Origin of the sequence: Rhizobium sp. RSm-3, from assembly GCF_001854685.1 — a bacterium.
Taxonomy (GTDB): domain Bacteria; phylum Pseudomonadota; class Alphaproteobacteria; order Rhizobiales; family Rhizobiaceae; genus Rhizobium; species Rhizobium ecuadorense.
The window spans coordinates 54,659-109,971 of the sequence record NZ_MAWZ01000004.1 but is presented as its reverse complement, the minus strand read 5'-3'; the positions used below and the strand labels follow the sequence as shown (position 1 = coordinate 109,971).

The 55,313-nt window shown below is 61.4% G+C and carries 55 protein-coding genes and 1 tRNA gene (1 of these 56 cut by a window edge); 40 read left to right on the top strand and 16 right to left on the bottom strand.

Annotated elements, in window-relative coordinates:
- The first annotated feature begins 231 nt into the window (after positions 1–231).
- Positions 232–897 (top strand): protein-L-isoaspartate O-methyltransferase family protein, encoded by a 666-nt coding sequence (locus BBJ66_RS07920; RefSeq protein WP_190238081.1) that lies wholly within the window; start codon positions 232–234, stop codon positions 895–897.
- 50 nt (positions 898–947) lie between these two features.
- On the opposite strand, the gene BBJ66_RS34725 is transcribed toward BBJ66_RS07920, so the two are convergent.
- Positions 948–1,103 (bottom strand): hypothetical protein, encoded by a 156-nt coding sequence (locus BBJ66_RS34725; protein WP_160320346.1) that lies wholly within the window; start codon positions 1,101–1,103, stop codon positions 948–950.
- A gap of 82 nt (positions 1,104–1,185) precedes the next feature.
- Between BBJ66_RS34725 and BBJ66_RS07915 the strand changes: the two genes are divergently transcribed.
- The 5 genes from BBJ66_RS07915 to exoR all read left to right on the top strand — a co-directional run bounded on the left by BBJ66_RS07915 (position 1,186) and on the right by exoR (position 8,240).
- Positions 1,186–2,076, top strand: a complete 891-nt coding sequence (locus BBJ66_RS07915; RefSeq protein WP_071086109.1) for a DUF2497 domain-containing protein — start codon at positions 1,186–1,188, stop codon at positions 2,074–2,076.
- 115 nt (positions 2,077–2,191) lie between these two features.
- Positions 2,192–5,035, top strand: a complete 2,844-nt coding sequence (locus BBJ66_RS07910; protein ID WP_049734255.1) for a valine--tRNA ligase — start codon at positions 2,192–2,194, stop codon at positions 5,033–5,035.
- Positions 5,036–5,434: 399 nt separating this feature from the next.
- The gene (locus BBJ66_RS07905; protein WP_049734256.1) at positions 5,435–6,715 is read left to right on the top strand and encodes an OmpP1/FadL family transporter; all 1,281 of its coding nucleotides are present in this window, start codon (positions 5,435–5,437) and stop codon (positions 6,713–6,715) included.
- A 231-nt stretch (positions 6,716–6,946) separates the two neighbouring features.
- Positions 6,947–7,414 carry a hypothetical protein gene (locus BBJ66_RS07900; RefSeq protein ID WP_071086106.1) on the top strand — a complete coding sequence of 156 codons (468 nt, stop codon included), beginning with the start codon at positions 6,947–6,949 and terminating at the stop codon, positions 7,412–7,414.
- A 22-nt stretch (positions 7,415–7,436) separates the two neighbouring features.
- A complete protein-coding gene (gene exoR, locus BBJ66_RS07895; protein WP_071086104.1) occupies positions 7,437–8,240 on the top strand; it encodes an exopolysaccharide production regulator ExoR in 804 nt (267 codons plus the stop codon).
- A 75-nt stretch (positions 8,241–8,315) separates the two neighbouring features.
- Here the strand turns inward: exoR and xth are convergent, their stop codons facing one another.
- On the bottom strand, positions 8,316–9,107 hold the full coding sequence (xth, locus tag BBJ66_RS07890; protein ID WP_049734259.1) for an exodeoxyribonuclease III: 792 nt from the start codon (positions 9,105–9,107) through the stop codon (positions 8,316–8,318).
- 124 nt (positions 9,108–9,231) lie between these two features.
- Positions 9,232–9,564, bottom strand: a complete 333-nt coding sequence (gene erpA, locus BBJ66_RS07885) for an iron-sulfur cluster insertion protein ErpA (protein ID WP_071086101.1) — start codon at positions 9,562–9,564, stop codon at positions 9,232–9,234.
- A gap of 222 nt (positions 9,565–9,786) precedes the next feature.
- Here erpA and BBJ66_RS07880 point away from each other — a divergent pair, with 222 nt between their 5' ends.
- The 13 genes from BBJ66_RS07880 to BBJ66_RS07820 all read left to right on the top strand — a co-directional run bounded on the left by BBJ66_RS07880 (position 9,787) and on the right by BBJ66_RS07820 (position 25,313).
- Positions 9,787–11,004 carry a deoxyguanosinetriphosphate triphosphohydrolase gene (locus BBJ66_RS07880; protein WP_049734261.1) on the top strand — a complete coding sequence of 406 codons (1,218 nt, stop codon included), beginning with the start codon at positions 9,787–9,789 and terminating at the stop codon, positions 11,002–11,004.
- 62 nt (positions 11,005–11,066) lie between these two features.
- On the top strand, positions 11,067–12,824 hold the full coding sequence (gene argS, locus BBJ66_RS07875; RefSeq protein WP_049734262.1) for an arginine--tRNA ligase: 1,758 nt from the start codon (positions 11,067–11,069) through the stop codon (positions 12,822–12,824).
- A 61-nt stretch (positions 12,825–12,885) separates the two neighbouring features.
- Positions 12,886–16,179 carry an SPOR domain-containing protein gene (locus BBJ66_RS07870; RefSeq protein WP_071086099.1) on the top strand — a complete coding sequence of 1,098 codons (3,294 nt, stop codon included), beginning with the start codon at positions 12,886–12,888 and terminating at the stop codon, positions 16,177–16,179.
- A 110-nt stretch (positions 16,180–16,289) separates the two neighbouring features.
- Positions 16,290–17,303 (top strand): beta-N-acetylhexosaminidase, encoded by a 1,014-nt coding sequence (gene nagZ, locus BBJ66_RS07865; RefSeq protein WP_071086097.1) that lies wholly within the window; start codon positions 16,290–16,292, stop codon positions 17,301–17,303.
- Between the two features lie 18 nt (positions 17,304–17,321).
- Complete coding sequence (locus tag BBJ66_RS07860; protein WP_071086093.1) at positions 17,322–18,179, top strand: segregation and condensation protein A; 858 nt, start codon at positions 17,322–17,324, stop codon at positions 18,177–18,179.
- Positions 18,176–18,892, top strand: a complete 717-nt coding sequence (gene scpB, locus BBJ66_RS07855; RefSeq protein WP_071086091.1) for an SMC-Scp complex subunit ScpB — start codon at positions 18,176–18,178, stop codon at positions 18,890–18,892. The genes BBJ66_RS07860 and scpB overlap by 4 nt, the downstream gene beginning before the upstream one ends.
- A 181-nt stretch (positions 18,893–19,073) precedes the next feature.
- Positions 19,074–19,265, top strand: coding sequence for a twin-arginine translocase TatA/TatE family subunit (locus tag BBJ66_RS07850; RefSeq protein WP_003538990.1), 192 nt, complete (start codon positions 19,074–19,076; stop codon positions 19,263–19,265).
- Between the two features lie 51 nt (positions 19,266–19,316).
- Positions 19,317–19,946, top strand: a complete 630-nt coding sequence (gene tatB, locus BBJ66_RS07845) for a Sec-independent protein translocase protein TatB (protein WP_071086088.1) — start codon at positions 19,317–19,319, stop codon at positions 19,944–19,946.
- Positions 19,943–20,770 (top strand): twin-arginine translocase subunit TatC, encoded by an 828-nt coding sequence (gene tatC / locus BBJ66_RS07840; RefSeq protein ID WP_071086086.1) that lies wholly within the window; start codon positions 19,943–19,945, stop codon positions 20,768–20,770. Before tatB ends, tatC begins: the two co-directional genes overlap by 4 nt.
- A 99-nt stretch (positions 20,771–20,869) precedes the next feature.
- Positions 20,870–22,153 carry a serine--tRNA ligase gene (serS, locus tag BBJ66_RS07835; protein ID WP_071086084.1) on the top strand — a complete coding sequence of 428 codons (1,284 nt, stop codon included), beginning with the start codon at positions 20,870–20,872 and terminating at the stop codon, positions 22,151–22,153.
- A gap of 4 nt (positions 22,154–22,157) precedes the next feature.
- The gene (surE, locus tag BBJ66_RS07830; protein ID WP_049734268.1) at positions 22,158–22,931 is read left to right on the top strand and encodes a 5'/3'-nucleotidase SurE; all 774 of its coding nucleotides are present in this window, start codon (positions 22,158–22,160) and stop codon (positions 22,929–22,931) included.
- Positions 22,928–23,581, top strand: a complete 654-nt coding sequence (locus tag BBJ66_RS07825) for a protein-L-isoaspartate(D-aspartate) O-methyltransferase (protein ID WP_071086082.1) — start codon at positions 22,928–22,930, stop codon at positions 23,579–23,581. Before surE ends, BBJ66_RS07825 begins: the two co-directional genes overlap by 4 nt.
- A gap of 139 nt (positions 23,582–23,720) precedes the next feature.
- The gene (locus BBJ66_RS07820) at positions 23,721–25,313 is read left to right on the top strand and encodes a peptidoglycan DD-metalloendopeptidase family protein (protein WP_071086080.1); all 1,593 of its coding nucleotides are present in this window, start codon (positions 23,721–23,723) and stop codon (positions 25,311–25,313) included.
- Between the two features lie 54 nt (positions 25,314–25,367).
- Here the strand turns inward: BBJ66_RS07820 and BBJ66_RS07815 are convergent, their stop codons facing one another.
- Complete coding sequence (locus BBJ66_RS07815) at positions 25,368–26,240, bottom strand: ATP-binding protein (protein WP_071086078.1); 873 nt, start codon at positions 26,238–26,240, stop codon at positions 25,368–25,370.
- A 203-nt stretch (positions 26,241–26,443) separates the two neighbouring features.
- Between BBJ66_RS07815 and yajC the strand changes: the two genes are divergently transcribed.
- The 5 genes from yajC (at position 26,444) to BBJ66_RS07790 (ending at position 31,166) form a co-directional block, all read left to right on the top strand.
- Entirely contained in the window at positions 26,444–26,791 is a 348-nt protein-coding gene (yajC, locus tag BBJ66_RS07810; protein WP_047614795.1) for a preprotein translocase subunit YajC, read from the top strand.
- 42 nt (positions 26,792–26,833) lie between these two features.
- Positions 26,834–29,374 (top strand): protein translocase subunit SecDF, encoded by a 2,541-nt coding sequence (secDF, locus tag BBJ66_RS07805; protein WP_071086076.1) that lies wholly within the window; start codon positions 26,834–26,836, stop codon positions 29,372–29,374.
- A gap of 4 nt (positions 29,375–29,378) precedes the next feature.
- Complete coding sequence (locus BBJ66_RS07800) at positions 29,379–29,765, top strand: Mth938-like domain-containing protein (RefSeq protein WP_003573530.1); 387 nt, start codon at positions 29,379–29,381, stop codon at positions 29,763–29,765.
- Between the two features lie 2 nt (positions 29,766–29,767).
- On the top strand, positions 29,768–30,625 hold the full coding sequence (locus BBJ66_RS07795) for a phytoene/squalene synthase family protein (RefSeq protein WP_071086074.1): 858 nt from the start codon (positions 29,768–29,770) through the stop codon (positions 30,623–30,625).
- Positions 30,626–30,698: 73 nt separating this feature from the next.
- A complete protein-coding gene (locus BBJ66_RS07790) occupies positions 30,699–31,166 on the top strand; it encodes a hypothetical protein (protein ID WP_071086072.1) in 468 nt (155 codons plus the stop codon).
- Positions 31,167–31,181: 15 nt separating this feature from the next.
- Here BBJ66_RS07790 and trmFO read toward each other — a convergent pair whose 3' ends face one another.
- From trmFO to BBJ66_RS32915, 3 genes are all read right to left on the bottom strand, one after another.
- Positions 31,182–32,615: a methylenetetrahydrofolate--tRNA-(uracil(54)-C(5))-methyltransferase (FADH(2)-oxidizing) TrmFO gene (trmFO, locus tag BBJ66_RS07785; protein ID WP_071086070.1), complete on the bottom strand. Its 1,434-nt coding sequence runs from the start codon at positions 32,613–32,615 to the stop codon at positions 31,182–31,184.
- Positions 32,616–32,734: 119 nt separating this feature from the next.
- Positions 32,735–32,878, bottom strand: coding sequence for a DUF1127 domain-containing protein (locus BBJ66_RS07780; protein WP_003573524.1), 144 nt, complete (start codon positions 32,876–32,878; stop codon positions 32,735–32,737).
- A 302-nt stretch (positions 32,879–33,180) separates the two neighbouring features.
- Positions 33,181–33,327, bottom strand: coding sequence for a DUF1127 domain-containing protein (locus BBJ66_RS32915; RefSeq protein WP_003558908.1), 147 nt, complete (start codon positions 33,325–33,327; stop codon positions 33,181–33,183).
- Between the two features lie 869 nt (positions 33,328–34,196).
- On the opposite strand from BBJ66_RS32915, the gene BBJ66_RS07770 reads away from it, so the two are divergent.
- The 5 genes from BBJ66_RS07770 (at position 34,197) to BBJ66_RS07750 (ending at position 38,396) form a co-directional block, all read left to right on the top strand.
- Positions 34,197–35,300, top strand: coding sequence for a DUF2157 domain-containing protein (locus BBJ66_RS07770; protein WP_071086064.1), 1,104 nt, complete (start codon positions 34,197–34,199; stop codon positions 35,298–35,300).
- Positions 35,297–35,887, top strand: coding sequence for a GDYXXLXY domain-containing protein (locus tag BBJ66_RS07765; protein WP_071086062.1), 591 nt, complete (start codon positions 35,297–35,299; stop codon positions 35,885–35,887). The genes BBJ66_RS07770 and BBJ66_RS07765 overlap by 4 nt, the downstream gene beginning before the upstream one ends.
- Positions 35,888–36,040: 153 nt before the next feature.
- Positions 36,041–36,125: transfer RNA gene (locus tag BBJ66_RS07760), tRNA-Leu, on the top strand.
- A gap of 202 nt (positions 36,126–36,327) precedes the next feature.
- A complete protein-coding gene (gene tig / locus BBJ66_RS07755; protein ID WP_071086060.1) occupies positions 36,328–37,812 on the top strand; it encodes a trigger factor in 1,485 nt (494 codons plus the stop codon).
- Between the two features lie 161 nt (positions 37,813–37,973).
- Positions 37,974–38,396, top strand: coding sequence for a nuclear transport factor 2 family protein (locus BBJ66_RS07750; protein WP_049734280.1), 423 nt, complete (start codon positions 37,974–37,976; stop codon positions 38,394–38,396).
- A gap of 159 nt (positions 38,397–38,555) precedes the next feature.
- Here the strand turns inward: BBJ66_RS07750 and BBJ66_RS07745 are convergent, their stop codons facing one another.
- From BBJ66_RS07745 to BBJ66_RS07730, 4 genes are all read right to left on the bottom strand, one after another.
- Positions 38,556–40,325 carry a B12-binding domain-containing radical SAM protein gene (locus tag BBJ66_RS07745; RefSeq protein ID WP_071086059.1) on the bottom strand — a complete coding sequence of 590 codons (1,770 nt, stop codon included), beginning with the start codon at positions 40,323–40,325 and terminating at the stop codon, positions 38,556–38,558.
- Between the two features lie 154 nt (positions 40,326–40,479).
- Positions 40,480–41,283 (bottom strand): endonuclease/exonuclease/phosphatase family protein, encoded by an 804-nt coding sequence (locus BBJ66_RS07740; protein WP_071086056.1) that lies wholly within the window; start codon positions 41,281–41,283, stop codon positions 40,480–40,482.
- 64 nt (positions 41,284–41,347) lie between these two features.
- A complete protein-coding gene (sthA, locus tag BBJ66_RS07735) occupies positions 41,348–42,754 on the bottom strand; it encodes a Si-specific NAD(P)(+) transhydrogenase (RefSeq protein WP_049734283.1) in 1,407 nt (468 codons plus the stop codon).
- A 262-nt stretch (positions 42,755–43,016) separates the two neighbouring features.
- Entirely contained in the window at positions 43,017–43,910 is an 894-nt protein-coding gene (locus BBJ66_RS07730; protein ID WP_071086054.1) for a LysR family transcriptional regulator, read from the bottom strand.
- A gap of 117 nt (positions 43,911–44,027) precedes the next feature.
- Here BBJ66_RS07730 and BBJ66_RS07725 point away from each other — a divergent pair, with 117 nt between their 5' ends.
- Together BBJ66_RS07725 and BBJ66_RS07720 are read left to right on the top strand one after the other, a co-directional pair.
- Positions 44,028–44,408: a DUF2255 family protein gene (locus BBJ66_RS07725; protein WP_071086052.1), complete on the top strand. Its 381-nt coding sequence runs from the start codon at positions 44,028–44,030 to the stop codon at positions 44,406–44,408.
- Positions 44,409–44,498: 90 nt separating this feature from the next.
- Complete coding sequence (locus tag BBJ66_RS07720) at positions 44,499–45,482, top strand: aldo/keto reductase (protein WP_071086050.1); 984 nt, start codon at positions 44,499–44,501, stop codon at positions 45,480–45,482.
- A 199-nt stretch (positions 45,483–45,681) separates the two neighbouring features.
- On the opposite strand, the gene BBJ66_RS07715 is transcribed toward BBJ66_RS07720, so the two are convergent.
- Positions 45,682–46,587, bottom strand: a complete 906-nt coding sequence (locus BBJ66_RS07715; protein ID WP_071086048.1) for a LysR family transcriptional regulator — start codon at positions 46,585–46,587, stop codon at positions 45,682–45,684.
- Positions 46,588–46,785: 198 nt separating this feature from the next.
- Between BBJ66_RS07715 and BBJ66_RS07710 the strand changes: the two genes are divergently transcribed.
- The 5 genes from BBJ66_RS07710 to BBJ66_RS07690 all read left to right on the top strand — a co-directional run bounded on the left by BBJ66_RS07710 (position 46,786) and on the right by BBJ66_RS07690 (position 50,689).
- Positions 46,786–47,355 (top strand): flavodoxin family protein, encoded by a 570-nt coding sequence (locus BBJ66_RS07710; protein ID WP_071086046.1) that lies wholly within the window; start codon positions 46,786–46,788, stop codon positions 47,353–47,355.
- Between the two features lie 30 nt (positions 47,356–47,385).
- The gene (locus BBJ66_RS07705) at positions 47,386–47,685 is read left to right on the top strand and encodes a superoxide dismutase (protein ID WP_071086044.1); all 300 of its coding nucleotides are present in this window, start codon (positions 47,386–47,388) and stop codon (positions 47,683–47,685) included.
- 100 nt (positions 47,686–47,785) lie between these two features.
- Positions 47,786–48,835 (top strand): NAD(P)-dependent alcohol dehydrogenase, encoded by a 1,050-nt coding sequence (locus tag BBJ66_RS07700; RefSeq protein WP_071086041.1) that lies wholly within the window; start codon positions 47,786–47,788, stop codon positions 48,833–48,835.
- 11 nt (positions 48,836–48,846) lie between these two features.
- Positions 48,847–49,536 (top strand): type 1 glutamine amidotransferase domain-containing protein, encoded by a 690-nt coding sequence (locus BBJ66_RS07695; RefSeq protein WP_071086040.1) that lies wholly within the window; start codon positions 48,847–48,849, stop codon positions 49,534–49,536.
- A gap of 178 nt (positions 49,537–49,714) precedes the next feature.
- Positions 49,715–50,689: an amidohydrolase family protein gene (locus tag BBJ66_RS07690; RefSeq protein WP_071086038.1), complete on the top strand. Its 975-nt coding sequence runs from the start codon at positions 49,715–49,717 to the stop codon at positions 50,687–50,689.
- 106 nt (positions 50,690–50,795) lie between these two features.
- On the opposite strand, the gene radC is transcribed toward BBJ66_RS07690, so the two are convergent.
- From radC to BBJ66_RS34890, 3 genes are all read right to left on the bottom strand, one after another.
- The gene (gene radC / locus BBJ66_RS07685) at positions 50,796–51,623 is read right to left on the bottom strand and encodes a RadC family protein (RefSeq protein ID WP_071086230.1); all 828 of its coding nucleotides are present in this window, start codon (positions 51,621–51,623) and stop codon (positions 50,796–50,798) included.
- Positions 51,624–51,630: 7 nt separating this feature from the next.
- A complete protein-coding gene (gene map, locus BBJ66_RS07680) occupies positions 51,631–52,467 on the bottom strand; it encodes a type I methionyl aminopeptidase (protein WP_071086037.1) in 837 nt (278 codons plus the stop codon).
- A gap of 271 nt (positions 52,468–52,738) precedes the next feature.
- Complete coding sequence (locus tag BBJ66_RS34890; RefSeq protein WP_184344155.1) at positions 52,739–52,915, bottom strand: hypothetical protein; 177 nt, start codon at positions 52,913–52,915, stop codon at positions 52,739–52,741.
- Positions 52,916–53,199: 284 nt separating this feature from the next.
- Here BBJ66_RS34890 and BBJ66_RS07675 point away from each other — a divergent pair, with 284 nt between their 5' ends.
- From BBJ66_RS07675 to BBJ66_RS07670, 3 genes are all read left to right on the top strand, one after another.
- Complete coding sequence (locus tag BBJ66_RS07675) at positions 53,200–53,859, top strand: TetR/AcrR family transcriptional regulator (protein WP_049734286.1); 660 nt, start codon at positions 53,200–53,202, stop codon at positions 53,857–53,859.
- 132 nt (positions 53,860–53,991) lie between these two features.
- Positions 53,992–54,165: a hypothetical protein gene (locus tag BBJ66_RS34885; protein WP_167347801.1), complete on the top strand. Its 174-nt coding sequence runs from the start codon at positions 53,992–53,994 to the stop codon at positions 54,163–54,165.
- Complete coding sequence (locus BBJ66_RS07670) at positions 54,162–54,491, top strand: DUF6105 family protein (protein WP_049734287.1); 330 nt, start codon at positions 54,162–54,164, stop codon at positions 54,489–54,491. The genes BBJ66_RS34885 and BBJ66_RS07670 overlap by 4 nt, the downstream gene beginning before the upstream one ends.
- Here the strand turns inward: BBJ66_RS07670 and ruvX are convergent.
- The gene (gene ruvX / locus BBJ66_RS07665; protein ID WP_049734288.1) at positions 54,431–54,922 is read right to left on the bottom strand and encodes a Holliday junction resolvase RuvX; all 492 of its coding nucleotides are present in this window, start codon (positions 54,920–54,922) and stop codon (positions 54,431–54,433) included. The two genes, BBJ66_RS07670 and ruvX, sit on opposite strands and share 61 nt — an antisense overlap.
- A gap of 227 nt (positions 54,923–55,149) precedes the next feature.
- Here ruvX and BBJ66_RS07660 point away from each other — a divergent pair, with 227 nt between their 5' ends.
- A protein-coding gene (locus tag BBJ66_RS07660; protein ID WP_049734289.1) for a metal-dependent hydrolase crosses the window boundary here: on the top strand, positions 55,150–55,313 show its start. The gene runs 541 nt beyond the window's last position; 164 of the gene's 705 nt are visible here — the first part of the coding sequence; the start codon lies at positions 55,150–55,152; the stop codon falls past the right edge of the window.

Here is a 55,313-nt window from a genome sequence, read left to right as displayed (position 1 = left end):
TCAAATATTCGAAAATCGCAGACATGGCCTGCTCCTCCTGCTTTCCTCCGTTGAAAATCATAACATGAAGGGGCGGGGGATTCCACGTTTGCATTGGAGGGCCTCGTTGCCTCTGTGGCGCGGAAGAAGCGCCTGCCGGATTCTTTTCGTCGGCGGCTGCCAAGCCTTGAAAGCATCGGTGGCGGGGATTAAGAGACGAGGGACAGGAACCGCTTTCAAGAGCGAGAGGACATGATGGATTTCGAAGCAGCGCGCGCAAAGATGGTCGACACCCAGGTTCGCACGACGGACGTTACCTCGCATTCCGTGCTGACGGCGCTTCTCACGGTGCCGCGTGAGGCATTCGTGCCCGAGAAGGCGAAGCTGCTGGCCTACATCGACAACGATGTCGAGATATCGGCCGCCGCACCCGGAAAGCCGGCCCGCTTCCTGATGGAGGCATCGCCGCTCGCCAAGCTGCTGCAACTGGCTGCGATCACCAAGGATGATTTCGTCCTCGAAGTCGGCTGCGGCACCGGTTACACATCGGCGCTGCTGTCGATCATTGCCGGCTCCGTCATCGCGCTCGAATGCGACGAGGCGCTGGCCGCCGAGGCGAAGACGCAGCTCGCCGGCTACGCCAAGATCGAGGTGGTCACAGGGCCGCTCGAAAAGGGCTACGCTGCCGGTGCTCCCTATGATCTGATCTTCGTCAACGGCGCAGTCGAGGAGGTTCCGGCTGCTCTTCTCGGCCAATTGCGCGATGGTGGACGTCTGGTCACGGTCGAAGGTTACGGCAATGCCGCCCGGGCGAAGGTGTTCGTTGCCGAGCGCGGCGCCGTTTCGGAAAACGTCTTCTTCAATGCTTCGGTGAAGCCGCTGCCGGGTTTCGTCAAGGCGCGCGAATTCGTTTTCTGATCCCGTTTTCATCGATGAAGTCAGCGACGGGCGCCATCGGCGCCCGTTTCTCATTGCAGCGCCTTTTGGCGCTGTAGCAGTTTAAATCTACGCATCGCCGGAAAGCCTTCACAAACATCGTTTATCCTGACGCCGCCACCTCGCAAACATCGGGTAACAAAACTGTGCATGGCCTCATTCATTTGATTCGCGATGATTTTTTTCACGTCTGAGGTATTCTAAGGTCGCGGTGATTCGGATGACCGCTCCACATCGTCCGGTCGTTGTTTTTGGATAACGGGGATTGAAATGGCTCAGCCAAGTGTAGCGCGTGAACCGTCCATGGAAGAAATTCTGGCCTCCATCCGCCAGATCATCGAAAGCAATGAGCCCGGCGCCGGCAAGGCGATTTCCGCATCCCTGCCGCCGGTCTACGGCGCCGACGAGGATGAGAACGGCTCCGATATCCATCTGACGGTTGATGACACCTATGCCGGCGTGGAGTTCCCCGAACCGGCCATGCGCTCCTCCGATCCGCGTTTCGTCGCCGCCAATTCGGCCGGCACCGCCCCCGAACCTGAAGTGCCGGCCCGCGCCCTGTCGCTTGCCGATGTCGCCGCCCGCGTGCGCGCCGCCTCCGAGCGCAGTGCCGTGCAGGCCGGTCAGGCACTGCGTGAAATTCCCAGCGGCTTCCGCCAGCCCGAACCGCAGCCGGCCCCGATGCCGGAAGCACCGCGGGCAGCAATACCGCAGCCGCAGCCGATGCAGCCTGTTTTCCCCCCTGCTGCAGCGCCCGTTCCCCAGGTCGTGATCGAGCAGCCGGCCGAGCCGGTATTTGCGGACGCACCGCGGGTCGCAGTCGCCGAGGCGGCGCCCGCGATGGCCGAGCCCTTGCCCGCCGTCGAGAAGGTGCCGCCGGCTTTGGAACCCGCTCAGTCCTCGGCCGAAGCTTTCCTGCCGAGCCTTGTGGACGAGATGCAGCCGACGCTGCTTTCGGAGGGTGCCGGTCTGCAGATCAGCCGCTCTTTCGAAGAGCTCGCTGCCGCGATCGACGGTGCTGAGCGCCGCTCGCTTGATGAGATCGCAGAGGATATGCTGCGCCCGATGCTGCGCGAATGGCTTGATGATAATCTGCCGACGCTGGTCGAGCGGCTGGTGCGCGAGGAGATCGAGCGCGTGGCGCGCGGCCCGCGCCGCTGATCGGATTGCTTTTTCCTGAAAAGCCGCTCCGGTCTCCGGGGCGGCTTTTTTATTGACTTGCCCGTGCCCATCCTATTTACAAACGCCACCCTCGAACCTCGAAATTGGTCAGAAAATGCTCGACAAGACCTATGATTCTGCTGCCGTCGAACCCAAAATCGCCGCGAAATGGGATGAGGAGGACGCTTTCCGCGCCGGCGCGAACGCCAAGCCCGGAGCCGAGACCTTCACCATCGTCATCCCGCCGCCGAATGTCACCGGTTCGCTGCACATGGGCCATGCGCTGAACAACACGCTGCAGGATATCATGGTGCGCTTCGAGCGCATGCGCGGCAAGGACGTGCTCTGGCAGCCCGGCATGGACCATGCCGGCATCGCCACGCAGATGGTCGTCGAGCGCAAGCTGATGGAACAGCAACTGCCCGGCCGACGCGAAATGGGCCGCGAGGCCTTCATCGACAAGATCTGGGAATGGAAGGCTGAATCGGGCGGCCTGATCTTCAACCAGCTGAAGCGCCTGGGCGCGTCCTGCGACTGGTCGCGCGAACGCTTCACCATGGACGAGGGGTTGTCGAAGGCGGTTCTCGAGGTTTTCGTCACGCTCTACAAGGAGGGCTTGATCTACAAGGACAAGCGCCTCGTCAATTGGGACCCAAAACTCCTGACTGCGATCTCCGACATGGAAGTCGAGCAGCACGAGATGAAGGGCCATCTCTGGCATCTGCGTTATCCGCTCGAGCCGGGCGTCACCTATCAATATCCGATCGCCTTCGATGAAGAGGGCAAGCCAACCGAATTCGAGACGCGCGACTATATCGTCGTCGCGACGACGCGGCCGGAGACGATGCTCGGCGATACCGGTGTTGCCGTGAACCCCGAAGACGAGCGTTACAAACCGATCGTCGGCAAGCATGTCATTCTGCCGATCGTCGGCCGCAAGATTCCGATCGTCGCCGATTCCTATGCCGACCCGACGGCCGGAACCGGCGCAGTGAAGATCACGCCTGCACATGATTTCAACGACTTCGAGGTCGGCAAGCGCGCGAAGCTGCGGGCCATCAACGTCATGAACGTCGATGCCACGATTACCATCAAGGAGAACGAGGATTTCCTCGAAGGCCTCGATAATCCGGCCGCGCTGCATGGCGCCTGGGATCGTCTGGAAGGGCAGGACCGTTTCCATGCGCGCAAAATCATCGTCGAGATCTTCGAAGAGGCCGGCCTTCTCGACAAGATCGAGCCGCACAAGAATATGGTTCCGCACGGCGACCGCGGTGGCGTGCCGATCGAGCCGCGGCTGACCGAACAATGGTTTGTCGACAACAAGACATTGGGCCAGCCCGCGCTGGAATCCGTTCGCGAGGGAAAAACCAGGTTCATTCCCAGGAACTGGGAAAACACCTATTTCAACTGGCTGGAGAACATCGAGCCGTGGTGCATTTCCCGCCAGCTCTGGTGGGGGCATCAGATTCCCGCCTGGTACGGCCCGGACGGCCAGGTCTTCGTCGAAAAGACCGAGGAAGAGGCGCTGCAGGCGGCGATCCAGCATTACCTCTCGCATGAGGGGCCGATGAAGGCCTATGTCGAGGACCTGCTCGAAAACTTCAAGCCGGGCGAGATCCTGACGCGGGATGAGGACGTGCTCGACACATGGTTCTCCTCCGCGCTCTGGCCCTTCTCGACGCTCGGCTGGCCGGACGAGACCCCGGAGCTTGCACGTTATTACCCGACCAGTGTCCTGGTCACTGGTTTTGATATCATCCCGTTCTGGGTCGTTCGCATGATGCAGATGGGCCTTCATTTCATGAAGGACGAGAATGGCGATCCCGTCGAACCCTTCCATACGATCTACATTCACGCGCTGGTGCGCGACAAGAATGGGCAGAAGATGTCGAAGTCCAAGGGCAACGTCATCGATCCCCTGGAACTGATCGACGAATACGGCGCCGATGCGCTGCGTTTCACGCTGGCGATCATGGCGGCGCAGGGCCGTGACGTGAAGCTCGATCCGGCTCGCATCGCCGGCTACCGCAATTTCGGCACCAAGCTCTGGAACGCCACGCGTTTTGCCGAGATGAACGGTGCCAAGAGCGATCCGCATTTCGTGCCGGAGGCGGCTGAGCTCACCATCAACCGGTGGATCCTGACGGAGCTTGCCCGCACGGAACGTGACGTTACGGAAGCACTCGAAGCATTCCGCTTCAACGATGCCGCCGGCGCGCTCTACCGCTTCGTCTGGAACCAGGTCTGCGACTGGTATCTCGAGCTTTTGAAGCCGGTCTTCAACGGCGAGGACGAGGGCGCCAAGGCCGAGGCCCAGGCCTGCAGCGCCTATATCCTCGAAGAGATCTACAAGCTGCTGCATCCCTTCATGCCTTTCATGACCGAAGAGCTCTGGGCTCATACGGCGGGCGAGGGCAAAGAGCGCGACACGCTGGTCTGCCATGCCGAATGGCCGTCGCCCTCCTATGCCGATAACGGGGCTGCCGACGAGATCAACTGGCTGATCGACCTCGTCTCCGGCATCCGCTCGGTGCGCGCCGAAATGAACGTGCCGCCGTCGGCGACGGCTCCGCTCGTCGTCGTCAAGGCCAACAACCTGACGCGCGAAAGGCTGTTCCGCCACGACGCCGCCATCAAGCGGCTTGCGCGTGTCGAGGCGATATCGCTGGCCGACGATGCGCCGAAGGGGGCTGCCCAGATCGTCGTCGACGAGGCCACCATCTGCCTGCCGCTCGGCAACCTGATCGACCTTTCCGCCGAAAAGGCGCGGCTCGAGAAGGCGATCGGCAAAATGGAAGGCGAGATCTCGCGCATCGACGGCAAGCTCTCCAACGAGAAGTTCGTCGCCAATGCCAATCCCGACGTGGTCGAGGCCGAGCGCGAGCGCCTCGATGAACTGAAGGGGCAGATCGCCAGCTTGAAGACCGCCCTCTCCAGAGTGAGCGAAGCCGGATAAGCTTCATTACTCGTTTGGTCAGTTATTTCAAAGACGCGCTCCCGCGATGGGCGCGTCTTTTGTCGTTTCGGGCGCGCTTGATTCGGTGCTCAAAACGGCTGATTTCAGGCGCTGAGCCTGTGGATTGTGGCTTCACGGGCGTCCTCCGGGCGAAAACTGTCACTGTTGTCGGATTGATACAGCTTCCGCAATGTGTGGAATGAAAACCCAAAACCCCATCCGAAAGCCGATAAGTCTGGAATAAAATTTTATTAACCAGATTTTTTGACGTGTCCGTCAATTTCTTTACGTAAGTTGGTCAGTGTAATGCCTGGGAGTGCCGCCGTGGGGCGCGTTGCCATGTCGAGCGAACACTTACTAGAGTGACGTCACATCAATTGCTGGAGTGGGGGAGACACAATGGCATCGCGTAGGTTTTCCAAGGGCGTAACGTCGCTCGTTCTTCTTTCGTCGCTTGCATCGCCGTCCTTCGCCGGCGGCCTGGAGCGCGGCGGCTACAATATCGATCAGCTGTTCGACACGTCGCCTTTCTCATTTCAGTCGGGCGTTACCTATGTCACGCCGCAGCGCAAGCTGAAGGATGTCCGTGATACGGATACGTCTACATCTCCCGGCGGCGGCAATCTGAACACCCGGCCAAACACCGCCGACGACAGCTCGAACTACACCATTCCTTACATTGGCTTTAAGGCCGGTTTCGGTGACGCCATCGACTGCCTTGTCGACTATTCCGAGCCCTTCGGCGGGCATACCGATCCGGGTTCGAACTGGGCTGGCGCCAATAATAACATCGAGACGGAGATCAAAACCCGCAACTATGGCGGTACCTGCTCCTATCGTTTTGATCTCGGCCCCGGGCAGCTTCGCATCATCGGCGGCACGTTCTATCAGGAGGTTGAAGGCTTTAAGGAACGGCTGGTTTCAACAGTTCCGCTTCTGGTCGGCACCGGCACCGGCGTTGGCCGCCTCGATCTGGACGATAGCGGCTGGGGCTGGCGCGCCGGCCTCGCCTACGAGATTCCGGAATATGCGATGCGGGCCAGCCTCGTCTATAACAGCCGCGTCAAGTACGATAACCTGACCGGTACGGTGGATCTGACGCAGGTGACCGCTCCATTTGCACCGCTCAACGGCGCTCCTTACGGAAGGGTCACGGATGTCTTCGGCTCCGCCGAAGCGCCGGATTCGCTGGAGCTGAAGCTGCAGAGCGGTATCGCTCCGGATTGGCTCGCCTTCGGATCGGTCAAGTGGACGAACTGGAGCGTCCTGCAGTCCGTGCCTTTCTGCCCGACGTCGACGAAGGGTGTGGTCGCCTGCCGATCCGGCGGCGCGACCGAACTGACCTCGCTCGACCTTCTTTATCGTGACGGCTGGACGATCTCCGGCGGTGTTGGCCACAAGTTCAACGAGCAATGGGCCGGCGCAGTCAGCCTGACATGGGACCGCGGCACCAGCCAGGGGTATGGCGCCCAGACCGACAGCTGGACGGTGGGTCTCGGTGCAGCCTACACCCCGACCGAACATATCGAATGGCGCGTCGCCGGTGCCGTGGGCGTGTTGACGAGCGGTTCGTCCGGCGTTGTGACCCAGGACGGAGTCACGTTTGGAGATGATGTCTCCTATTCCTTTGGCAATGATCTGGTCGCTGCACTGTCGACGAGCCTAAAGATTAAGTTTTAATTCCCCGATTTGAAGAATTGATGAGCCCGGCACTGCCGGGCTCTTCTTTATCCGCGCCCGTTAATTATACTATTTTCTGATCCCGTTTTGTGACGATTCCGCAACACTTTTTTACGACGATTGGCGTAAGGTGGCAGCGGGGTGAATTTGTCCATTTCCCGCCACAAAGAGAGCGCAGCGATATTTGCGTACGAGGAGACGGGCAGGCTTACGGTGCGTGTAAATTGTAGCATGGGTCGATTTTTTTCCGGTAACACCAGATCGCGCGATACGATTGGCGGCAATCGTTTGATTGCGGTCGTTTCGCTTGCCGCACAAGGCTGTTCCGGCCGCCGATCCGGCTTCGCGGCGGCGCCGTCGGGCCGTTCGTTGTTGTCGTTTTCGGCCCGCTCGAATGAGCAGCCCGGCCTTGCTGGAGATGTCGATACCGGTTTCGTCACATTTGCTGTTTACGATTATGGTGAAGGCGGGAAGGCGGATGCAGCACCTGCCGAAAGAGTGCCACGGAGATTGCAGCCGGGCCATGCCGGGAGCCGGGTGGTTCTGAATGATGCGCTGAGAATTCGGCCTTCGATAGAGGGCCAGTGGGCTGGATGCGACGCGGGCAAAGGAGCCATGGAGCTCGCCGCGGGATCGCTCGCCTCGACGAAATACATCCGCGGAATGCACGGCGCGAGCGCCGCTGATTCCTGCCTGTGATGAGCGAAAGAAATCGGTTGAAATGGTAACGTCCGAGTTCAAACTGTTCAAGATCATGCTGATGGGCATGTCGATGGTCGTAGCCCTGGCGCTGTCCGGCCCGGTCCGCGCATTCGACATCAAGGCGGGCGTCAGCAAGGAATCCGGGCCTTTCGATCTCTTCAAGTTCGGCTTCAAAGCCTATAAGAACGGACAAAAGGAAGAGGCAGTCGAAGCCTATAAATATGCTGCCGAAAAGGGCCATACGGGCTCGCGCTGGGCGCTTGCCAACATGTATGCCGATGGCGACGGCGTCACCCAGGATGATTTCGAAGCCTTCAAGATTTACAGCGAGATCGCCCAGCAGGGTGTCGAGCCCGGCTCGGAAGACACCGGCTTCTTCGTCAACGCGCTGCTCTCGCTCGCCAATTATTACAAGCACGGCATTTCGGGCAGTCCTGTCCGGATCGACCTCAGCCAGGCGCGCCAGCTTTATTTTCAGGTGGCGTCCACCTTTGGCGTCCCCGAGGCGCAGTTCCAGCTGGCGCAGATGATGCTGGCAGGTGAGGGCGGCAATGCCAGCCCGCAACAGGCGAAGAAATGGCTGAACCAGGCCCGCAAGAGCGGTCATCCCGGCGCCATGGCGGTCTTCGGCAATATTCTTTTCGACGAAGGCCAGTCGGCCCGCGGCCTGGCGCTGATGACGGCGGCACTCGACCGCTGCAAGCCCAAGGATTGCGGCTGGATGGAAGCGCTGCAGGAGCAGGCCTTCTCGGTTGCCAACGAGGCCGACCGCCGCACGGCGGTATCCCTCTCGCACAGCATCGCCAGCGGCTCGGACGACTGAGGCAGGATAAACATAGGGCATTTCCGTGATTCTTCGAATTACGGAAATGCTCTATCTCTTTGTTTTCATGCAATTCTAGGCCGCAAAATCGAAGTAGGCGATCACAGGCACGTGGTCGGACGGCTTTTCCCAGGCCCGCACATGTTTTTCGATCGCAGCCGACGTCATCCGGTCGGCGGCCTCGGGCGACAGCAGCAGATGATCGATGCGAATGCCGTTGTTCTTCGGCCAGGCACCTGCCTGATAATCCCAGAAGGAATAGAACTGCGTCGCATCCGTCGTCGCGCGCACTGCATCCGTCAGCCCGAGATTTTCGAGCCGGCGGAACGCCTCCCGCGTCTGCGGCAGAAACAGCGCATCGCTTTCCCAGACCTTTGGATCGAAGCAGTCGTGCGGTTCCGGGATGACATTGTAATCGCCGGCGAGCACCAGCATCTCCTCATAGGCCAGCCGCTCGGCCGCGAATGTCCGCAGGCGCTCCATCCAGGCGAGCTTGTAGGGATATTTCTCGGTGTCGACAGGATTGCCGTTCGGCAGGTAGATGCAGCAGACGCGCAGGATGCGTGTGTCGGGCAGCGTGAACACCGCTTCGAGGAAACGCGACTGTTCGTCCAGCGGATCGCCGGGCAGGCCGCGGTTGACTTCGGAAGGTGAACTCTTCGAGAGGATCGCCACGCCATTGAAGCCCTTTTGGCCGTGCGTCTCGACATGATAGCCGAGTGCCTCGATCTCCAGCCTGGGAAACCCTTCGTCGACCGTCTTGATCTCCTGCAGGCAGACGATGTCCGGATCGGAATCCTTGAGCCATTGCGTGAGATTGTCGATGCGCGCCTTGACGCCGTTGATGTTCCAGGTCGCGATCTTCATGGCTCTGTCCTGTTCGCTTCGTGCGCTTCTTTTATCGTGGTCTTTCCTAGCAGGACAAGACGATAAACCCGCCGGAGGCACTTCTTCGGCCAGTTCATTAGGACAGTGCGATGCGTCTGGATATTCAGATCGAGAAGCTGGTGCCGCAGCCGCAGCTTGCCACCGCGTTGGGGTTCTTGATCTGGAAGGATTGACCAAGCAGATTGTCGACGAAGTCGATCTCCGAGCCCGCCATGTAGACGAGCGACAGGCTGTCGATCAGCACCTTGGCATTGTTCTTCTCTACAACGACGTCATCGTCGCCGGCGACGTCGGCAAGATCGAACTTGTAGGAAAAGCCGGAACAGCCGCCGCCTTCGACGGAGACGCGCAACGCGCTTTTGCCGGCCTCGGCGCCGACGATCGCAGCGATACGCTTTGCGGCGGCATCTGAAAGGGTTACACTTGTATCCGTCATGTTTCCTCCTGCCGGGGTCAAGATCCGGAGAGAATGGGTTTTGGCACTTGAATGTTCAAATACCTGATATCAAACAAACTTATCATGATCTTCGGAAAAAGGCCATGATGCGTCGAGGTGGTTGAGAAAGCGCCTCTTTGCCGTTTCTTCGGGCTATAGGTATGAAGAGCGCAAAGCGGCGTCAATGGGCAGATGCGGCAACATGCAGGATGACGGTGAAGAATGACGATCGACACGCGTGCTTTAGGTTTCGGCAGCAGTGAGAGGGCGGTCTATGCGGCAGACCCCTGGACGAGCCGCGGACGGCTCTACCAGGAGGATGGAAGCCCGACGCGCTCCGATTTCCAGCGCGACCGCGACCGCATCGTCCATACCACCGCCTTCCGCCGGTTGAAGCACAAGACCCAGGTCTTCATCGCCCAGGACGGCGATCACTACCGCACCCGGCTGACGCATACGATCGAGGTGGCGCAGATCGCCCGCGCGCTCGCCCGTGCCCTGAAGCTCGACGAGGATCTGGCCGAGGGCGTGGCGCTGGTGCATGATTTCGGCCACACGCCGTTCGGTCACACCGGCGAGGACGCGCTGCACGAGGTGCTGCTGCCCTATGGAGGCTTCGACCACAATGCCCAATCGCTGCGCATCGTCACCAAGCTGGAGCGGCGGTATGCCGAATTCGACGGCATCAACCTGACCTGGGAAAGCCTCGAAGGCCTGGTCAAGCACAATGGCCCGCTGCTGACGCCGGAAGGTGTGGGCACGCGTGGCCCTGTTCCGCAGCCGATCCTCGATTATTGCGAGCTGCACGATCTCGAGCTGGCAACCTATGCCAGCCTGGAGGCCCAAGTCGCGGCGATCGCCGACGACATCGCCTATAACACCCACGATATCGACGATGGCCTGCGCTCCGGTTACTTGACCTTCGATATGCTGGAGGAAATCCCGTTCCTGGCCGGGCTGATGGCCGAGGTGAGGGCGCGCTATCCGCATCTGGAGCCGAGCCGCTTCACCCATGAGATCATGCGGCGTCAGATCACCCGCATGGTCGAGGACGTGATCGCCGTTGCGCAGGAGCGCCTCTCCCTGCTGCGCCCCGAGAGTGCTGCCGACATCCGCGCTGCCGACCGGGTTATCGCCACCTTCTCCGATCGCATGGCCGAAACCGACAGGCAGATCAAGGCGATGCTGTTCAAGCGCATCTACCGCAATCCCGATATCATGCGCATTCGCGCCGGTGCCGCCCGGATCGTCACCGATCTCTTTGCCGCCTACATGGCCAATCCCAAGGAGATGCAGAGCCATTACTGGGTCGATCATATCGCCGGTCTCGCCGATGCGCCGAAGGCCCGCCATGTCGGCGACTATCTCGCCGGCATGACCGACACCTATGCGATCAGCGCCCACAGGCGATTGTTTGACCACACTCCGGATTTGCGATAGGCAGCGGTCGCCCCGCCAAGGGCCGATTTGCCTTTGGCACAGCCTATGCATGGAAGAGTGCGATGAACCTTTTTACCGACTTCGAAGCCAGGATCAAAACCGCCCTTGAACAGATCGATCTGGTCAGGGAAAAGCGATCCGAGCTCGATTTCGGCCGCATCGCTGTCGAGCCGCCGCGTGACGCGAGCCACGGCGACGTTGCGACCAATGCCGCGATGGTGCTGGCAAAACCGCTCGGAACCAACCCGCGCGCGCTGGCCGACATCATCATCGCCAAGCTCAGGGAGGATGCCGACGTCGCCGATGTCTCGGTCGCGGGTCCCGGTTTCATCAACATCCGTCTCTCTGTCGGCTACTGGCAGCGGCTGCTCGCCGCGATGATCGGCGCCGGCACCGATTACGGCCGCTCGAGGCTGGGTGAGGGGCGGAAGGTCAACGTCGAATATGTCTCGGCCAATCCGACCGGGCCGATGCATGTCGGCCATTGCCGCGGCGCCGTCGTCGGCGACGCGCTCGCCAACCTGCTCGCCTTTGCCGGCTACGGCGTCGAGAAGGAATATTACATCAACGATGCCGGCTCGCAGATCGACGTGCTCGCCCGTTCCGTCTTCCTGCGCTATCGCGAGGCGCTCGGCGAAAAGATCGGCGAAATTCCCTCGGGTCTCTATCCGGGCGACTATCTCGTGCCTGTGGGACAGTCGCTTGCCGCCGATTACGGCGTGCGGCTGCACAACATGCCGGAAGATCAATGGATGCCGATCGTCAAGGACCGCACCATCGATGCGATGATGGTGATGATCCGCGAAGACCTGGCGGCGCTGAACGTCCATCACGATATCTTCTTCTCCGAGCGCACCCTGCATGCCAATGGCGCGGCTGCGATCCGCACGGCGATCAACGACCTGACCTTCAAGGGCTACGTCTACAAGGGCACGCTGCCGCCGCCGAAGGGCCAACTGCCCGAAGATTGGGAGGATCGCGAACAGACGCTGTTCCGCTCGACCGAAGTGGGCGATGATATGGACCGGCCGCTGATCAAGTCCGACGGTTCCTATACCTATTTCGCCGCCGACCTCGCCTACTTCAAGAACAAGTTCGATCGCGGTTTCGATGAGATGATCTATGTGCTCGGCGCCGACCATGGCGGCTACGTCAAGCGCCTTGAAGCGGTGGCACGCGGCGTTTCGGACGGTAAGGCGAAGCTAACGGTGCTGCTCTGCCAGCTCGTCAAGCTCTATCGCAACGGCGAGCCGGTGAAGATGTCGAAACGCTCGGGCGATTTCGTCACGCTTCGGGATGTCGTCGAGGAAGTCGGCCGTGATTCGGTCCGTTTCATGATGCTTTACCGCAAGAATTCCGAGCCGCTCGACTTCGATTTCGCCAAAGTGACGGAACAGTCGAAAGATAATCCGGTTTTTTACGTGCAATATGCGCATGCCCGCTGCATGTCGGTCTTCCGGCAGGCGAGGGAGGCTTTCGGCGACCTCGATGTTTCCCCTGCCGAACTGGCGCAAACCATTGCAGGCATTGGAGATCCGGCCGAATTGCAGCTCGTCGCCAAGCTCGCCGAATTCCCGCGGATCGTCGAAGCGGCAGCCCAGTCGCAGGAGCCGCATCGGGTCGCTTTTTACCTCTACGACCTCGCAAGTTCTTTCCACGCGCACTGGAACAAAGGTAAAGATCAGCCGGAATTACGATTTGTTAATGATAAAAACCGAGAATCAACTATTGCCAGACTTGGGCTGGTGTACGCCGTCGCGTCGGTTTTGAAGTCGGGACTTGCCATTACAGGCACTGCCGCACCGGACGAAATGCGATAACGTCACCATTTCCCCACAATGCGCTGGCATTTCAGAGTTGGCGTTTGCGAGTGGGATAGGCATGGCTGATAAACAACTTGCGTATGATACGCGCGGAAAAGACGAACTGTTTGCCGACGACGATCCGTTGGCCGAACTTGCCCGTATCGTCGGCTTCGAGCCGCGTGTTGCAGCAAATACGATGACCGAAGCGCGGCGCGAGCCCGCTCTCGATCTTGAAGACGAGCTTGGGCGCGAGTTCGACCGCTACGATTCGCCCCGTCCGCTCGCAGAACTCGACCGGCCCGCCGAGCCGATCTCCGATGACGACACGCCTGAAGATTACATCGAGCCCGTTCTTGATGCGTCTCCCGCCGTTGAGAGGGCTGAGGTTCCTGAGCCGGCTTCCGTTGCCTCTGTTGAGGCTGAGGAAGAAGCTCTGCCTGCCACAGTCAGTTGGGACGCGCCCGCCGACGACCAGGCGGCTTGGCCGCAGCAGCTTTCGGTCGAGCCCGCTTCCGGGGCGCCGGTGCAATCGGCCCTTGGCGGTGCGCGCGACCTGATCGAAGAGCTCGAGCTGTCGATCGGCGCCGCCCCGGTTTCATCGGTGCCGCAGCCTGCCAAGGCGCCGCAGTGGTCGGCCGCCAGCATCAGGCTGCCGCTTGCCAATTTCCATGCCGCCAAACGCGAGGAAGCTGTGGTTGCGCCTGCGGTCGAAGCGCCTGTGGCCGAAGCGGCCGCAGAGCCGGTGGCTGAGGCGCAGCCCGCTACCGAGCCGCAGCCCGCTACCGAGCCGTCCGCCCCGGTCGTCGAGCAGTTGACTCCCGTCGTCACTGTCGAGCCGTCCGAGGAGTTCGAATCCGCATCTCCGTCGCTTGGTTTCCCCGCCGAGCTCGATCGCCATGACGAGGTGATCGCGTCGGAAGAGGTTGCCGAGGCCGAGGACTTCGTCGAAATCGAAGACGAGCTTGAAGATTTCGGGTCCGACGCCGGTTTCGATCTCCTTGCCGCCGCCGTCGAAGGCGAGATCCAGGCTGATGCGGCGCTGACCGAGGTCGTGCCCGAAGTTCCGCATACTGCCGGCACTTTCGATCTTGACGATCTGCTCGCCGACGTCTCGCGCTATCCGGTGCCGCAACGCCCCAATTCGTCGCCCGTTTCGCCGCAGGCCGAACCGATCGAAGCAGCGCCCATTGCTGTCGCCCCCGTTGCCGCCGCGCCTATGGCCGCCGCATTTGTCGAGCCGCGGGTGATCGCGCCTGCACCGGTTGCCGCGGCCCCCGCTCCGGTCGAGCCGGCGCAGCTCTACGCCGCCGAGGCCGCAAGGCCGGCCGCGCCGCAGCCTGCCGAGGTCATTGCGCCCCAGCCCGCCGCAATGGCGTATTCGCGGGCGCCACAGCCCGTGCCTGAGGCCGACGATCCCTTCGCCGGCCATGATTTCGAGCTGGATCTTGCCGGCATCGAGCTGGAACTTTCCGATCTCGATTTCTCCGAACAGCCTGAGCTGACGATGGCCGAGCCCGCGCCGCAGCCGGAGCCGCCGGTCCGTGCCCCCCAGCAGGCCGCTGCCGTCTCTTCTCGGTCCGCCTCGGAGGTTGCGCCCGCGGAATTTGCGTCTGAGCCGCAAACCCCGGCTTTCCAGCAGGCGGCTTCCACTGCTGCGCGGCCTGCTCCGGTCATCGTTCAGCCCCAGGCTCCCACTGCGGCCCCGGCTCCGGCCTTCAACTGGGCGCCTGTCGCCGAATCGACCGAGGATCTGCCGTTTGATCCGGCGATGATCTCCGATCCGGAGGATCGTCCTGAGACGGTCGAGGACATGCACGTGCCGGCGTTGCCGCCGGTCGAGCAGCCCGCGCCGGTCGCGAAAACCCAGGATTTCGATTTCGATCTCGACGCCGAGATCGCAAGCTTCTTCGAGCCGGCCAAGCCGCGCGAAACGCCGGCCCCGGTTCGCGATACGGCTGCCGCTGCGGCAAAGCCGGTCAAACCAACCATCGCCGATGGCCTCGACGATTTCGAACGGGCGCTGGAGGAGGATTTCCGCCGCAGCGTGCGCGAGCCGGTCGAGCGCCGCGAGACCTCCGAGGTCCGGATCGAATCGGCAAGCCAGGCGGCCGATTTCAGCCGTGCCCGATCGATGCGCCGGCTGCTGGCCGGAGCCGTCGTGCTCGTGGTCTTCGCCGGTGTCGGTTATGGTGTCTATTCCTCCGTCTGGAACGGCGAGGGGCTCGGCATTGTCGCATCCGGCGAGCCGCGCGTAATCACGGCCGACAAGGAACCGATCAAGGTCGTTCCGGAAAATCCCGGCGGCAAGACCGTGCCGAACCAGGACAAGGCCGTCTACGATCGTGTTGCCGGTTCTGCCGAGGAGCCGAAGCAGAAGGCGCTGGTGTCTTCCGACGAGGCGCCGGTCGATGTCGTCCAGCGCACGCTGACCCCGGAAGCGCTGCCTGAGGACGACGAGAACGCCAACCCAGGTGATCAGGTCACGCCGACCGCGGTCGGCGAGACGGAGGATCCGCGTCTGCTGCCGAACCAGGACAATGTGGACAACGCTGCCGCAGGCGGTGCCGACAAGACGCCGTCGGTTTCGCCGCGCAAGGTTCGCACGATGATCGTCAAGCCTGACGGCACCCTGGTCGCCCGCGAGGAACCGGCCCCTGTCGACCAGCCGGCTGCCCCGACGACACCGTCCGTCCCGGCGACGCAGTCTGCACAGGCCGCTCAGCCGATGCCGGCATTGACCGCCCCGTCGGCGCAATCGGCTTCCTCAGTGCCGCCAGTCGCCGGAACGGCCGCAAGCTTCCCTGCAAATGCCGAGGTTGCCTCCGCCGATGCCCGTTCCGCGGCGCCTGTGGAAACCGCGCCGGCAAAGCCGCCGGTTGCAGCCGGCACCGATGCGCAGGCTGCAAATCCGGCCCCGGTCGATGCGCCGGTGCGCCCGGTCAAGACCACGGCGATCGGCGATACCGCTCCTGTTCCGACCGCCCGTCCGGTCGACCAGCCGGTCAACGTCGTCGGTACCGTGACCGAAAAGGGCAATGTCCGCCCGGCCGCCCAGCAGCCGAAGACGACGGAAGTTGCGGCCGCAGCACCTGCCGCTGCCAAGCCGCAGCAGCAGGCCGCCGCCGCCGGCGGCTACGGCATCCAGATCGCCTCACTGCCCTCGGAAGACGAGGCGAACAAATCCTATGCCAGCCTGTCGAAGAAATTCGCCGGCGTGCTGGGTGGTCGCGCTCATGAGATCCGCAGGGCCGATGTCGCCGGCAAGGGCACGTTCTATCGCGTCCGCATTCCGGCCGGTTCCAAGGACGAGGCCGCAGCGCTTTGCGAACAATATCGCGCGGCGGGCGGAAGCTGCCTGATCTCCAGGTAACATGACATCCTGGATTTAAAGAGCGGCGGGCCGGTTCGGTCCGCCGCTCTTTTTTGTGCATCGCGCCCGACCTTGTTCGCATTTGGCGGGCCACGGTCTATGATTCTCACATGACCGAATCAAAAGCGATGATCCTAGGCTGCAGCGGCCTTGCCCTCACATCCGAAGAGAAGGCCTTCTACCGGGGCGAACGGCCCTGGGGCTTCATCCTCTTCGGGCGCAACATCTCCGAAGCAGGGCAGATCGCCGATCTCGTCGCCGAACTGCGCGACAGCGTCGGCTGGCATGCGCCGGTGCTGATCGACCAGGAGGGCGGCCGTGTGCAGCGAATCCGTCCGCCGGTTCTCGCACGTTATCCCTCGGGCCAGGCGCTCGGCGATCTCTATCGCCGCGACCCGGCGCTTGGGCTCCGTGCCGCCTGGGTGATGTCGCGGCTGCATGCCTTCGATCTTTCGCGCCTCGGCATCGATGTCGATTGCCTGCCGGTGCTCGACGTGCCGGTCGAGGGCAGCAGCAACGTCATCGGCGACCGCGCCTATGGCGGCGATCCGCAGACCGTCATCGCCATGGGCCGGGCGGCTGCCGAAGGGCTGAAGGCCGGCGGCCTGTTGCCTGTCATGAAACATATGCCCGGCCACGGCCGCGGCTTTGCCGATTCCCATCTGGAACTGCCGGTCGTCACCGTCTCGCGCGATGAGCTTGAGGTCCATGATTTCCCGCCCTTTATCGCGATGAAGGACGAGTTGATGGCGATGACCTGTCACGTCGTCTTCACCGCCATCGACCCGGACAATCCGGCGACGACCTCGCGCAAGGTGACCGACGGCATCATCCGCGAGCATATCGGTTTTACCGGTCTGCTGCTCTCCGACGACAGCTCGATGAATGCTCTTTCCGGCACGATCGGCGAACGTGCGGCGAATATCATTGCAGGCGGATGCGATATCGTGCTGCATTGCAATGGCCATATGGACGAGATGCTGGATGTCGTGGCAAATGTTCCGCCGCTCGCTGGCGCGTCGCTTGCTCGCGCAAAAGCGGTGGAAGCAGGTTTTGCCGCGCCGGATGCCGCCGATGAGGCGGAATTGAGAGCGGAATTCGAGGCGATGTTTGCGATCGTGTGATCGCAGGGGAGCAGGGTGGTGAGCACGGTCAAGGGCACGGAGCGTCCACAGGCGGCAACGCCGATGGATAAGCTGTGGCAGGATAACGGCGCCGAGCGCGCCAGCCACGAGCCGGCGCTGGTGATCGACGTCGCCGGCTTCGAAGGCCCGCTCGACCTGTTGCTCTATCTCGCCCGCAATCAGAAGGTCGACCTGTCGCGCATTTCGGTGCTGGCGCTTGCCGAGCAGTATCTGCAGTTCGTCGAGAGCGCCCGGCGTATCCGCATCGAGCTTGCCGCCGATTATCTCGTCATGGCGGCCTGGCTTGCCTATCTCAAGTCGCGGCTGCTGATACCCCAGCAGATCAAGGATGACGGTCCTTCGGGCGAGGAGATGGCGGCAACGCTCGCCTTCCGGCTGAAACGCCTCGAAGCCATGCGCCAGGCCGCGGAGGGCCTCGTCAACCGCAACCGCCTTGGCCGCGATATCTTCGTGCGCGGCGCGCCCGAGCATATTCCCGACCGGCAGCAATCCGCCTATGCGGCAAGCCTCTACGATCTTTTGACCGCCTATGCGACGCTGCGCCAGCGCAATGCCGTGACCCAGGTGACGATCGAGAGGCGCAATGTCTGGTCGCTGACCGATGCGCGCGAATTGCTGACCCAGATGATCGGCGAGGTCGGCGACTGGACGGCGATGGAGCATTATCTGCTGCGTTATCTCGCAACGCCCGAGGAACGCGTCACGGCGATCGCCAGCGCTTTTGCCGCCTCGCTGGAGCTGGTGCGCGAGGGCAAGCTGGAAATCCGTCAGGACGGCGCCTTTCAGCCGATATACATGCGCCGCGGGCCCAAACACGCCACGCTGCAGGTGGTGGAGCAGGAGCAGCCGGTTTGATCGATCCGCAGAGCGAAGAGGATTTCGAGGACGATTTCGAAAGCAGGAGCCGCGACCTGCAGGCGGAGATCGAGGCCGAACGCATCGCCGAAGCGCTGGTCTTTGCCTCCTCGCAACCGGTCTCCGAAGGCTTTCTCGCCGAGCGCCTGCCGGAGGGAACCGATGTGCGCGCCATCATGCTGCGCCTGAAGGCACACTATGCGCCGCGGGGCGTCAACCTCGTGCAGATCGAGGGCGCCTGGGCCTACCGCACCGCCGCCGATCTCTCCTTCGTCATCCGCCGCGACGACAACGAGGTGAAGAAGCTGTCGCGCGCCGCATTGGAAGTGCTGGCGATCATCGCTTATCACCAGCCAGTGACGCGCGCCGAGATCGAGGATATCCGCGGCGTCCAGACCTCGCGCGGCACGCTCGACGTGCTGATGGAAGCCGGCTGGGTACGGTTTCGCGGTCGCCGCCGCACGCCTGGCCGGCCGGTGACATTGGGCACGACACGCGATTTCCTCGACCATTTCGGTCTCGAGGAATTGCGCGATCTGCCCGGTCTCGAAGAATTGAAGGGCGCGGGCCTGCTGTCGGGCCGAATTCCGGCGAATTTCAATATTCCCTCGCCATTGATGAACGACGAGCTGAGCGAGGACGAAGACCCCATTACCCAGATGGATCTCGAAGAACTTGGGTTGCTCGCCCCGCGTTCTACCTCCGAAGATTGAAGGACTTCGTCTTGCTTTCGCCACGCATGACGAAAACAATGGTGCTCACGATTTTTCGGGGGGCTGTGGCTTGTCACACGGGGCGATACCGTGACATTAAGCGCAGTTCAAAGGGCTTGATGTTGGAAACGGTGTGGGAAATTCTTACATCGAGGGAACATCGAAACAGGGAGTTAGGGTAATGGGTTCTTTTAGCATGTGGCACTGGCTGATCGTTCTGGTCATCGTGCTGTTGTTGTTCGGTCGCGGCAAGATCCCGGAACTGATGGGAGATGTCGCCAAGGGCATCAAGAGCTTCAAGAAGGGCATGACGGACGAAGACGCGCCGGATACGGCCAAGACCGTCGATCACAAGGCCGACGAAACGAAGTAACCAAGTGCGGGAAAGAGCGCAGCCCCCGCGCTTCCCGTCCAGGAGCCTTGCATGTTCGATATTGGCTGGACCGAGCTTTTGGTCATCGCGGTCGTCCTGATCGTGGTCGTCGGTCCCAAGGATTTGCCGCCGATGCTGCGCGCTTTCGGCAAGATGACGCAGCGCGCCCGCAAAGTGGCGGGTGAATTCCGTGCGCAGTTCGACGAAGCGTTGCGCGAGGCCGAGCTTGACGATGTCCGCCAGACGCTCAGCGACGCTCAGAAGCTCAACCCGGTCAACAGCCTGCGCGAGGCGATGAACCCGCTTCGCCAGATGGGCAACGAGATCAAGGCCGACCTGCAGAAGGCGACCGCGGCGCCTGATAACAAGACCGAAGTACCGCCGGCTGCCGTCTCGGCCCCGACGCCGTCGATGAGCCTGCCGGAAACGCCGCCGCTGATGCCGGCGCCCGCGCCGACGCCAGAACCCGTTGCAGCCGCGGTCGCTACGGCCGATGCGGTAGCCGCCAAGCCGAAAGCGGTGCGCAAGCCGCGCGCCAAGGCGGCAGATAAGGCTGCCTTTGCCATCGCCGCGCCCGTGGAAAATGTGGCCGTAGAAAAGCCGAAGCGCACGACGGCTGCCAGAAAGCCCGCAGCGCCGAAGACGCCAGTGCAGACGAAGAACAAGAAGGACGAGGCATGAGCGGTGATATCGAAGACAAGCCGCAGCCGTTGATCGAGCACCTGATGGAGCTGCGCACGCGGCTCATGTGGTCGATCGGCGCGTTTTTCGTCGCCTTCATCGCATGCTTCTTTTTTGCCAAGCATCTCTTCAACTATCTGGTCATTCCCTACAAGACGGCGGTGGAGTGGGCGCATCTCGACGTCGAGAAGGCCCAGCTGATTTACACCGCGCCCCAGGAATTCTTCTTCACGCAGGTCAAGGTGGCGATGTTCGGCGGCCTCGTGGTCGCGTTTCCGATCATTGCCGCGCAGGTCTACAAGTTCGTCGCCCCCGGCCTCTACAAGAACGAGCGTCAGGCCTTCCTGCCGTTCCTGATCGCTTCGCCGGTCCTGTTCCTGATGGGCGCGGCGCTCGTCTACTTCTTCTTCACGCCGATGGTCATGTGGTTCTTCCTGTCGATGCAGCAGGCGCCGGGTCATGACGAGGTGGCGATCTCGCTGATGCCGAAGGTCTCGGAATATCTGAGCCTGATCATGACGCTGGTCTTCTCCTTCGGCCTCGTCTTCCAGCTGCCCGTCATCACCACGCTGCTTGCCCGTGTCGGCCTGCTGACATCGCAATGGCTGGCCGAAAAGCGCAAGTTCGCCATTGTCCTTGCCTTCATCGTCGCCGCCGTGCTGACGCCGCCGGATCCGATGTCCCAGATCGGCCTTGCGATACCGACGATCCTTCTCTACGAGATTTCCATCCATGCGGCGCGACTCGTAGAGCGCCAGCGTGCCCGGCAGGCGGTCGAAAAGGACACCGAATCCGCGGACGTTGCCAAGACGGACAGCGTCTGAGCGGCAATCCGGAAATCCTTTCACGAACGCCGTCTCATCCGGTCGAAGCCCGGTCAGGCTTTGGCCGGGTCACTTCTGTTGCAACGACCTGGAACGACGATGCTCGATATCAAATGGATCCGTGAGAATCCCGAAGCGCTCGATGCCGCCCTCGCCAAGCGCGGTGCGGAGCCCCTGGCGCAAAATCTCGTTGCCCTCGATGAAAGGCGCCGCTCCGCCGTGCAGAAAGCGCAGGACCTGCTGTCCCGCCGCAACCTCGCTTCCAAGGAGATCGGCGCGGCGCTGTCCCAGAAGAATGCCGAGCTCGCCGAGACGCTGAAGGCCGAGGTCGCCGAGCTGAAAGCGCTGCTGCCGACGGTCGAGGAAGAGGATCGGCAGCTGACGGCCGAGCTCAACGACGCGCTGTCGCGCATCCCGAACATACCTTTCGACGATGTTCCGGTCGGCAAGGACGAGCATGACAATGTCGTCACCCGCACCGTCGGCGAAAAACCGCGTTGGAACCATACGCCGAAGGAGCACTTCGAAATCGGCGAGGCGCTCGGCTATATGGATTTCGAGCGCGCCGCCAAGCTCTCCGGCTCGCGCTTCACGGTGCTGACCGGCCCGCTCGCCAGGCTCGAGCGCGCACTCGGCCAGTTCATGATCGATCTCCACACGCGCGAGCACGGATACACCGAAGTCAGCTCGCCGCTGATGGTTCGGGCTGAAGCGGTGTTCGGCACCGGCAGCCTGCCGAAATTCGAAGAGGATCTCTTCAAGACGACGGATGGCCGCTATCTCATTCCGACGGCGGAGGTGACGCTGACCAATCTGGTGCGCGAGGAAATCCTCGACCAGGAAAAGCTGCCGCTACGCTTCACCGCATTGACGCCGTCCTTCCGCTCGGAAGCGGGCTCGGCCGGCCGCGACACCCGCGGCATGCTGCGCCAGCACCAGTTCTGGAAATGCGAACTCGTCTCGATCACCGATGCCGAGAGCGCCATTGCCGAGCATGAACGGATGACCGCCTGCGCCGAAGAAGTGCTGAAGCGGCTCGGCCTGCACTTCCGCACGTTGACGCTGTGCACCGGCGACATGGGCTTCGGCTCGCGCAAGACCTACGATCTCGAAGTCTGGCTGCCGGGACAGAACGCCTTCCGTGAAATCTCCTCCTGCTCGGTCTGCGGCGATTTCCAGGCCCGCCGGATGAACGCGCGTTACCGCGGCAAGGACGACAAGAGCAACAGGTTCGTCCACACGCTGAACGGTTCCGGCACCGCCGTCGGCCGCTGCCTGATCGCCGTGCTTGAAAATTATTTGAACGAGGACGGTTCCGTCACGATTCCGGACGTTTTGCTGCCTTATATGGGCGGGTTGACCAAGATCGAACGGGCGGCCTGAGGCGATGCGCATCCTGCTTACGAATGACGACGGCATCCATGCCGAAGGCTTGGCCGCGTTGGAGCGGATCGCCCGCACGCTGTCCGACGACGTCTGGATCGTGGCGCCGGAGACCGACCAAAGCGGTCTTGCCCATTCGCTGAGCCTGTCCGAGCCTTTGCGGCTGCGCAAGATTTCCGACAAGCATTTCGCCCTGCGCGGCACGCCGACCGATTGCGTCATCATGGGCATCCGGCAGGTGATGGACATCAAGCCCGATCTCGTCCTCTCCGGCGTCAATTCGGGCTCGAACGTCGCAGACGACGTGACCTATTCCGGCACGATCGCCGGCGCCATCGAAGGCACGATGCAGGGTGTGCGCTCCTTCGCGCTGAGCCAGGCCTATCTCTATGAGGACGGTGCGCGCATCGTGCCCTGGGAGGTCTGCGAGACGCATGCCCCGGCTCTTCTGGAGAAGCTGATGGTTCTGGACCTGCCGGAGGGCACGTTCCTCAATCTCAACTTCCCGAACTGCCGTCCCGGTGATGTCGACGGCGCCGAGGTGACCATGCAGGGCAAGCTCGCCTTCAACCTGCAGGTCGATGCCCGCTCCGATGGCCGGGGCTTTCCCTATTACTGGCTGAAGTTCGGCGAACGCGCCGGCGCCTTCATCGAAGGCACCGATATTCACGCCTTGAAGCATAACAAGATTTCGGTAACGCCTTTGAAACTGGATCTGACCGATTATTCCGTAACGGACCGCGTGGCGCGGGCCCTGGGATACGGAGCACAGGTTTGACGGCAAGACTGGCCGAGAAGGAGGGCTTTGCGGCGCTCGTCCTCAGATTGCGTGCCGAAGGGATCTCCGACCTCGATCTGCTGACGGCGGTCGAGCAGACGCAGCGCTCGCTCTTCGTGCCGCCGCAATTTTCCGATGACGCCTATTCGAGCCGGACGATTCCGATCGAATGCGGCTCCTTCCTTGAAGGCATCGATTTTGTCGTCCGTATCCTGCATCACCTGAAGCTCAAACCCGGCCAGCGCGTCCTGGAAATCGGCACCGGCAGCGGCTTTACCGCCGCCGTCATGGGCCGCATGGCCGAGCGTGTCCTGTCCATCGACCGCTACAAGACGCTGACATCGGCGGCGCAGCGGCGCATGGAATCGCTTGGAATGCGCAACGTCATCATCCGCCACGCCGACGGCAGCGCCGGCATGCAGGGGGAGGGCACCTTCGACCGCATCCTGGTGACGGCGGCCTTCAATGCGATGCCGCGCTTTTATACCGACCAGCTGGTTTCCGGCGGTTCGATGATCGCTCCGCTGATGATCTCCGAGAACGAATGCCGCATGGTGCGGCTGACAAAAACCGGCAGCCGTTTCGAACGCGAGGAACTGTTCGAAGCCCCTTATCTGCCGATCGTTCCGCGCCTGGCCTCGCTGCTGTAGGTGCTGTGATTTTTTACCCGTAAGCTATGGTTATCAACTTCTCAAAAATATCGCACTGATTCCAGCATCTTAACTGCGTGGTAATACTAACGCGTTTTAATAGACTCACAAATGGTTGCGTTCTCAGTGGGTCGAGTCAATGCGTTTCAGTCTTTCGCCGAAGTTCGGGAAGTCGGCCGGTAATCTTCTGGTTGTGAGCCTGCTGGCAAGTGCCGCAACGGGCTGCAGTTCCGATGTGACACGGTTTGGCGGCTTGTTTTCCTCCTCAGGGCAGGATCAGATCACCACAAGTTCCATTCCGCGCAGGGGCGGGGCTCAGGGTGATCCGGTGCCGCGCGCCGATCTCGGCGGCTCCGCCGTTGCCAGCCAGTCGGGCTATGGCGGCGGCAATGGCGCACTGAACCAGCCTTATCCGTCGAACCCGAGTTATGATCCGGTCCGCACGTCGAACGCCCGTATGGCCTCGGCGCCGGTTGCGGTGCAGCGTTCGGAACTTTCGGCTCCGACGGCGGTAGCGCCATCCCGGCAGCGGGAAAAGGAAGTCGCGCTCGCCCAGCCTTTCCCTTCTGCGCCCAAGGCGGAAAAAAACCGATTGGTGGCCCCGGCTGCGCCGAAGCTGACGCCGGATACACTGACGACGGGCACGACGCCGAAGGTCTCCGGCTGGTCCGGAACCAATGCTCCTTCGGTGACGCTGCGTCCGGGTGAAAGCATTGCTACTCTCTCCAGGCGCTTCGGTGTTCCGGAAAAGGAAATCCTGCGCGTCAACAATCTGAAGACAGCTTCCGCCGCCACGCCCGGTCAGGCGATCCTGATCCCGACCTTCAATGGCGGTAATGCCGCCAAGGCGGCGTCGCAGGCAGCTGACCTCTCCAAGCCCGGCAAGATGCCGGAACCGGTGAAGGCGCCCGAGCAGAACGTCGCCGTCGTTCCCGGCGCCAATTCCGCCCGCGACAAGACCATGGCGAGTGCCGATGCCACCGGCAAGCTTCCGGCCGGCGCCGGCAAGGATCCGAAAGCGCCTGCCGGCACCTATGTCGTCAAGCAAGGCGATTCGCTGGCAAAGATCGCCAAGGCGACCGGCACCAATATCGACGATCTCAAGGCCGCCAACAACCTGTCGGCCAGCTCGGTCCGGATCGGTCAGGCGCTGAAGATTCCGAACGGCGCTGCCGACACTATCAAGACAGCGTCGATCCAGCCCCAGAAGGTCGATCCGAAGCCGGCTCAGACGGCGCCCGTCCAGCAGACGGCCTCCGTTGAGCCCGCGCCCTACAAGGCGCCGGCCGCCACCCAGACGGTCGACGATGTCGAGAAGAAGTCCGACGTCAGCTCGGCCGCACCGGAATCGACCGGCATCGGCAAGTATCGCTGGCCGGTCCGCGGCCAGGTCATTGCTTCATACGGCGCCAACGTCAACGGCAACCGCAATGACGGCATCGACATCTCGGTGCCGCAGGGAACGCCGATCAAGGCCGCCGAAAACGGCGTCGTCATCTATGCCGGCAACGGCCTGAAGGAACTCGGCAACACGGTTCTCGTCCGTCACGACGACGGCACCGTCACCGTCTACGGCAATGCCGATACGCTGAGCGTCGCCCGCGGTCAGAAGATCCAGCGCGGCCAGACCGTCGCCGTCTCCGGCATGAGCGGCGACGTCAAGCAGCCGCAGGTCCATTTCGAGGTGCGCAAGGACGCATCCCCGGTCAACCCGATGACTTTCCTGGAATAGGTACAGCGTCCCAGGAAGCGCAAAAGCCCGGCCACTCGCCGGGCTTTTGTTATTTCAGGCTCTATCGACATGGACCCGCATGCGTCCGGCCAGGTCCTGAATATACTGCCAGGCAACGCGGCCGGAGCGCGCGCCGCGCGTCGTGGCCCATTCGAGCGCCTCGGCATGCATCTTGGTGCGGTCGAGCCTGATCTTGAAATGATCGGCATAGCCGTCGATCATGCCGAGATAATCTTCCTGGCTGCATTTATGGAAACCAAGCCAGAGGCCGAAGCGGTCGGAGAGCGAAACCTTCTCTTCGACGGCCTCCGACGGATTGATCGCCGTCGATTGCTCGTTTTCCATCATGTGGCGCGGCAGCAGATGGCGCCGGTTCGAGGTGGCGTAGAAAAGCACATTGTCCGGCCGCCCTTCGACGCCGCCGTCGAGTGCCGCCTTCAGCGACTTGTAGGCGGTGTCGTCGTGGTCGAAGGAGAGATCGTCGCAGAAGACGATAACGCGGTACGGCGTGTCCTTCAGCAGGTCGAGCAGGGTGGGGAGGCTGGCGATATCCTCGCGATGAACTTCGACGAGCTTCAGCGCGACGCCGCTCTCACGCCTGACATCCTCGTGCACGGCTTTGACGAGCGAGGATTTTCCCATGCCGCGCGCGCCCCAGAGCAGCACGTTGTTGGCGGCATAACCCTCGGCGAACCGCACCGTATTCTCATGCAGGATGTCGCGCACATGATCGACGCCGCGGATGAGTTTCAGCGCCACCCGGTTCGGCTTGTTCACCGGCTGCAGATGCTGGCGCGATGGCGCCCAGACGAAACAGTCGGCGGCATCCCAATCGTTGACGGCAGGCGCTGGCCCGGCAAGGCGCTCGACGGCTTTTGCAAGCCGCTTCAACTCGGCCAGCAGGGCAATGTTGATTTCCTCGGTCATCGCAAGCTCCTGATTTCTTGCCGCGGCAATCCGCTTTATCTTTCGGTGCGGGGTAGCATGGCGTTTTGACGGCGGAAAGGTTATGAGGCAGCGGAATCGGTACTGTTTCCGGCTGTTTCTGTTGCATTCATCGAAGCGGCAACTATAGTCCGGCAACCTGAAAAAACAGGCGGAGTTCCGCCGCCCAGCCTGAGGAGTTTAGCATGTTCATCACCCCGGCATTCGCCCAGAGTGCGACCGATACCGCAACCGGTTTCGGCGGCTCCGGTTTCGAAATGATCATCCTGTTCGTGCCGCTGATGGTCGTCTGGTACTTCCTGCTGATCCGTCCGCAGCGCGCACAGGCCAAGAAGCGTGAGGAAACGCTGAAGGCGATTCGCCGCGGCGATCAGGTCGTCACCGGTGGCGGTCTCGTCGGCAAGGTCACCAAGGTCATCGACGACAAGGAGGTCGAAGTCGAGATCGCCGAAGGCGTTCGTGTGCGCATCGTCCGCAGCGGTATTTCGGATGTGCGCGTCAAGGGTGAGCCCGTCAAGGCCGACGCAGCATAACAAGCGATAACTCAGCCGCCGGATCGGAAGATCGTCGAGAGAATGTTGCATTTTTCCCGTTGGAAAACACTTCTGATCTGGCTGGCCGCGTTTGCGGCCATCGTCATCGCTGCGCCCAATCTGCTGAGCGAGGCGCAGCATTCCTCTCTGCCGGACTGGCTGCGGCACGACCGCGTGACGCTCGGTCTCGATCTGCAGGGCGGCTCGCATATCGTCCTGAAGGTCGAGCGCTCCGATATCGTCAGGGACCGCCTGGAAGAGGCAGTCGCCAATGTGCGCAATGCGCTGCGCGGCGCCGGCATCCGCTATACCGGGCTGACCGGCAACGACCAGACAGTCACCGTCCGCATCACCGATCCGGCTGAGACCCAGAAGGCAGTCGGTCTCCTCAAGGCCTTGACGGCGGCCGGCGAACCCTCCGGACCTGGCGTCACGCTACAGCAAGGCGAAGAGGGGCAGCTCTCGCTGCAGATTTCCGACGCCGGCATCACCGCCGACGTCGCCGCCGCCCGGACCCGGTCGCTCGATATCGTCAGCCGCCGCATCGCCGGATTCGGCTATGAGAATTTTCTTGTTCGTCCCGATGGCGCCGACCGGATGGTCGTGCAGGTGCTGGGATCGGTCGATGCCGAACGGCTGAAGAACCTGCTGAACCAGCCGGCCAAGCTTTCCTTTCATCTGATCGACCCAAGCATGTCGGGGCAGGAGGCGCTGAACGGCCGCTGGCCGGCGACATCGCAGGTGCTCTATTCGCTCGACGATCCGCCGGTACCCTATCTCGTCGACCGCACGGCTTTCGTTGCCGGCAGCAACATGGTCGATATCGAGCCCGTCGTCGATCCGCAGACGCAGGATAGCTCGATTGCCTACCGCCTCGATGCCGAAGGCACGCGGCGGCTGGCCGAGGTGACGGGGCAGAATATCGGCAAGAACCTTGCCATCGTCTTCGACGACCAGGTGATGTCGGCGCCAAGCATCGATGCGGCGATCACCGGCGGCGAGGGTACGATTTCGGCGAACTTCTCCGAGGATGGCGTTCGCGACCTTGCGATCATGCTGCGCGCCGGCGCCCTGCCGGCGACGCTGACGAGCGTCGAGGAACGCAGCGTCAGCCCGAGATTCGGCGCCGACTCCATCTTCTCCGGCCTCATTGCCGGTCTCGTCGCCGTCGTGCTGGTCGCGGCATTGATGATCGCGCTCTACCGCATTCTCGGCGTCATCGCCGTCGTCTCGCTCGTCTTCAACCTCATCCTCATCATCGCGGTGCTCAGCCTTGCCGGCGCGACGCTCACCTTGCCCGGGATCGCCGGCATCGTGCTCATCGTCGGCATGGCGGTCGACTCCAACGTTCTGATCTACGAGCGCATCCGTGAAGAGGAGAAAACCGCCCATTCCTTTGCGGAGGCCGTCGGCCGTGGTTTCTCGCGTGCCTTCGCAACAATCGTCGACGCAAATGTCACGATCTTCATCGCCGCCATCATCCTCTTTTTCCTCGGCAGCGAATCCATCCGCGGTTTCGCAGTGACACTGGCGGTCGGCATCCTGACCACCGTCTTCACGGCTTTCACGCTGACGCGCTCGATCGTTGCCGCCTGGCTGAAAGGGCGCCATCCCCGGCATCTGCCGAAGAGCGTTCTGACCCATCTTTTCGAACACGCCAACATCCGTTTCATGGGCATCCGTCGGTACGTCTTTACGGCGTCGGCAATCATCTCACTGATCGCCATGGCCGCCTTTGCCACCGCCGGCCTGCGTCTCGGCATCGATTTCGCCGGCGGCTCGCTCATCGAGGTGACGGCGAAACAGGGCAATGCCGACCTTACCGATCTTCAATCACGCCTCAACGATCTCAACCTCGGCGCGGTCAGCGTCGAGCGCGCCGGCGGACCGTCGAATGCGCGCATCCGCATCGCCTCGCAGGGCGGCGGCGAGAATGCCGAGCAGTCGGCGGCGACGCTGGTGCGTGGCGAACTTGAAGGCGATTATGATTTTCGCCGCGTCGAGGTCGTCGGTCCCGCCATCTCTGGCGAATTGACGATGATGGCGACGCTCGGCGTGTTGGCAGCGCTGGCGGCGATTCTGATCTATATCTGGATCCGCTTCAAATGGCAGTTTGCGGTCGGCGCCATCGTCGCGACGCTGCACGACGTCATCATCATGCTCGGTCTCTTCGTTCTCACCGGTATGGAATTCAACCTGACGAGCGTCGCAGCCGTGCTGACCGTTGTCGGCTATTCCCTGAACGACACGGTCGTGGTCTATGACCGGATGCGCGAGAATCTGACGCGATATCGGAAGATGCCGCTGCCGATCCTGATCGACGCCTCGATCAACCAGACGCTGTCGCGCACCATTCTGACCGCGGCGACGACGCTGCTCGCCTTGCTCGCGCTCTATATTTTCGGGGGCGAGGTCATCCGCTCCTTCACCTTTACGATGCTCTTCGGCGTCGCTCTCGGCACCTTCTCTTCGATCTATATCGCCGCTCCTGTGCTGATCGTCTTCCGGCTGCGGCCGGAGAGCCCCGACGGGGAAGAGAGCAACAAAACGGATGCTGGTGTAAAATCCGGCACGGTGGTTTGAAAACATGGCAAAAGGCATAGAAATCCGCGCCGCCCATTTCCCTGGGCGCGCGCCGATCGATACTTACGGCAATGGCGGCTTCCGCTTTGCCGATATGTCGCATCGCGGCTCGATCCTTTGCCTTCCTTCCGGCATTCATGGCTGGGATATGGACATGTCGAAACCGCTTTCGCCCGAAAATTTCCGCCGCGTGCTTGATGAGGCTGATGATATCGAGGTTCTGCTGGTTGGAACCGGAACCGAACTGCGCCGCCTGCCGGAGGAGTTGAAGCAGGCGCTGAAATCGCGCGGCATCGCCTCAGATCCGATGAGCACGGGTGCGGCGGTACGCACCTTCAATATCATGCTTGCCGAGCAGCGCGCCGTCGCCGCGGCACTGATCGCGGTCTGACGATGGGTGAAGCGAAGACGGCGACGAACCAGGAGATCTGCCTGGCGATGCTGCGTGACAGCGATCGCGACCGCTACCTTGCCTGCCTGCTGTCGCCGGAGGAAAAGCGCGGCGCGCTTGCAACTCTATACGCCTTCAATGCCGAATTGGCCCGCGTCCGGGATCTGGTGCACGAGCCGTTGCCCGGCGAGGTGCGGCTGCAATACTGGCGCGACCTGCTGGAAGGCAGCGCCCATGGATCGACTGCGGCCAACCCGGTCGCTTCAGCACTTCTGATGGCAATCGAAACCCATCGCCTGCCGCGCAAGACGCTGATCGACATGATCGAGGCCCGCACCTTCGATCTCTATGACGATCCGATGGAAACGCGTCTCTCGCTCGAAGGTTATGCCGGCGAGACGGCATCGGCCTTGATCCAGCTTGCAAGCCTCGTGCTGTCGCCTGAAGAGGCTGCACGATCGGCGAACGCGGCCGGTCATGCCGGTGTGGCCCAGGCGGTCGCCGGCCTGTTGCTGCTGATGCCGCTGCATCGCCGCCGCGGCCAGGTCTATATTCCGCTGCAGATCCTTACCGCCACCGGTCTTGACCGCGATGCCTTCCTCGCTGGTGAAGACAGGCCGCGCATCGCCGCCGCTATCGAGGCCTTCGCCGGCCTCGGCCGCGAACATCTGGCAAAGGCGAGGGCGGCAGGCCCAATCGCGCCGGCGGTCTTTTCAGCCTTCCTGCCTGCGACGCTTGCCGAACCGGTGCTCGTCAAGGCGCAGAAGCATGGCGCCGTCCTGTTCGACCGGCCGCTGCAGCCGCCGCAATGGCGCCGCCAGCTGAGTATGGCGCTCTCCTCAGTCCGCAGAAAAATCTGACGACCGGTCAAACTCGCGCAAGTCTCACGCGTTACAAGGCTTGAACCACTACTGCTTTGATCGGAGACTCGGCGTGGGCATTATCGTCTGGTGCGTTCTTTTCGCCATCGTCATCTTCTTTGCCTTCGTGGCAACGCGTATGGCCGCGCAGAACAAGGAAGATGGCCTGCATGACACGGGCCTCGCCATCATCGAGTTCGGTCGTGCCTTTCCGAACGAGGCGATTCGCCAGTTGCAGGCGACTGACAACGGTCAAGCCATCTTCGTGCGCCTGCATGACAACAAGGCCGGCTTCATGCGGAACATGTCGCGCCACTTCGCCTGCCATCTGATCGAGCCGGGCCGCGTGCGCGTCGTCAGCTCGCCAACGGGCAGCGGCCTGGTGATCGATTTCCTCGATGCGCCCCATCACAACGGCGATTTCGAATTCGCCTCCGCCAAAGAGTCTTCGGAAGTCGCGCTCTGGCTGCTCGGCAACTACATCGCCGAGCCGGATAGGGACCTGCCGTCCGGCAATATTGCGGCGGCGAACGAGCAGTAGATCAGAAGCGATCCATCAGGCGCTTTCGGCAAATGGCGAAGTCTGGCCGAGCCAGACGGCGCAGTCTGTAAGGGCGCGCCGCGCGATCAGCTGCCGTTTCATGATCGTCTTGTCCTTGCCGCGGAAACGCTTGACGCCTTCGGGCTTGACGATCGAACCGGGTTGGAGCTCCGGAAACAGCCCGAAATTGATGTTCATCGGCTGAAACGAGCGTTTGCCCGGCTCCTCGTCGGTGACGATATGTCCGCCGGTTATATGGCCGAGCAGCGCGCCGAGCGCCGTCGTTGCCGGCGGCAGCGAGATTGCCTCGCCCTTGCGTTCGGCGGCGGCGAAACGGCCGGCCATCAGCCCGACGCTGGCGCTTTCCACGTAACCCTCGCAGCCGGTGATCTGGCCGGCAAAACGCAGGCCTGGCCGCGATTTCAAGGTTAGCGACGGGTCGAGCAAAGTGGGGGAGTTGATATAGGTGTTGCGGTGCAGGCCGCCGAGGCGGGCGAATTCCGCATTTTCCAGCCCCGGGATCATCCGGAAGATTTCCGCCTGCGCGCCATATTTCAGCTTCGTCTGGAAGCCGACCATATTGTAGAGCGTGCCAAGCGCATTGTCCTGGCGCAGCTGAACGACGGCATAGGCCTTGACTGTCGGATTATGCGCGTTGGTCAGCCCCATCGGCTTCATCGGTCCGTGACGCAGCGTCTCGCGGCCGCGTTCGGCCATGACCTCGATCGGCAGGCAGCCGTCGAAATAAGGCGTGCCTTCCCATTCCTTGAAACCGACTGCGTCACCCGATATCAGCGCGTCGACGAAGGCATTGTACTGCGCCTCGTCCATCGGGCAATTGATGTAATCCTTGCCGGTGCCGCCGGGGCCGACCTTGTCGTAGCGCGACTGGTACCAGCAGATATCCATGTCGATGCTCTCGCGGTAGACGATCGGCGCGATGGCGTCGAAGAAGGCGAGCGAATCCTTGCCGGTTTCCGCCTGGATGGCGCTTGCGAGCGACGGCGCCGTCAGCGGCCCGGTGGCGACGATGGCAAGATCCCAGTCAGCAGGCGGCAGGCCGGTGATTTCCTCGCGTACGACGGTGATGAGCGGGTGGTCATCGATTGCCTTGGTCACCGCTTCGGAGAAGCCGTCGCGATCGACGGCGAGCGCGCCACCGGCCGGAACCTGATGCCGGTCGGCAGTGGCCATGATCAGCGAGCCAGCCATGCGCATCTCGGCATGGATGACGCCGACGGCGTTGCTGGTCGCATCGTCGGAGCGGAAGGAATTGGAGCAGACCAGTTCGGCAAGGCCGTCGGTTTTATGCGCATCCGTGCCGCGTACCCCGCGCATTTCATGCAGGATAACGGGGACGCCGGAACTGGCGATCTGCCAGGCGGCTTCCGAGCCGGCGAGCCCGCCGCCGACGACGTGGATGGGGGAATAGGAAGAGATCGTGTTCATCCCGGGCTGATATCATGTCGGCAGGTGCGATCCAACACCCCGGAATCAAAAACGGCGCCTTGCGGCGCCGTCTTTTGAGCATCACGCTCGCTACTAGCGGGCCGTTAACGGCCGGCTAATTAGCGAAACGAGCGGGATGCGATATTGCGGATGTCGTAACGGCTGACGCCGATATCGGACAGGGTCTGGTTCGAAAGGCCGCCGAGTTCGTTGAGCGTACGGCGGTAGCTGAGCCAGCTTTTTGCAATGCGGATCGGGTTCATTGTCTTTTTCCTCAAACATATGTCCGCTGGATGGCGGGATCGCCTATCTCTCTGCGGTTGATGTTTATATAGGCGAGAACCGTCTTATTGTGCAGTGCAAATAATTGGCGTCTGCCATGCAATTGTGCAATGTGATGCCCGCCAATTAAGCGGTGAATATTTTTTAAGCGGGCTAACGAGCCGGGAAAACATGCAACCGCCGCGGCAGCTGTATGCAGACAAAAGAAAACGCCCGCTGTGGGTACAGCGGGCGTTTCAACCGAGGACGATCCTGCTTGGGAGGAGCAGCGGATCGCCTGGAATTAGCGGGCAGAAGCCTCACGGGCAACGCGATGGATGTCCGAACGGTCGATGCCGAGGTCATGCAATTCGCGGTTGGTCATGCGGCCAAGTTCCGTGACTGTCTGACGATACTTGCGCCAGTTATTGAAAGAGCGAGAGAAGTTCATGTTAAGCCCCTTTCTGAGGGTTTCATCTGCCAGCAGCCACCGATCGGCGCTGACCTCTATTTGATGACCAGAATATATGTTGCGGCGCAAAAGACTAAAACAGCCAAGTTTTCAGATCACCTATGCGACTGATGCAATGCTTTGGGGGTATTTGACGCAGGCTCGCCGCTTTTTGGTCAACGAATAGGCAGAATGATTTTAAAGGGATCAATCTGGCTAGGTGCTCGAAACAGGTGCCGCTGCTCAAAAAGGCTTCTCCCTCCGGCGGTTCTGCCCGTGCATCCGCTCCACCGAGGCATTTCGCTCGCATCGAAAGCCGCCCGCTTGTCCGCAGCGTCGGCGGGAGCGGTGTGACAGCAGTGCGGCACGACGGCGCCAAGCGGCGGAAAACCTGGGTCGCCAATGCTTTAATTGCATTTTTGCTCAACAAAAACGCCCACCGGGGGAGGATCCGGCGGGCGCATTATGGTGACTGGCAACTGGGAGGAGGAGTGTTACCAGCCTATCATAGCGCGCTGGGAGGAGGAGTGCGCAGCTACGAATATCGTCACGGACAAAGAGATCCGAGGGCGTCCGGCAGAGCCGGGCAGGGGCGCCATCCCCGTGCTTCGATGTCTTTATAAATAGTATGACTAATGATTATTTTGCAGTGCAATAATTTCATGAGTGGTTTGCAGTGGGTGCATACCTCTCCGTCCATATGCTTATATTAGCGCTTCTGGCGTTATCGGCCAGTTAACGCGCGATACAAGTTAGACCAATGAGGAAGTTGTATTTTGTCGCAGGGGCGTTTGCGAAGCCCCATGCTGAGTCTATAACGGCATAGGCCGCAGCGCCGCAGTCGGCATTGCGGAAATGAGGGGTGGAGCATGTATCGCGGCAGATTGGAGCGGGATCTCTCGCTCTGGGTGGGCAAGGGCCTGCTGGGGCAGGAAACGGCAGGTGCGCTTCTCGCCGAATATGACAGCCGCCCGGCAAGCTTCAGCCTCGGCAGGGTGCTGATGGCGCTGGCGGCGCTGCTGCTGGCAGCCGCCATCCTGCTGGTCGTCGCCTCCAACTGGGAGGCCATTCCGCGCCTCGTCCGCGTCGGCGCCATCCTGGCCCTGATCTGGGTGGTGCACATCGCCGCCGCCCGGATGCTCGCCCGCGGCGCGAGGGCGGCGGCAAGCGGCCTGCTGATCATCGGTGCGATGAGCTTCGGCGGCGCCATTTCGCTGGTCGGGCAGATGTATCATCTCTCCGGCGACGAGCAGACGGTGATGTATCTCTGGTTCGCCATCGCGACGATCTCGGCAATTCTGTTCCGTTCGGGCGCGGTGGCCGTCGTTGCCGGCTTCCTCTCCTGGGCGTCCTTTGCCGTTTATCTCGAGAATTACGACAGCCATTGGATCGGGCTCGATCCCTGGATGGCGCCCGTCATGGCGGCGATCGTCATCGGGCTGGTGCGGTATACCGGCGCCGAACGGGCCCGCCATCTCGCCTATCTGCTGCTGATCGGCTGGCTTGCCTGGCTCTATGCGCTTTATGAGGAGATTGCCGTGGCGCTCGCCTTCGCAATCGGCGGCATGGCGGCCTTTGTCCTGACGGCGTTGCCAACCCGGCCTGTTGCCTCCCTGGTCAGGAGCGCCGGTGCGGCCCCGGCCTTCTATAGCTTCCTCGTCGCCGCGATCGGCTTCCTGCTGCTGCATATCGAGATCGAGGACGGCTGGCGGTTGGTGGTGCTCGGGGTGGCGACGCTTGGCGCTTCGGTGCTGGCGATCGCTCTGCATGGCAGGGACAACGGCGCGGTGCGTTATCTCGCTTATACGACCTTTGCCGCCGAGATGCTTTATCTCGCCTCCGTGACTGTCGGATCGATTCTCGGCACGTCGAGCCTCTTTCTCTTCTCCGGTCTCTTCGTCGCGCTGGTTGCGTGGATCGTCATTCGTCTCGAACGGCGCTTTTCGGCCAATGCACAGGGGGAGCGCGCATGAACTCGCTGATGGCAAGGCTGCAGTCCGGCAGGGGCTATCTGTTTTCGGCAATCATCGTCGCCGGCCTGCAGACCGTGATCCTCGGCACGATCATCCAGAGCCGGGCATCGATCCTCAACAATGGCGCCGAGGTGCTGCTGAAGACGGCGCCTGTCGATCCGCGCGATTTTCTGCGCGGCGATTATGTCGTCTTGAACTATGATATTTCCTCGGTGCCGGTGCAGACGGTGTCCGGCGGTATCCCGGCAGAGCCCGGCGAGCGCACTCTATGGGTTCGGTTGAAGAAGCAGGAGGACGGTTTCTGGACAGTGGCCGAATCGTCGTTTCACCAACTGCCGCCACTGCCGGAGACCGTGATCCTGCGCAGCCAGCCATTCTACAGTGGCGGATTTGCTGCCGGCGACAGCATCCGTGTCGAATACGGCATCGAGCGCTATTATGTTCCCGAGGGCGAGGGCAAGCCAATCGAGGAGGCCCGCAATGATGGCAATGTCGCCATTTCAGTGCGTGTCTCGCCGGCCGGCAGCGCGCAGATCCGCAGCCTAGTCGTCGACGGCAAGCCGGTTTACGACGAGCCGCTCTACTGATCCGGCGGCAGCTCGGAAGAGGCCGGCCTGCGGGCCGCAAATCCCCTGTCATTTGCCGTTCATTTTTCCTTTGCCTCGACCAAATCGGGTGATATAGAGACGCCGCGCTCCGGAAGGCCTCATGCGCAGGCATAGGCATGCGGTTCTGTGGACGCGGGTATGGTGAAATTGGTAGACACGCCAGATTTAGGTTCTGGTGCCGCAAGGCGTGGGAGTTCAAGTCTCTCTACCCGCACCAGGCTGTTTGCAGGGGGAGACTAAGAACTTAGTTGTCCCCGAATGACGAAGGTTGTTCCGAATACTCGGAAGTGAGTGCCGTTCCCCGTTTGGCGGAATGATACAGGAATTGGGAAAAGCCACGCGCGGCACGCTGCCGGCGTCGTGCTCATCGAAACGAACGGCGTCTGGGCACGGCCGCCACGACATGAAGGTAGGAAGACATGCAGGTTATCGAAACGCTCGCTGAAGGGCTGAAGCGCGAAATCAAGGTCGTTATCCCGGCCAAGGACATGCAGGACAAGATGGATCAGCGTCTTGCCGATGTGAAGGACAAGGTCCGCATCAACGGCTTCCGTCCGGGAAAGGTACCCGCTGCTCACCTGAAGAAGGTCTACGGCAAATCGATCATGGCCGAGCTCGTCAACGAGATCGTCCGCGAGCAGCCGGCCGCCATCCTCTCCAGCCGCGGCGAGAAGTCGGCCACGCAGCCGGAAATCGCCATGACCGAGGACAAGGACGAAGCCGACAAGATCCTCGCCGCCGAGCAGGATTTCGAATTCACGCTCTCCTATGAAGTGCTGCCGCCGATCGAACTGAAGTCGGTCAAGGGCATCAAGGTCACCCGCGAAGTCATCGACATCGCCGACGACGAAGTCACCGAGCAGGTCCTGAAGGTTGCCGAAAGCGCCCGCGCTTACGAGACCAAGACCGGCAAGGCCGCTGACGGCGACCGCATCACCATGGATTATGTCGGCAAGGTCGATGGCGAAGCCTTCGAAGGCGGCACCGACCAGGGCGCCGAACTGGTGCTCGGCTCCGGCCGCTTCATCCCGGGCTTCGAAGACCAGCTCGTCGGCGTCAAGGCCGGTCAAGAGAAGACCATCACCGTGACCTTCCCGGCCGACTATCCGGCCAAGAACCTCGCCGGCAAGGAAGCCACCTTCGACGTATCGGTCAAGGATGTTGCAGCGCCTGGCAAGGTTGAGATCAACGACGAACTCGCCTCCAAGCTTGGCATCGAATCCGCCGATCGCCTGAAGGAAATCGTCCGCGGCCAGATCGAATCGCAGTACGGTTCGCTGACCCGCCAGAAGCTGAAGCGTCAGATCCTCGACCAGCTCGACGAGATGTATAAGTTCGAAACCCCGGCCTCGCTGGTCGATGCCGAATATAACGGCATCTGGAACCAGGTGAACAACGACCTCGCTCAGTCTGGTAAGACCTTCGAGGACGAAGACACGACCGAAGAGAAGGCACGTGAGGAATACAAGACGCTCGCCGAGCGTCGCGTCCGCCTCGGCCTCGTTCTCTCCGAAATCGGCGAAAAGGCCGGCGTCGAAGTCACCGAAGACGAGATGCAGCGCGCCATCTACGATCAGCTGCGCCAGTATCCGGGCCAGGAAAAGCAGATCCTCGAATTCTTCCGCAGCCAGCCGGGTGCCGCCGCTTCGATCCGCGCGCCGATCTTCGAAGAGAAGGTCATCGATCATCTGCTGACCGAAATCGACGTCACCGACAAGAAGGTGACCAAGGAAGAACTGCTCGCCGAGGAAGAAGGCGAAGCGAAGGCCGAGACCAAGAAGGCTGCCCCGAAGAAGAAGGCTGCCGCCAAGGCCGAAGCTGCCGACGCCGGTGAAGGCGACGAAGCCGCTCCGAAGAAGAAGGCTGCTCCGAAGAAGAAGGCAGCTGACGAAAGCGCAGAATAATCGCTTCTCAGTTCTGAACTCTGCAAGGCCCCGCCATCGTGCGGGGCCTTTTGCTATCTCGACCGCCTCCTCGATTATTGAGATTTATTCACGGCAACAACAAATAGTTGCAATGAAGTATAATTCGATGCAGATTTCATTGACGGTGGGAGGACCGGACAATGACCGTAAAAGATGACATGAAGAAACGCGTGGAAGAAATCTACGCTGTGCGCGACCGAGGCGATATCGAGGGCACGCTGGCGCTGATTGGTGAGGATTGCACCTTCCGGATGGCCGGCAATACACGGTTGGCGCCTTTTTCAACTGAAGCCGGCGGCCATGCCTTTCGGCAAGTGATAGAGCAACTCATCACTGTGTGGGATCTATCCAAGGTCAGTACAGCCGGCATCTATGTGGACGAGGACGAGCATATGGTCTTCGCCCATCGCGAAGGTGAGGTCAGGCACATCCCATCGGGTGTGAGCTTCTATACGGAATTCGTCGACAAGATCCATTTCAAGGATGGGAAACCGGTCAAGATCGTCGAATTCGTCGACACGCTGCAAGTGGCTGAGACCACCCGGATCATCCAGTTCGCTTAAAGCCGCGGAGCTGATAAAGCATGTCGCGCAAAGGTGTGCCGCGGTTTTCCCAGGCAAAGCGCGGAGCGCTTTTGCGGCAACGACATGCATCAAAGCAAAGAGCTAAAGCCCGTCGCATGAAACAAGTTCGATGCGACGGGCTTTAGCGCGAATTGCAGCTCAATGCCGCGTCAGCTCCGCGACTTTCCTCACATGGCTGACGGCCGCAGCGCCGCCGGCTGTTTTGGTAAAGAGGCTGAGTGTCTCTTCCTCGTCATCGGCAACCGGCGTCAGGGCCTGATCCATATAGGTCTTCGACTTTGCTTCCCTTGAAATCAGGAATGCCGAAATCGTCAGGCCGATGATCGTGCCGGCGAGCGAAGCATGTTTTCTGAAGGTTTCCCAGGCAAAACGCGGCCAGAAGACCAGCGGATTTTCGCGCGGCAGATCCGGGCGCCGCTCTGAAGGTGTCTTCAGGCGCAGGAGACCGCTCTGCAGCGGATGCACGTTTTCCAGCGGCACGGTGGTTGCGAAAGAGACGAGAACCTTGACGAGCCTTGCGAGCGGAACCCCGGTCGCCACAGCCCGGCGCAGCAGCGTCTTCATATGATCAGGCGAATAATAGAGCGACCAGGCCTCGTGGTAGATGTCTTCCCACTCCTGCTTGCTCATCTGCGGATGCGCGGTGCAGACGTGCTCGACATCGTAGATGTTGAGATCGGCGTCCATCTCGACGCCCTTCTTCCACAGCACCTGATGGTCCTCGGAGCCGGGCAGCGGCGTCAGGATGAAGAATTCGATGACGTCGAGCGGCAGCTCTTCCTGGATGATCGCGATGTCGCGGCGGATCGACTCCGGCGTGTCGGCCGGGAAGCCCAGGATATAACCGGCGAGCGTCATGATGCCCTGCGCCTTCCAGGCGAGCAGCATCTTGCGATATTCGGTGATCTTGTTCTGGTTCTTCTTGGCGGCGGTCAGGTTGTTGGGATTGACGTTTTCGAGGCCGATGAAGACGCGGGTGACGCCGGCGCGCCTGGATTTCTCGATGAAATTGGGGATCTTGTGGCAGAGCGTATCGACTTGGATCATCAGGCCGAGCGGGATGCCGTCCCGCTCCTTGAGCTCGATCAGCCGGTCGAAGATCGCTTCCCAATCCTTGTTGCGGGCGAAATTATCATCGGTGATGAAGAATTTGTGGATGCCCTGCGCCCAGTTCATCCGCACCAGCTTTTCGACGTCGTCGGCCGAGCGGAAGCGTGACTTGCGCCCCTGCACATTGATGATGGTGCAGAACGAACACTGATAGGGACAACCGCGCCCGGCATCGAAGCTGGTGCTGAGCCCGAGCGTGCGCTGGATATTGTCCTTCGGCAGGAAGGGAACCGGCGTGCCGCCGATGCCGGGGAGGTCGTTCATGAAATTGTAGAGCGGCTTCAGCTCGCCGTTTGCCGCGTCGCGCAGCACCATATCGAGCCGGCCCTCGGCCTCGCCGGCAAACATCGAAATGCCCATGTCGCGGCAGGCGTCGAGCCCGACCGCCTTGCCATCCAGCATCGACAGGCAGCCGGAAACATGGAAACCGCCGATGGAAACCGGCAGGCCGGCATCGCGGAACGGCCGGGCGATATCAAGTGCGCGCGGATACTGGTTGGTCTGGACGCCGACGAGCGCGATCATGCCGAAATTGTCGTGGCGCTTGAACTGTGCGAGCAGTCCGGCGACATCGATCCGCGTATTGGTCTCGTCGATCACGGTGATATCGATCGCGGTATCGGGCCCGAGCACCTTGCGCTCGGCGCATTCGGCGGCGATGCCGTAGAGAGCGGCGAGTGAATTGGAGGGAATCATCGCCCGCCACCAGCGGATGACGTAACCATCATCGTCATAATGCGACGGCTTGATCAGGATCAGCTGAAAACGTCGGCGCGCAGCTTCCAAGACATGGGACAAGAGTATCTATCTTTCTTCAGAAGCTTTTGCCGGAGCAAAATAGTGTTGAAGGCATATATCAGGCATCACGTATAAATGCGATTCAGGCGGTCAAACTAAGGCGTAAAACGCGGCAATGCACGCAAAACGCTACGCACGGCAATTCCTCAATATACTACCCGATATCGAGCAGCAATGCGCGGTGGTCGGAGACCTCGGGTGCCTCGACCACCTCGAACCTGGCAATGTTCACCCCCGGTGTCACCAGCATGTAATCGGCAAAGCGGCCCTGCTTCAGATAGTAGGAGGTGCGCGTGTCTACAAGGCTGTTGCCGGTGACGAGATCGGAAAGTCCCAATCTGGCGAGAATCGGAAAGGTCGTGCTGTCGGGCAAGATGTTGAAATCGCCGCAGACAACGAGCCCTTCGTTGCCCGGCCAGATGCGCTCGATGAGCGCAACCAATGCCGCAGCCTGCTCTTCGCGCGCCGGCGTGTCGCTCTTGCCGGCGGGATCCCGCAGGCCATGCATGTGGGCGATGGTCAGGCTGGAAGCGTGCTCATGGCTGAAGACACGGATGCAATGGGCGTTCCGCGGACGCGGATGTTCGCCCCAGCCATTGGTGGAAAAACTGCCATGCACGAAGTCCAGCCCCTGGGCGATGACCGAATGCGATTTGCGCACGAAGGTCGCCAACCCGAATTCGGCGGCAATGGCGGTTTCGCCGTTAAACAGCTCGCCTCTCGATGTCGGGCAGAAGAAGCCGTCGTGGCCGGGCAGGGCGGCGCCGATCTCTGCAAACAGATTGGCGCGCTGCGGCAGCTCCAGCCCCGCATCCCGATAGATCGACCATCCCTCATCCGCACCCGGCGCCCGCAGCACCTCCTGCAGGCACAGCACATCTGCATCGGCCTGGCTGACATAGTCGATCAGGGGCTCACGCAGCCTGCCGCCCCAGGCGTTCAGCGAAATGATGCGCAATGCGGTTCGGCTCCGTTGTTAGCGGCCGGATTTAGACAGCGGTTCTGCCGTCCAAGCGATGCGTTTAAAGTTCCGACTTGATATCGCCCATCCGGTTCCAGGCATCGAGGCCCGCGATCTTGTAGGCTTCGGCAAGCGTCGGATAGTTGAAGGTGTTTTCGACGAAATATTCGACCGTGCCTTTGAGATTGAGCACCGCCTGGCCGATATGCACCAGCTCGGTGGCGCCTTCGCCGACGATATGCACGCCGAGCAGGCGGCGCGTCTTCAGCGAGAAGATCAGCTTCAAAAGCCCGGTGTCGAGGCCCATGATATGACCGCGCGAGGTCTCGCGGAAGCGGGCGATGCCGCATTCATAGGGAATGCCGCGCTCCTTCATCTCTTCTTCGGTCAGGCCGCAGGTGGAAATCTCCGGCACGGCATAGATCCCATAGGGGAAATATTTCGGCGGCTCCTTGGCGACCGCTCCGATCGCGACGCGGGCGGCGATGCGGCCCTGTTCCATCGAGGTCGAGGCAAGGCTCGGAAAGCCGACGACGTCGCCGGCGGCATAGACGTTGGCAACCGATGTCTGGAACGTTTCCGGATTGACCTTGAGACGGCCGCGGCTGTCTGCTTCGAGGCCGATGGCCGGAAGGTTCAGCGCGTCGGTTGCGCCCATGCGGCCGGCAGCAAACAGCACCATGTCGGTCGTCAGGCGCCGGCCGCTGTCGAGCGTCAGTTCGACCTTGCCGTCTTCAAGCGTCTCCACTTTGTCGGCCTTCTGGCCGAGCAGCAGCTTCATGTTGCGGTCGCGCAGCTGGTAGGTGAAGTCCTCGACGATTTCCTTGTCGATGAAATCCAGCATCGTCGCCTTCGGATCGATGACGGTGACGGCCGTGTCGAGCGCGCTGAAGATCGTCGCATATTCGATGCCGATGACGCCGGCGCCGATGACGACCATCGAGCGCGGCAGTTCCTGGATATCGAGCAACTCGTCGCTGTCGAGAACGGTCTTGCCGTCGAAGGGGATGTAATCCGGGCGGAACGGCTTCGTGCCGACGGCAAGCAGCACACTGGCGGCGGTGACCTGGGTGATCTCGCCGTCATCCTTGACCACCTGCAGCGTCGACGCATTGATGAAGCTCGCCTTGCCGCGAATATGCTGCACGCGGTTGCGGGCGAACTGGTGTTCCAGCACCTCGACCTCGTGGTTGAGCGTGATCAGCAGGCGGCGGCGCAGATCATCCGCACTGATCTCTTCCTTGACGCGGTAAGACCGGCCGTAGAAGCCGCGTTCGCGCCAGCCGGAAAGGTTGAGCGCGGTCTCGCGCAGCGTCTTGGAGGGGATCGTGCCGGTATGCACGGAGACGCCGCCGACGCGTTTTCCCTGCTCGATGACAAGCACTTTCTTGCCGAGTTTCGCAGCCTGGATCGCGCCGCGGCGCCCTGCAGGACCGCTACCAACCACAACGAGATCGTACTGAAGCATCACCTGGCCCCGAATTGGAAATGGAATCATTTACGACGCAAAAATGTCGCCCGTCTATCGGTAGCCGGTCAATGTTACAGATTGTTTTACGAGCGCCGATTCAGCCGGCCCTGTGCTTTTCAGATCAGCGTCAGGCCTTTCAGGCTGACATGGCCGACATAGGTGTGGTTGAAAGACCGTTTTAAGCTGTAGAGCCGCGTCACCCCAAGGTCCATGCGCGCGAAGTTCTAAACGGTCGGGATGATCTATCCGTTCGAGCGGGCTATTCCTGATACCTCAGCGCCTCCAGCAACAGGGTAAACGCGGGCGACGGATGCCGGCGTGAAGGATAGTACAGGTGATATCCAGAAAACGGTTGCGACCAGTCTTCGAGCACCTGCACCAGTCGGCCGCTATCAAGGTGGTCTTGGACGACGTCTTCGTGGATGTAGGTGAGGCCATATCCGTCGAGGGCTGCTTTCACGATCTGTGGGACGCCATTGAAGGCCACTTGTCCATTCACCCGGACACGCACCTCATGGCCGTCGCGTTCAAACTCCCACGGGTAGAATCCGCCGTAACTGGGTAAGCGAATGTTGATGCACCGGTAGGCCGTCAGTTCCTGCGGCGACGTCGGCGGCGGCTGGTCCTTGAAGCAGGAGGGCGCTGCCACCACGATCATCCGTGCCAGCGGGCCGATGCGGACGGCGATCATGTCCTTCTCAACCTGGTCGCCGAGCCGAACGCCGGCATCGAACCGCTCGGCGACGATGTCCGTCAGCGCCGACTCTGCGACCAATTCGACCTTGATGTCGGGATAGTCGCGAAGAAATCCCGAGAGCTTCGGCCATAGGATGGTGTCGATCGCGTGTTGACCCGACGTAATCCGGAAGCTCCCCGCCGGCTTGTCCCGAAACGCGCTGAGCGCAGCCAGGCGGGCTTCGATCGTACCCAACGCAGGGGCCACGGTCGACAATAACTGTTCGCCCGCATCAGTCAGTGCGAGGCTTCTTGTCGTCCGGGTCAACAGCCTGACTCCCAGCCGCTCCTCCAGGCGCTTGATGATGAGACTGAGCGAAGACTGCGACGTCCCGAGCCGGGCCGCCGCTCTGGTGAAGCTCTTCTCTTCGGCAACAGCGAGGAAGGCCATCAGGTCGCCCAGTTCTTCGCGACGCATTTATTGATCTCCGATATAGGTTCAATCTTATTTTAGCGTCTAATCGAAATAAATGTCAGCTACTATATTGCCTTTAGATGGCCGCATGGATGCAGCCGCATATTCAGAGGCGGACCGATGGCTTGGTCAGAATCCGAACTTGCACAGATCGCTGAGAGCGACGATCTGCACATCTCTCCCTTTCGCGGCGATGGGACGACCTATGGCACTCCAACCTGGATCTGGTCCGTCGTCCTGGATGGAGAACTCTACGTCCGCGCCTATCATGGCCAGCGATCGCGATGGTATCAGGCAGCGGTCAAGCAGAAGGCCGGACGGATCACTGCCGCCGGAATAACCAAAAACGTCGTATTCGAACCCGTCGAGGGTGCGATCAACGCGGCGATTGATGATGCATACCGGAGCAAATATGCAACGAGCTCGTATCTCCGCTCCATGATTGGCGAACGCGCCAGATCAGCCGCTGTCCGGATCATTCCGCTCGAACCGGAGGGCTGATCTCGCCGGCGACTGTCGTCGTTCCAGGCGGGACGGACAGGCAACCGGACCGAAGCTAGATTTTAAATCACTCGATTGGAGGATATCGTCATGCAGAAACGCAAACTCGGCCAGGGTCTGGAAGTTTCGGCGCTGTCGCTCGGCGCAATGGGATATGGCAAGGCCCGCGAACTGCCGGACAGGGCGGAGATGATTACCCTCATCAGGGCTGCCGTCGAGCGCGGCATGGATTTCTTCGACACGGCGGAAGTCTATGGCCCTTTCACCAACGAGGAGATGGTCGGCGAGGCGCTTCAGCCCGTTCGGGACAAGGTCAAGATCGCCACCAAGTTCGGCTGGGATGTCGATCCCGATACTGGGGTTCATCACGGTGGTGTCAATAGCAAGCCCGACCATATCCGTCGGGCTGTGGAAGGCAGCCTCAAGCGCCTGCGCACTGACCACATCGATCTTCTCTACCAGCACCGCGTCGATCCGGAAGTGCCGATGGAGGATGTGGCAGGCGTGGTGAAGGATTTGATCCGAGAGGGCAAGGTCCGCTGGTTCGGTCTCTCGGAGGCCGGGCCGTCGTCGATCCGTCGTGCCCATGCCGTCCAGCCGGTGGCGGCGCTGCAGAGCGAATATTCGCTCTGGACACGCGAGCCGGAGGCGGAAATTCTCCCGACACTCGAAGAGCTCGGCATTGGCCTCGTACCCTTCAGCCCGCTCGGCAAGGGTTTCCTTACCGGCAAGATCGCCGTGGACACCACGCTCGATACCTCCGACATGCGCAACTCTATCCCGCGCTTCTCCCCAGAGGCCCGCCAAGCCAATCAGCGGCTCGTCGACCTCATCAAAGTCATCGGCGAAAGGCATGGTGCAACCCCCGCGCAGGTGGCACTGGCATGGCTGCTTGCGCAAAAGACCTGGATCGTTCCGCTCTTCGGCACCCGAAAACTGGAACGCTTTGAGGAAAATGTCGGGGCGCTCGAGGTGCAACTGACGGCCGAGGATACCGGCGAAATCCAGGCCGCCGACATCCGGATCGAAGGGGAGCGCTACCCTGAAGAACATCTCCGCCGGGTTGGCCTCTAAAGCATGTCGCGCAAGAGTGTGTGAAGCGGTTTTGCGACAACGACATGCGCAAAAACAAGGCGTTAAAGCGCGAGGAGCGAATCTGAAAGATCGCGACGCGCTTTAGCCCGCGGGCCAATAAGGCGGCACGCTCTTCCACTTGCCAGGTGAACGTTAGCTTCACAGCGAAGCAAAAGCCAATGCGATCAGGGCCGAGATATCAGGGATCGAAACGCTTCGGCAATTCGATAGCAAGTGCGTCTATCGCCAGTCGCGATCGCAGCGGCAGATATTGGGTGCTTGGCCAGACCGCATAGCACTCCATCGTAGCGCTTGGGCGGTCTCCCCACAGTTCGACAAGATCCCCCGCGCGCATGCGGTCCCGGACCAGCCAATGGGGAAGCCAGGCAAGTCCCATGTCATCGACCGCGGCATCGGCGATGACTTCAAGGTCGTCGAAACGTAACCGGGAGGTGACGGAGATATCGATGAGAGCCCCGGTCGTGTCAGGAAGCTGCCAAGCGAGGCCGTGATCGCCCCGCCAGTAGACGAGCAGGTCATGGTCTGAGAGGTCTGCGATGGAGCGAGGTTCCCCGCGTGCGGCAAGATAGGCAGGTGAGGCGCATAGCACCTTGCGCTGGCTGACCAGCCGCCGGGCGTGTAGCGAGGTTCCGTTGCCAAGGGCGCCGTTGCGCACGGCAAGATCAAAACCGTCTGCGATCAGATCGATCTGCCGGTCATTGAAGCTGAGTTCCAGTTCGAGCTTCGGATGTTGGCGAGCATAGGCGCGTAAAATCGGCGAAGCGCAGTAGCGGCCGAACAGAACCGGAAGCGAGACGCGGAGTCTGCCGACGACCTCGCGTCGGCCAGATTCCAGGAGAGACTCACCGGCACGCAGTTCGTCGATGGCACGAATGCAACGCTCGTAATATTGCTGGCCATCCTCCGTCAGGCTTTGCGTGCGGGTCGTCCGGTGAAACAGCCGGACACAAAGGCGCTCCTCCAGACGTGCAATCGCTTTGCCGACCGCGGAGCGCGTCAGCTTCAGCCGGTCAGCCGCTTTTGCAAAGCCGCCCGCTTCGACCGCCTCAACGAAGATCTGCACACCATCGAATCTGTCACGCACGCCGGGCAGCCTCCCGAATAGCAAATTCACTGATTGTAGAATTTTAGGAACCAAAGAAGTGAAAAATGATTTCTAATGGTCTTGCGCATTCTACGATACAACCGCTGCGAAGCAAACGATATTTTCGAGGCCGTCGCTGACTTTGGGTCGGCGTCCTCCTTTTGTCGGGCGCAAATCTCGTCAATGGAAGGGCGTAGAATGCTGATATCGATCGTATATGACAGCGGTTATGGCCATACCGCGCGCGTTGCCGAAGCGGCGGCCGAGGGCGTGCGGGAGGTCGACGGCACGCAGGTCAAGCTCATCGCTGTCTCCGACGGTTCGGTAGACTGGGAGACGCTCGAGAAGAGCGATGCGATCGTCTTCGGATCGCCAACATATAACGGCATGATCAGCGCCAGGCTCAAGCAGTTTTTCGAGGAGTCCACGAAGGTCGCATGGACACAGCTGAAGTGGCGCAACAAGATCGCCGCCGGCTTCACCAATTCTGGTGCGCAGCACGGCGACAAGCTGAACTCGCTGGTCTCGATGGCGCTCTTCGCCGCCCAGCACGGCATGATCTGGGTCGGCCTTGACCTTATGCCGGGCAATAACAGCAGCACGTCGAGCCCCGATGATCTGAACCGGCTCGGGAGCTGGCTCGGGGTGATGACGCACGCGAATGTGGATCAGGCGCCTGACATCGCGCCGCCGGACAGCGATCTGCGCACCGCACGATATCTCGGCCGCCGCGTTGCAGAGACCGCCGGCCGGTTCAAGCCCGCTTAATTCATCTTACCCAATCAAGGAGCTAGCCCCATGAAACTGCTTTGCCTCGACGTCCCCCAACCCGGCGCCACGATGGAACAGTACCAGCCGCACATGCAGGACGAAGCCCGCCACGCCTGGCAGATGTACAAGGGCGGCACCATTCGCGACATCTATTTCCGCCAAGACCGTCCCGGCGTCGCCATCATCGCTGAGGCCGAGTCCATCGAGGCCGCCAGGAAGGCGCTCGCCGATTTCCCCCTCGCCAAGGCCGGGCTCATTGGCTGGGACGTTATTCCGCTCGGTCCCTTTCTGAACTGGGAAGCGCTGTTCGCTTCCGGAAACGCCTGAGACTGAGGCTCGCCAAACCGGCTCCCGGCTGCGCTCGGGAGGCGTGGTCGGGTCCAGCGGACAAAGCAACGGCGCCAGGTGCGAGAATAGGGGGCCAATCATGAAAGTAATGGGATTTTCAGCTCAATCGGCCACTGGTCCGCTCGAACAGTTTGCGTTCGAACGGCGTGCACCGCGTTCGGACGACGTCGTCATAGACGTCCTCTTCTGCGGCGTCTGCCATACGGACCTGCACCTTGCCCGCAACCATGGCGGCTTCACGACCTATCCGATCGTCCCTGGTCACGAGATCGTCGGCCGCGTGCGCGAGGTCGGGACGGGCGTTTCCCGCTTCAAGAGGGGCGACCTGGTCGGCGTCGGCTGCATGGTCGACTCCTGCCAGCACTGCAAGCCTTGCCTGAAGGGCTGGGAGCAGGATTGCGTCGAGGGCTCGACCTACACCTACAATAGCGCCGACCGACAGGATGGCAGCGTGACCTATGGAGGCTATTCGGATTCCATCGTCGTGCGCGACAAGTTCGTGCTGTCGATGCCGGACGGGCTCGATCCGGCCGGCGCGGCGCCGCTCTTGTGCGCGGGCATTACCACCTGGTCGCCGCTGCACCGCTGGAATGTGGGCAAGGACAGCAAGGTCGCCGTGATCGGTCTCGGCGGCCTTGGCCACATGGCGTTGAAGCTCGCCAAGGCGCTGGGCGCCGACGTGACGCTGTTCACGCGTTCGGCCGGCAAGGAGAAGGATGCTTTCCGCCTTGGTGCCGATCATGTGGTGCTATCGGGTGATCCGGAGCAGATGAAGGCTGTCACCGGTCGCTTCGATGTCATCATCGACACCGTCCCCTATGATCATGATGTCAACCCGTACATGCCGACGCTGGCGCTCGAGGGCGTTTTGGTGCTTATCGGCTACATGGCGCCGCTCAGCACGCCGGTGAATGCCGGCGGGTTTGTGCGCGGTCGCCGGGCAATCTCCGGATCGTTCATCGGCGGTGTGCCCGAAACCCAGCAGATGCTCGATTTCTGCGGCGAGCACGGCATCGTCTCCGACGTCGAGATCATTCCCATCCAAAAGATCAACGAAGCCTTTGAGCGCATGTTGAAGAGCGACGTGAAGTATCGCTTCGTCATCGACATGACTTCGCTCAAGCCCTGAGGAACAACACAATGGCAGAGAACATCAAACCCATCCTTTGTGTGGTCACCAGCCACCCGATCCGCGGCGACAGCGGTGAGCCGACCGGCTTTGCGATGGTCGAACTCACCCATCCGCTCGAAGTCTTCCGCAACGCCGGCATCCCGACTGAAATCGCCTCGATCCGCGGCGGACATCCGCCGATCGACTTCTTTGACCTCACCGATCCGGTCAATGAGCGCTTCTGGAAGGATCGCGAATTCCGCGACACACTCGCCCACTCTCTTATCCTGAGCGAGATCGATCCGTCGCGCTATTCGGCGGTCTTCTTCGCGGGCGGTCATGGCACGATGTGGGATTTTGCCGACAGCTCCGCCGTCCAGCGCGTCATCCGGGAAGTCTATGAAGCCGGAGGTATCGTTTCAGCGGTCTGCCACGGCCCTGCCGCTCTGGTGAACGCGACACTTTCCGATGGTAGTTATCTCGTCGACGGCAAGAATGTGGCCGCCTTTACCGACGAGGAGGAGGCGGAGGTGAAGTACACGCACGTCGTGCCTTATCTGCTCGCCACCACCCTCAAGAAGCGAGGCGCGCATCACCGGTCGGCGCCGAATTGGGCCGAGAATGTCGTGACCGACGGGCGCCTGGTCACCGGCCAGAATCCGGCCTCCGCGCATGGTGTCGGCCGGGCTGTCGTCGATCAGCTTACCGCGAAGTCCTGAACAATAATGTCTGCGCCCACTGTCCTTGGGCGGAGCGGACCTTCCGCGGGCCTATCGTTTCGTGGATGAGCAACTGATCCTCACATCGATACGAGATGATGAAAGCTGGCGCGTCGTCTGGGCCCGTCGGTGAGAAGGCGGCACCGAGTTTACTGGCTTACATTCGAGGATTTCAAAGATGAAGATTATAGGGATCGAGGAGCATGTCCTCCCAGATGAAGTCAGGCAGGCCTGGACCACGATCCCCGGCGCGGATGACGGAACGCTTGGTCTCAATCCGGGCGTGCTCGGAGAGCGCCTTGCCGATCTTGGTCAGGGCCGGCTCGCCCTGATGGACGAGACGGGCGTCGACGTTCAGGTCCTATCGCTCACGACCCCCGGCCTGAACAACCTTGGCCGCCATGGCGTGGACCTGGCGCGCCGGTCGAACGATCTGCTGGCGGAAACGGTCGCCGGAAATCCGGACCGCTTCCAAGCGCTCGCCGCGCTGCCGTCCGCAGAACCTGAGGCGGCGGCTGTTGAACTGAGACGAAGCGTCGAGGACCTGGGCTGCAAAGGCGCTGTCCTCTACGGTCGCGTCGGCAGCAGGAACCTCGACCACGCGACGTTCGAGTCGACCTTTGCCTGCGCGGCAGATCTCGGGGTCCCGCTGTTGATCCATCCGCAGATCCCGCAGACCAGCGTGCGCGATGCCTACTATTCTGGGTTCGACGCGCCGGTTGATCTCGCCTTGTCCACCTTTGGTCTCGGATGGCACTATGAGGCCGGCGTACAGTTCATCCGCATCGTTTTGACCGGCGTTTTCGACCGCCATCCCAAGCTGCAGGTGATCCTTGGCCATTGGGGGGAATTGGTAATTTTCTATCTGGAGCGGTTGGCCATGCTCGATCGGGTGGCTCGCCTTCAGCGCCCATTCGAGGAGTATGTGCGCAACAATCTCTACCTGACGGCAAGCGGCATGTTCAGTCCCGCCTATTTGCAACGGGCGATCGAAGCAGTCGGACCAGACCGCATCCTGTTTTCGACGGACTATCCTTACCAGTATCGGCCGGGGGCGGACGCGCGGCGTTTCCTGGATAGCCTGTCGCTCGATGAGGCGGACAAGGCGAAATTCGCTCATCGGAACTGGAACCGTCTTGTAGGCGCACCGTAGTTCATTTCCATAACCTTGCTATCGACGGAGTCCGTCACTTCGCACTGGCGTGACAGGAAATCTCGGCAAGTTTGAACGACCGCCGATTCAGCCGGCCCTGCGCTTTTCAGATCAGCTTCAGCCCCTTCAGGCTGACATGGCCGTCCTTGCCGATGATGATGTGGTCGTGGACGGTGATGTCGAGCGCCTTGGCCGCATCGATGATCACTTTGGTCATGTCGATGTCGGCGCGCGATGGCGTCGGGTCGCCGGAGGGGTGGTTGTGGACTAAAATCATCGCCGTTGCCGAAAGCTCGAGCGCGCGTTTGACCACTTCGCGCGGATAGACCGGCGTGTGGTCGACCGTGCCGCGGCCTTGCACCTCATCGGCGATCAGCACGTTGCGCTTGTCGAGGAAGAGGATGCGGAATTGCTCGCGGGTCTCGTGGGCCATGGCGGCATGGCAATACTGGATCACCGATGACCAGGAGGAGAGCACCTGCTTGTTCCTGAGCTCGCTCTTCAGGGTCCGCTGCGCCACGGTCGAGATCAGCTTCAGGTCGAGCGCCACGGCCTCGCCGACACCCTTCACCTCCGTCAGCAGCGCCGCAGGCGCGCCGAAGACGCCGGAGAGCGAGCCGAACCGTTCGATCAGCGCCTTGGCGATCGGCTTGGTGTCGCGCCGCGGGATCAGGCGGAAAAGCAGGAGTTCGAGGATTTCGTAATCGGCAAGCGCGGCGTCGCCCTGCTCGCGGAAGCGGTCACGCAGCCGTTCGCGATGGCCGTGATAATGTTCCTGGCCGGCGAGCGAGGCGGGGAGGGCCGTCTTGGCATCCGGCACGGACGGTTTTTGCGGGCGTCCGCCGAAGAACGAGCGTTCGTCTGCGGCAACAGGCTCTTCAATGGCAAAAGGGAGCTCGTCGTCGGAAGATGTCGCAACAGGCCCCTTCGCCATCGCATCGTCACCCGGCAAACGACGGCAGGCCGGGGCGGTCGAGCCCGCCTGGCGACAGGGTGAAGATCTCGCAGCCCTCGGAGGTGACGCCGACGGTGTGTTCGTACTGCGCCGAAAGCGATCGATCGCGGGTCACCGCCGTCCAGCCGTCGGCCAGCACCTTCACATGCGGCCGGCCGAGATTGATCATCGGCTCGATGGTGAAGATCATGCCCTCGCGCAGCTCCGGCCCTTCGTTGGCGCGGCCGTAATGCAGGATATTCGGCGAATCGTGGAACAGTCGGCCGACGCCGTGGCCGCAGAAATCGCGCACCACCGAACAGCGCTCGGCCTCCGCATAGGTCTGGATCGCCTCGCCGATCGCGCCGGTGCGGGCGCCGGGCCGGACGGCGGAAATGCCGCGCATCAGGGATTCATAGGTGACCTCGAGCAGTCGCTCGGCGGCGCGCTTGATCGTGCCCACAGGATACATCCGGCTGGAATCGCCGTGCCAACCGTCGAGCACGAAGGTGACGTCGATGTTGACGATATCGCCTTCGCGCAGCGGCTTGTCGTTCGGAATGCCGTGGCAGACGACGTGGTTGATCGAGGTGCAGGTCGATTTGGTGTAGCCGCGATAGTTAAGCGTTGCCGGGTGGGCGCCGTGATCCATGCCGAAATCGAAGACGAACCGGTCAATGTCGTCGGTCACCAGGCCGGGCTTGACAATGTCGGCCAGCGCATCGAGGCAGCGCGCCGTCAGCTGGCATGCCCTGCGCATGCCCTCGAATGCTTGCGCGTCGTAAAGCCGGATGGCGCCCGTATTCTTCGAGGGCGCGGAAGAGGCTTCGATATAGTTCACCATTGCAGGGCCTTAGCGGAGAATATTAGAATTGTTCATAATGCAGCTATGCCGGGTTCGTCCATCGCGATCAACAGCCGCGGCGAGATTTCTGAAAGGATATGGCCCGCCTTCCGCACGTCGGTTGATAGCGAGTTCGATGGTCGCGGATGAATATCGGCAATCTTCTCAAGGTGATAGGTTGATAGAATGAAGCCTACGGAAGGCGGATGATTTGCCGGAGCCGTTCGGCCCACCAAGGATAATGCACGTCAATTCCGGCATGAAGCGATTGCTACCTCACCGTAGCAGGTGCGCGATTCTTGTTGCGCTCACGTTTCGCCCGATCTTTGGCTTCGTTCTGCCGATCCTTGGCAGAGATCGTCAGACCCAGCCGACGGCTTTCGGCCAACGCTTCCCGGCCGATTTGCTTAAGCGCTTCCCTGTTTTCTCGATACTTCCGCAACAGCATCGTCGATCTCCTATTCGCTACTAACATAATTCGTCACGCCGTCGGCTGCAAATCTCTCTTGTTCCAGATTCCGCCGGCAACAACGCTGGTTGCAACAGGCGGGGAGACGGCCTGTAAGCCCTGGTCGCGGGGGAGCCCCAACCACGGATCGTCCGCCGGTTCTTGTTCGCCGGCAAAATCATCTGCCAAGGGGGGAATATCCACAATCTTCCCAAGAGGATAGGATTGATTGCATGAAACCTCCCCGCTACTCACCGATTGGTGACAGCGGGGAAGGGTCGTTCGTGCTTGATGAAGCGGTAAAACTTGAAAACTTGCCTGAGGCCGGCGGCGAGCCGGAGCGGCGCGTCCGGGATCGCGGCGCCACGGAGCGCGCCATCCTGGTTGCCGCCAAGGGCCTGCTGGCCGAGGAGGGCTTCCAGAATTTCGGTATCAATGCGGTCGCCCGCCGCGCCGGTTGCGACAAGCAGCTGATATATCGTTATTACGGTGGTCTCGACGGGCTGGTCGAGGCGATCGGCGCCGATCTCGGCACATGGGTGAGGGATCGCATCCCGGAAGATGCCGGCGGCATGTTCCTGCTCACCTATGGCGACCTGATGGAGCGGTTGGCGCTTCTCCTGCTCGACGCCCTGAGGAACGATCCGCTGATGCGCCGCATCCTCGCCTGGGAGATATCTGAGAACACCGAGCAGGTGAGGCGGCTTTCCGAGGCGCGTTCGAAGGCGCTCGCTCTGTGGCTGGAGCGCATGCGCGGCTCGCTGGCACCGCCGAAGGGCGTGGATGCGGTGGCCGTCAATGCCGTCATCATCGCGGCGATCCAGCACCTCGTGCTTGCCGCCGCAAGCGGCGGACAATGCGCCGGTCTGTCGCTGAAGACGCCGAAGGACTGGGAGAAGGCGGCGACGGCGCTGAAGCGCATCGTGCGCGGCATCTACGGCTGATACCTGCCTTATCCACAGGGGGCGGCTACGGCGTTAACCTTAATGAATGGTTTACGTTGCCTGGCCTCGGCTAACCCGACAGTGTGGGGGAGAGCAGAGATGGAATGAGTGAGAGCCCCCGAGTTGACGTCCATGGGAACCAGGATCGCCAAAGCCGCCTTTCTTTTGACGGCGATGATGTTCTTCGCAGTCCTGGCGCTGGATATCGCAATTCCGACGCTGGTGCTGTGCATCATGGCATTGTCGACCTGGTTGGTTTCCCTCGATCTGCCCGTCGCGCGCAAGCATGGAGGTGAGGCCGCATGAAGTGGTTTCTGATCTTCTGGGCCGGCCCCATCGTCTTTCTGGGCGGATGGTATTGGCTCTCTTATTACGACATGAACTTCGGCATCTTCATGCTGACGCGGCAGGTGCATGACCTGACGTTCCAGCTGTATGGCGAGGCGCTCGGCATCCCGCCGGAGAGCATCCCGCCGCTCGTTGCCCGCACGATCGCCGTCGACAGTCTCGTCGTCTTCGCCATCCTCGGCTTTCGGAAACGCAAGTCGATCATCGCCTGGTGGAAGGCGCGTCAGCTGAATTCGTCTCCATCGGATCTCGCCAGCAAGGAAAGCCTGTCGAGCGCGCCCTGAAGGATGAAGCTTGCGGCGGCCGAATCGATCCGTTCGGCCCGCTTGGCGCGCGAGACGTCCATTTCAAGCAGCGTCCGTTCGGCGGCGACCGTCGATAACCGCTCGTCCCAATAGACAAAGGGCAGCGCCGTCTTCTGCTCCATATTGCGCACGAAGGCGCGCGTCGCCTGCACCCGCGGGCCTGCCGATCCGTCCATATTCATCGGCAGGCCGATGACGAAGCCCGCGACCTTTTCCGATTGTGCGAAATCCAGCAGCGCCTGCGCATCGATGGTGAATTTGACGCGCCGGATCACCGGGCGGGGCGTGGCGAAACGCCGCCCGAGATCGGACATCGAAAGCCCGATCGTCTTGGTGCCGAGATCGAGGCCGGCAATTGCCTGCCGCGGGGCAAGCGTCTCGGCCATTTCCTCGATCGTCAGCACCGTCATCGCCAATTCATCCCGTCAAAAGAAATTGAAGTCGCCGCCGCTTTTCTTTGCTGCTGCATGAGATATGTCCATAGAGCATGATGCCGAAAAGTGTGAGCGGTTTTCGGACGACATCATGCTCCAATTCTTTGATTGAGATGCGGATTCAGATTTTAGGCAGATCCAGCCTAAAATCATCCGGATCTCCCCAAACCGTTTTTTGCATCACGTAATAAAGGAGAGATTTCATGAAGATCACCTGGCTTGGCCATTCCGCCTTCCGCATCGAGACCGGAAAGGCGACGATCCTACTCGATCCCTTCCTCAGCCATAACGCCTCCTTTTCCGGCCAGGATATCAAGGATGTCTCGTCAGGCGTCACTCATATCCTGCTGACGCATGGCCATGGCGA

What these genes read in the sequence shown, in the direction of transcription:
- BBJ66_RS07920 (WP_190238081.1), top strand. Translation starts at nt 232, where the DNA reads ATGATGGATTTCGAAGCAGCGCGCGCAAAGATGGTCGACACCCAGGTT.
- BBJ66_RS07915 (WP_071086109.1), top strand. Translation starts at nt 1,186, where the DNA reads ATGGCTCAGCCAAGTGTAGCGCGTGAACCGTCCATGGAAGAAATTCTG.
- BBJ66_RS07910 (WP_049734255.1), top strand. Translation starts at nt 2,192, where the DNA reads ATGCTCGACAAGACCTATGATTCTGCTGCCGTCGAACCCAAAATCGCC.
- BBJ66_RS07905 (WP_049734256.1), top strand. Translation starts at nt 5,435, where the DNA reads ATGGCATCGCGTAGGTTTTCCAAGGGCGTAACGTCGCTCGTTCTTCTT.
- BBJ66_RS07900 (WP_071086106.1), top strand. Translation starts at nt 6,947, where the DNA reads ATGGGTCGATTTTTTTCCGGTAACACCAGATCGCGCGATACGATTGGC.
- exoR (WP_071086104.1), top strand. Translation starts at nt 7,437, where the DNA reads ATGGTAACGTCCGAGTTCAAACTGTTCAAGATCATGCTGATGGGCATG.
- xth (WP_049734259.1), bottom strand. Translation starts at nt 9,107, where the DNA reads ATGAAGATCGCGACCTGGAACATCAACGGCGTCAAGGCGCGCATCGAC.
- erpA (WP_071086101.1), bottom strand. Translation starts at nt 9,564, where the DNA reads ATGACGGATACAAGTGTAACCCTTTCAGATGCCGCCGCAAAGCGTATC.
- BBJ66_RS07880 (WP_049734261.1), top strand. Translation starts at nt 9,787, where the DNA reads ATGACGATCGACACGCGTGCTTTAGGTTTCGGCAGCAGTGAGAGGGCG.
- argS (WP_049734262.1), top strand. Translation starts at nt 11,067, where the DNA reads ATGAACCTTTTTACCGACTTCGAAGCCAGGATCAAAACCGCCCTTGAA.
- BBJ66_RS07870 (WP_071086099.1), top strand. Translation starts at nt 12,886, where the DNA reads ATGGCTGATAAACAACTTGCGTATGATACGCGCGGAAAAGACGAACTG.
- nagZ (WP_071086097.1), top strand. Translation starts at nt 16,290, where the DNA reads ATGACCGAATCAAAAGCGATGATCCTAGGCTGCAGCGGCCTTGCCCTC.
- BBJ66_RS07850 (WP_003538990.1), top strand. Translation starts at nt 19,074, where the DNA reads ATGGGTTCTTTTAGCATGTGGCACTGGCTGATCGTTCTGGTCATCGTG.
- tatB (WP_071086088.1), top strand. Translation starts at nt 19,317, where the DNA reads ATGTTCGATATTGGCTGGACCGAGCTTTTGGTCATCGCGGTCGTCCTG.
- tatC (WP_071086086.1), top strand. Translation starts at nt 19,943, where the DNA reads ATGAGCGGTGATATCGAAGACAAGCCGCAGCCGTTGATCGAGCACCTG.
- serS (WP_071086084.1), top strand. Translation starts at nt 20,870, where the DNA reads ATGCTCGATATCAAATGGATCCGTGAGAATCCCGAAGCGCTCGATGCC.
- surE (WP_049734268.1), top strand. Translation starts at nt 22,158, where the DNA reads ATGCGCATCCTGCTTACGAATGACGACGGCATCCATGCCGAAGGCTTG.
- BBJ66_RS07820 (WP_071086080.1), top strand. Translation starts at nt 23,721, where the DNA reads ATGCGTTTCAGTCTTTCGCCGAAGTTCGGGAAGTCGGCCGGTAATCTT.
- BBJ66_RS07815 (WP_071086078.1), bottom strand. Translation starts at nt 26,240, where the DNA reads ATGACCGAGGAAATCAACATTGCCCTGCTGGCCGAGTTGAAGCGGCTT.
- yajC (WP_047614795.1), top strand. Translation starts at nt 26,444, where the DNA reads ATGTTCATCACCCCGGCATTCGCCCAGAGTGCGACCGATACCGCAACC.
- secDF (WP_071086076.1), top strand. Translation starts at nt 26,834, where the DNA reads ATGTTGCATTTTTCCCGTTGGAAAACACTTCTGATCTGGCTGGCCGCG.
- BBJ66_RS07800 (WP_003573530.1), top strand. Translation starts at nt 29,379, where the DNA reads ATGGCAAAAGGCATAGAAATCCGCGCCGCCCATTTCCCTGGGCGCGCG.
- BBJ66_RS07795 (WP_071086074.1), top strand. Translation starts at nt 29,768, where the DNA reads ATGGGTGAAGCGAAGACGGCGACGAACCAGGAGATCTGCCTGGCGATG.
- trmFO (WP_071086070.1), bottom strand. Translation starts at nt 32,615, where the DNA reads ATGAACACGATCTCTTCCTATTCCCCCATCCACGTCGTCGGCGGCGGG.
- BBJ66_RS07780 (WP_003573524.1), bottom strand. Translation starts at nt 32,878, where the DNA reads ATGAACCCGATCCGCATTGCAAAAAGCTGGCTCAGCTACCGCCGTACG.
- BBJ66_RS32915 (WP_003558908.1), bottom strand. Translation starts at nt 33,327, where the DNA reads ATGAACTTCTCTCGCTCTTTCAATAACTGGCGCAAGTATCGTCAGACA.
- BBJ66_RS07770 (WP_071086064.1), top strand. Translation starts at nt 34,197, where the DNA reads ATGTATCGCGGCAGATTGGAGCGGGATCTCTCGCTCTGGGTGGGCAAG.
- BBJ66_RS07765 (WP_071086062.1), top strand. Translation starts at nt 35,297, where the DNA reads ATGAACTCGCTGATGGCAAGGCTGCAGTCCGGCAGGGGCTATCTGTTT.
- tig (WP_071086060.1), top strand. Translation starts at nt 36,328, where the DNA reads ATGCAGGTTATCGAAACGCTCGCTGAAGGGCTGAAGCGCGAAATCAAG.
- BBJ66_RS07750 (WP_049734280.1), top strand. Translation starts at nt 37,974, where the DNA reads ATGACCGTAAAAGATGACATGAAGAAACGCGTGGAAGAAATCTACGCT.
- sthA (WP_049734283.1), bottom strand. Translation starts at nt 42,754, where the DNA reads ATGCTTCAGTACGATCTCGTTGTGGTTGGTAGCGGTCCTGCAGGGCGC.
- BBJ66_RS07730 (WP_071086054.1), bottom strand. Translation starts at nt 43,910, where the DNA reads ATGCGTCGCGAAGAACTGGGCGACCTGATGGCCTTCCTCGCTGTTGCC.
- BBJ66_RS07725 (WP_071086052.1), top strand. Translation starts at nt 44,028, where the DNA reads ATGGCTTGGTCAGAATCCGAACTTGCACAGATCGCTGAGAGCGACGAT.
- BBJ66_RS07720 (WP_071086050.1), top strand. Translation starts at nt 44,499, where the DNA reads ATGCAGAAACGCAAACTCGGCCAGGGTCTGGAAGTTTCGGCGCTGTCG.
- BBJ66_RS07710 (WP_071086046.1), top strand. Translation starts at nt 46,786, where the DNA reads ATGCTGATATCGATCGTATATGACAGCGGTTATGGCCATACCGCGCGC.
- BBJ66_RS07705 (WP_071086044.1), top strand. Translation starts at nt 47,386, where the DNA reads ATGAAACTGCTTTGCCTCGACGTCCCCCAACCCGGCGCCACGATGGAA.
- BBJ66_RS07700 (WP_071086041.1), top strand. Translation starts at nt 47,786, where the DNA reads ATGAAAGTAATGGGATTTTCAGCTCAATCGGCCACTGGTCCGCTCGAA.
- BBJ66_RS07695 (WP_071086040.1), top strand. Translation starts at nt 48,847, where the DNA reads ATGGCAGAGAACATCAAACCCATCCTTTGTGTGGTCACCAGCCACCCG.
- BBJ66_RS07690 (WP_071086038.1), top strand. Translation starts at nt 49,715, where the DNA reads ATGAAGATTATAGGGATCGAGGAGCATGTCCTCCCAGATGAAGTCAGG.
- radC (WP_071086230.1), bottom strand. Translation starts at nt 51,623, where the DNA reads ATGGCGAAGGGGCCTGTTGCGACATCTTCCGACGACGAGCTCCCTTTT.
- map (WP_071086037.1), bottom strand. Translation starts at nt 52,467, where the DNA reads ATGGTGAACTATATCGAAGCCTCTTCCGCGCCCTCGAAGAATACGGGC.
- BBJ66_RS34890 (WP_184344155.1), bottom strand. Translation starts at nt 52,915, where the DNA reads ATGCTGTTGCGGAAGTATCGAGAAAACAGGGAAGCGCTTAAGCAAATC.
- BBJ66_RS34885 (WP_167347801.1), top strand. Translation starts at nt 53,992, where the DNA reads ATGGGAACCAGGATCGCCAAAGCCGCCTTTCTTTTGACGGCGATGATG.
- BBJ66_RS07670 (WP_049734287.1), top strand. Translation starts at nt 54,162, where the DNA reads ATGAAGTGGTTTCTGATCTTCTGGGCCGGCCCCATCGTCTTTCTGGGC.
- ruvX (WP_049734288.1), bottom strand. Translation starts at nt 54,922, where the DNA reads ATGACGGTGCTGACGATCGAGGAAATGGCCGAGACGCTTGCCCCGCGG.